Below are 57,671 nucleotides of genomic sequence, written 5' to 3'. Positions count from 1 at the left end.
AATAAACTTCGCTCATAGCCATTATCAAATTGGAAGGCGACCATGCTTAGACAATTCCCATGTTCTGATTCCAACAAGGTAGATAAATCACCCATAAACACTTCTGTCGGAAAATTGTTTAAGATTCCTCCATCTTTATGCGTCTCACCTTCAACAATTGTCGGTTTAAAGACAACAGGAAAACTGGCTGAAGTTTTTACAGCTTCACTTACTTCCATCCATGGGGTACTTGCATAGGAAAAATAGCGAGTTTTTCTGCTTCTTACATTAGTGGCAGTAACAATTAATTTCTCACCCAAACCACAATCCGGGTAATGCTCTTTAAGAAGATGAAGAGACTCGAAAGTAATCTTTCCATGTTTAATAATTTTTTCATTGAGAAATCTTCGACCCTCAGCAGTTTTATCAATTTCATATTTACGAATGATTTCATCAACCCGTTTGGTAACCATATAATCAAGGGCAGCCTTCATAGCCCGCGCATCTGAAAGCCCTGAGCTATCAATCTCATAATGAATTAAATTATCTTGCTTAAACCATTGAAAAAAATTCAAAATATCATCAGAAGAATATCCCAGATAACATAGGGCCGCCATAATTGCACCTGCTGAACTTCCTGCATACTTACTGGGCTTAAGTCCAACCTCTTCAAATGCCTTTAGTGCACCCACATGGGCAAAAATTTTTGCTCCTCCCCCACAAAACACCATGCTGTCTAAATCGGGGCGTTTCTCTGTTACAAAAATTTTTCCATCACTGTCGCGTTTAAACACTTGGACATCATTTTCAGTAAACAATAACCGATATTTCTTACTTCCCGAACATATCTCCGTCATTTCAATGTCTTGAGATACCTCCTTAAATAGCGATTGAAACCAATCCCATAACCGCTTATACCATGCTTTTTTTCTAATTAATCGCTGAGTTTCCCGGTATTCGAACATCGCTTGTATTCTTTTAGCTTCTGATACCACACCAATTGAGAAGGGATGTGGTTGAGAAATGGCTGAATCCAAATCATAAGACTCCAAATCAGTAGCCATTAATTTCTTTACCATGTCGTCAGTTAACAGTAAACGCTTACAATTTCGTAGTGGTTTACTCTGGTTATCATGGCATTGATGGTATTTCGTTGCCGTTTCTTCGAGAAAAAGTTGATTTAAACTAACTAGCAAGCCATGGGAATCCTGACAGATCTCTATCCCTGACAGAAGGCAATCTGAATTATCTTCAGAAGCTAAGTCCCAGTGATAAGATTTTTTACGATGAAATAAGAAGTTAATTATTCGTCCCCATTTACTAAGACCAACTTCAGCGGTATAGCCTCGATAATTATTCGTAGCAACACCACTTAATAAAGCTTCACTCGCTTCACTACGGTGCGGCTTTAGAAACCACTTGAGAAATTTTTCGCGAGTAGGCTCGCTCATCCGAGTAAAATCAATAATGAGGCGCTCATCATCCAATAGATAATCACAAAGGGTATATTTTTTATCTGGGGATAAACCATTGATACGAAACCAACCCAGATGAACAGTAAGCAAAAGTTTTTTTAATAAAAGAATATTCGGATACAGCACTATATCCTGACGCAACAATGCACTTAATGCTTCCTCTCGTGACATAGCTTATTCCTTTAGTTGCGAGTTACCTACACGACAATCCTGTGCTCGTGAAAATGGATAATATAGCTATATACAATTTTAAAACGACTAATCCTAAGTACCGCTACTGCTTGTCAGCAGTATCTAAACTATTACTCTGAATACCTCCGGCAAGTTCTGAATTTTCTAAACACGCTGAAAACCCACTCCGCTCTACTTTTCGACGTCCCGTGGCTTGTCCGCGGGATCCAAGATGCTGTGCGCTAAAACACTGGACCCCGCGGACAAGCCGCCGGGCGTCGGCAAAGATGTGAGCAAGAGACAGAGACAAGTCGCAGGGCGTAGCCAAAGATAGGAGCAAGAGACAAGGACAGGCCGAGACACGTATCTTTTTGAATAAGTCATTTAAAAATTAAGTCCTTTTATTTTTTGTTAAATTATTTAACTACTTTTATAATTAACATAAATCCATGAGTAAATAAATACCAATATTGGATTGGTTCCAGAATAGAAGCACCCGGTGTTATATCAGAATTATTTTTATGGCTTAAGCTCATGCTTGAAATGAGAGCACGTAGCGATACTAAAGATTGATAGAAGTATTTATAGCGTTGACAATTTTCACAGGGTCAGATGAACCGGTAATCGGACGCCCCACCACTAAATAGTCACTACCAAGAGCAATAGCTTGCGAAGGTGTTACTGTTCGACTTTGATCATCTTTTTTACTATCAGGCAATCGAATTCCAGGGGTAACTGTAAGAAACGAATTCCCACAAGTTTCCTTTATAACCGCTACCTCATGGGCTGAGCACACTACACCGTCCAATTCAGCTTGATAAGCTAACCTCGCCAATTTCTGCACTTGGCCTTCTAAAGAATGATCTATCCCAATTTGCGATAGATCACTCGGATTAATGCTGGTTAAAATAGTTACCGCGATCAATAAAGGACGTTTTGAACCATAACTGGTTAAGGCTTCTCTAGCTGCTTGCATCATTGCTAATCCGCCAGAAGCATGAACATTAATCATCCATACACCAAGTTCAGCGCAGGCTTTACAAGCTCTAGCAACAGTACTTGGAATATCATGAAATTTTAAATCCAGAAAAATTTTAAATTCTTTCTGGATTAATTGATGAATAAAATTTACACCGAATAAGGTAAACATTTCACTACCCACTTTTAAGGCACATTGAGTGGGGTTTAACTGATTAACCAGTGTTAATGCCTCTTCTTGTCGGTGAAAATCAAGAGCAATAATAAGTTTTGGATGCACCTATACTCCTGCAAGTTCAGTCGCTAAACACGATTCAACCGCATTAGCTACCCTCTGTTGTTCCTCTAAACTCATATAGGGATGCATAGGTAAACTGACAACATGCTTACTGGCTCGTTCGGCATGTGGGAAATCACCCAATTTATACCCCAAATAAGCTAGCGCCTCTTGTTGATGCATGGCAACAGGATAATGTACAGCAGTAGGGATACCAAGTTCCTGTATTTTTTTCTGAAATTCATTGCGATTAGGAACTTCAATCGTATATTGAGCAAAAACACTCGTATTTCCTGGCATAATAGAAGGCGTATTGACGATCCCTGATAGCAATTGTTCATAGCGCTCTGCTACTCTCTGCCGCATAACAATCTCGTCTGGGAACAATTTCATTTTTTCGAGTAAAATGGCTGCTTGAATCGTATCCATACGTCCGTTTATACCTATCCTGCGGTGGCAATATCTAGCATTCTGGCCGTGGATGCGGATTTCAAGCATTCTTTCGGCCAAAATATCATCATCGGTGAAGCATGCACCAGAGTCACCATATCCCCCAAGAGGCTTGGAAGGGAAAAAGCTAGTACAACCAATGGTTGTTAGCGCACCAGAATAAACGCCATGATAAGTAGCACCAAAACTTTGCGCGGCATCTTCCACTACAGGTAGCCCATGCCGTTTGGCTACTGCATTGATGACGTGCATGTCAGCGCATTGCCCATACAGGCTCACCGGCATAATGGCTTTGGTTCTTGACGTAATTTTTGATTCTATTTGTGCAGGGTCAATATTATAAGTCAGGGGATCAATATCAACAAATACAGGTTTTGCCTGACAAAGCGCAATAACTTCAGCGGTGGCAAAAAAACTAAATGGACTCGTAATGACTTCATCACCGGGCTCTATTTCTAAAGCCATTAGGGCCATGAGTAATGCATCTGTTCCACTGGAATTAACAATAGCATGCTTAACACCTAAAAACTTTGCCAGATGCTCTTCTAATTTTACGATTTCGGGTCCCATGATGTACTGGCCATGCTCCAAGACAGCCTGGATACCCTGTAAAATATCACTTTCTATCAGTTTATATTGTTTTTTCAGATCAATAAATTGCATTTTTTTCTCAAAATTCGCTAAGAGGAAATTAATCCCCTTCCAGACCATGAACGGGCTTCATTCTACCCCACTGTTTACAGCTTGGGCAATGCCAATGTAAATGTTTTCCACCAAATCCACAATGGCCACAGCGATAAATTGGCTTATTATCCAGAAATTTGCTTGTAATATCATAGAGCATCTGCAATTTATCTTTAACCTTGCCATGTGCCGATTCAAGATGCCAAAAAATAAGACGATTCAATCCTCTAATGGAAGGATGAACGCTGAGTTTATCCGACACGAAGTCAATAGCAACATCTACTCCTTTCTCATGGCGTAAAAATTCAGCAATCACAAAAATAGTAGAAGCACGTGGGTGCTCAGTTAGTATATCTTGCAAATACGACACACACTCCTGCATTTCATTAAGTTCACGATAACAGGTTACTAAGGGCTGTATTATTTCACTAAGGAATTCAGGATCTTGTTGTGGAACGCGTCTTAATGAGCGAATAGCTTGCTTATACTTTCCTTGTTGCATGTCCAAAGAAGCTTGCATTAAACTTGCGCGAACACACATTTTATCTACCATTAAGGCCTGTTTTACAGCATGCTGTGCTTTTTCAACCAAATTATTTTTTAATGCTTGATTCGCAATTTCACAATAATAATGTGCAGCCTGGATATGCATACTCTGCCCTAATGACAGCTCAATTTTCTTAATGATGTCCAAGGCTTTTTCCCAGGCTTTTTCCTGCTGATAGATAGCAAGTAACCCTTGCAAGCTGCAAGTTTCATTACCGCCACCCATTTCAACAACCTCCAAAAAAATACGCTCAGCACGGTCAAATACTCCCGCACTCATATAGTCCTGGCCAAGAGCCATTAAAGCTTCTTTTCTTTCCCTTAAACTTAGTTGGGGTCGAGCAATTAGATTCTGATGAATTCGAATAGCTCTGTCTACTTCACCACGACGGCGAAACAAGCTTCCTAAAGCAAGATGAGTTTCAACAGTTTCACTATCCACTTCGAGAAGTTTGATAAAAACATCAACTGCTTTATCAGGTTGCTCATTTAACAAATAATTTAAACCAACAACATATTCACGAGATAATCGGTTATTAAGATCTGCTTCTTTGCCAGAATAATTACGGCTAGCAACCCACCAACCTGACCAAGCGGCAGCAGGTAACAATAATGGCCATAAATTAATCATCAAAGCTCTCCATTATTTTTCGTTTGTCCAAAGTTGATGGCGGTCATTTGCTAAACTATGCCGATAATATCGCAGTTCTCTAACTTACAAAAGATTAAACTGAATTACCAGAGCCCCTGTTGCTACTTCTACTTCCTTCCGGAAATTTGATTTCTATGCTTTGTCGTTTACACAATGGGGTAAAGTACCCGGTAGAGTATTGGCAAGCAAAGTTTTTAAATTCAACTGTGAAATGTCAACTGCGCTCCTTTCTCTACATAAGACGAAACTTGGAAATCGCGTCATTGCGAGCGCTAGTGAAGCAATCTAATACGAGCATTGAACAAAAAAAATCCGTCTGGATTGCTTTACTTTATTCGCAACGAGAACATTAATGTTGTCCTGTGCAAAGCCTAATGTTGATCCTGTAAGGGAATCGACCTTAAGTTTTTAATTTCTTTTTCTGTCATTTTGAATTGATTTTTTAATCGTAAATAATCTACTTTAAGCCGCCAATATCGATATAAAAACAAAACAAAACCAAGTAGCAAACCAATCCCAAGCATGATTGTCATCAAAACCGATATGGGCATTGTTACTTTGGTGAAATAAAAATTAACAGCGACTGAAGAAGCATTCAAAGCTGCGAACGATACCCCTAATAGAATTAACAGCAAATAAAATATCATCATAAACAAGCGCATTGCATTATCCCTACAATGAATGGTTTGCCAAATACCTAAGCGACTTTAATACTCTACCATTCTCAAAAAATTTAACAATACCACCAGCGTGTGCGACTTATTCCTAAAAATCAGGGAATTCAAACCGGTTTCTCCATTTTTAGGCCTTGTGACAAGCCGCTGTCTCTTGATTACATCTCTGCCAACGCCCCACGACTTATCCACGGGACGTCGGAAAGTAGAGCTGGACTGCATTTTCAAAGATGTATAGATTCAGAAACAAGTGGCACGGCATCACATTTCCAGTTTATTGTTGCTTAAAGGTAAAAAAAAAGCGTAGATAACTACGCTTTTTAGAGGGGTCGTTGGTATTTCAAGCTTCTTTGCGCCAAAAGCAACAACCCCTTAATCAAGACGAAAAATTATTCACCTTCTTTACTAGCCATTTTCTCTTTAAGCAAATCACCCAGTGTCGTTGAAGCTACGTCTCCACTACGTGAGTATTTTTTGATAGCTTCAGCTTGATCTTGAGCATCTTTCGCCTTAACAGAAAGTGCAATTGTACGGTTTTTCTTATCGATATTGATAATTTTTGCTTCAACCTCATCGCCTTCTTTAAAGAGGTTAGTTGCATCATCAACTCTTTCTTCAGAGAGTTCATTAGCACGAATAGTACCAACCACTTCTGGGGCGAGTTCGATAGTCACCGTCTTGGATTCAACGGCAGTTACCTTACCTTTAACAATAGCACCTTTGGCATTTTCTTCGACGTAGGTAGTGAATGCATCACCTTCCAACTGTTTAAGACCTAAAGAAATACGCTCACGTTCAGCGTCAATAGCCAGAATAACAGCTTCCAACTCTTGACCTTTCTTGAACTGTTTTACGGCTTCTTCGCCTGGGGTATTCCAGGAGATGTCAGACAAGTGAACCAAGCCATCGATGTCGCCATCAAGACCAATGAAGATTCCAAAGTCAGTGATTGAGCGAATTTTGCCTTTAACTTTTTGGCCTTTGCTGTGGGTTTGTGAAAACTGGTGCCAGGGATTGCCAACGCATTGTTTCATACCAAGGGATATGCGACGGCGTTCTTCATCAATTTCAAGCACCATAACATCAACCATGTCACCCATGGAGACGACTTTGCTTGGATGAACGTTCTTGTTAGTCCAATCCATCTCAGACATGTGAACCAAACCTTCCACACCCTCTTCAATTTCAACAAAGCAACCATAATCAGTAATGTTAGTCACTTTACCTTGAAGTTTTTTGCCGACAGGATAACGCTCAACCAAATCAACCCAAGGATCATTGCCTAATTGTTTCATGCCTAATGAAACACGGTTACGCTCACTATCAAAGCTCAATACTTTAACACGAACGTCCTGACCTACAGTGAGTACTTCACTTGGATGTTTAACGCGTTTCCAGGAAATATCCGTAATGTGTAACAAACCATCGATACCACCCAAGTCAATAAATGCACCATAATCAGTAAGGTTTTTGACAATACCGTTAAGTACTTGACCTTCATGTAATGATTCGAGAAGGGCTTGTCTATCAGCACTGCTTTCTTCTTCAACTACAGCACGACGTGAAACGACAATGTTATTACGCTTCAAGTCCATTTTAATGACTTTAAACTCTAATTCTTTACCTTCAAGATAGGAAGGATCGCGAACAGGTCTGACATCAACCAAAGAACCCGGCAAAAATGCACGAATTGAGCCGATTTCAACAGTGAAACCACCTTTCACTTTACCAGAAATTAATCCAGTAACTGTATCGTTGTTTTCATGGCACTTAGATAATTTACGCCATGCTTCTTGGCGTTTTGCTTTTTCTCTGGAGAGCAGTGTTTCACCATAGCCATCTTCTACAGAATCCAGGGCTACTTCGACAGTATCGCCTAAGTGAATTTCCAATTGACCATTTTTATCTTGAAATTCCTCAACAGCAACAATACCTTCTGACTTTAAACCGGCATTTAAGGTTACATAATCATCATCGATTCCGATGACTTTCGCTGTGATAATTGCTCCAGGATAAAACTGTGCGCCAACAATACTTTGCTCAAATAATTCTTTGAAACTTTCAGACATATTAATAAACTCTTTAGTAAAAAAATGAAAGAACGAGATCCTCTCGCCTTTCCCCCAAATTAGTTAGCGAAAAACAAGTGTTTCATCGACCAATTTTAATACATTATCGAACACTTGTACAATCGTTAATCCAGTCGTATCAATAAAAACCGCATCCTCTGCAGGTTTTAATGGCGCATGTACCCGAGATGTGTCCCTTGCATCCCGTTTAGCCAATTCATCAACAACTTCGGCGAGGCTAGCATCAATTCCCTTTTCTTTCAACTGTAAATAACGTCTAAATGCCCTTTCTTCGGGAGAAGCGTATAAATAAATCTTTAAAGCTGCATTTGGAAAAACCACTGTGCCCATATCACGGCCATCAGTTACCAAGCCTGGAGGCATTGCAAATGCTCTCTGTCGAGCAAGCAAAGCTTCCCTTACCTCAGGTAAAACAGCAATTTTAGAGGCATCCTGTCCACATTCCTCGCTTCTAATGTCATTAACAACATTTGTTCCATCCAAAAGAACTTGTGCATTTTGCTCGGGATCAGTTTCAAACTTTAAATTTAAATGATGGGCCAGTTCAACCAGTGCCTCTTGATTGCTAAAGGCTATATTTTTCCTTTTGGCGGCAAGGGCTAGTACCCGATAGATAGAACCACTATCCAAAACATGCCAATGCAGATGATTTGCTAACATATGGCATATGGTCCCTTTCCCTGTGCCACTGGGGCCATCCAACGTGATTACCGGTACATTATTATCTGACGACTTCATTATTAACTTTCCTTAATAGCCAAATTAATTTTATTGGCTGTTTGCACAAATGTTGGGAATGATGTGGCTACATTGGCACAATTTTTTATTGTAACCGGATTTTTTGCAACAGCACCTGCAATTGCAAATGCCATTGCAATACGATGGTCAGAGTAACTATTGACTTCGCCACCCTGCAGCTCACCACCGTTAATGTATAAACCATCTTCAAACGCCTGGCACTCAATCCCTAATTTTTGTAAGCCCTCAACCATCGCACCAATTCTGTCGCTTTCTTTGCAACGCAACTCTCTTGCCCCGTGTAATAATGTCTGTCCTTTTGCACAAGCCGCTGCAACGAAGATAATTGGGAATTCGTCAATAGCAATAGGAACCAATTCAGAAGGAATGTCAATGCCTTCGAGTAAAGCATGCTTAACACAAAGATCGGCTACTAATTCTTCACCACACAGCCGTTTATTGTTTAAACTGATATCTGCCCCCATACTGGTCAGAATTTGTATAATACCTGTCCTGGTAGGATTAATACCAACATTGCGTATCACGATTTCGGAACCGGGAGTAAGCGTTGCTGCCACCATGAAAAATGCAGCAGATGAGATATCTCCGGGAACAATAATATCTGTTCCCAGACATTCGCTTTCTGAGTTAATAATGATTGCGTCTTCGGCTTTTTGGATAGGATAAGAAAACGTCGTAAGCATTCTTTCAGTGTGATCACGAGTAAAACCGGGCTCAATGATTCTTGTTTCCCCTTCAGCATACATACCGGCCAATAATAAACAGGATTTTACCTGTGCGCTGGCTTCAGGCATTTCATAAGTAATACCATTCAGCTTATGGCCACCATGAATGTACAAAGGGGGTTTGCCATCGTTTGTTCTTATTTCTGCCCCCATTTGTGCCAATGGCCGGCTTACACGTTCCATTGGTCTTTTTAATAAACTGGCATCTCCTGTTAGCTCACTGTCAAAGTTTTGAGCGGCAAGAAGACCAGCGAGGAGCCGCATGGAAGTTCCAGAGTTCCCACAATCAATAACTCCAGCTGGCTTTTGTAAACCATGTTTACCAACACCTTGGATAACTACACGCTGCGCAACCGGTCCTTCTATTGCCACACCCATTGCTTGAAAAGCTTTTAACGTGGCTAAACAATCTTCACCATCAAGAAAACCACTGATAGTAGTTGTGCCTTTTGCAATAGCACCTAAAATAATGGCACGGTGAGAAATAGATTTATCACCGGGAACAGTTATATCACCTTGTAACGTGTTTACAGGGCTACTTAAAAAATCTACCGGTTTCATCGGTCATATTCCTTAGCAAAATCGTACATGAATTCGATAAGAGCAGTTACCCCTTCCATAGGCATCGCATTGTAAAGGCTGGCTCGCAACCCACCTACAGCACGATGTCCTTTCAAGGCCAACAAATTACGCTGTTTTGCCTGTTGCAGAAATAAAGTTTCGAGAGACGGAGTTTTTAAATTGAAACAAACATTCATCAACGATCGATACTCTGCCTCCACTTTACAATAATAAAAAGCAGATGAATCAATATAGCTATAAAGTTTAGCTGCTTTTTTACAATTTTCGGTATATAGCGCATTTATGCCTCCTTGCGCTTTAACCCATTGGAACATTTTCGCTGCCAAATAACAGTTAAATGTAGGGGGTGTAGCATAAATGGATTTTTCCGCAACATGAACACGATAATCTAGCATTGTAGGGATTGATTCTGTATTGATAGTATCAAGCCATTCTTTTTTTATAATAACTACCGTTAGACCAGCATTGGCAATATTCTTTTGGGCGCCAGCAAAAATTAAATCAAAGTCCTGAACAGCAATAGGTTCACTTAATAAACTTGAAGTCATATCCGCAACAAGTGGCAAGCCTGAGACAGCAGGTTTTTGTGCAAGACGCACCCCGTTGATGGTTTCATTAGAGGTGAAATACAAATAACTTGTATTTTCTTTAATTTGCCACTCTGAAACATCAGGGACTTTAACAAAGCCACTTTGCTCATCCGTTGCAACACAATAGGCTTTTTTTAATTTACAAGCTTCCTGAAAGGCTATCGAAGACCAAAGGCCAGTTACTAAATAACCTGCTTGCTGCCCATTTCCCAAAAAATTTAGCGGTATCATGCTAAACTGTGTACGTGCAGCTCCACCCAAAAACAGAACATGATAATTAGCCGGTATTACGAGAAGGTCACGTAAATCTTGCTCAGCCTGGGTCATTAAATTTATGAATTCGGGAGTTCTATGGCCAATTTCCATAATTGACATCCCGGTATTTTGCCAATTTAAGAGTTCTTGTTGTGTTTCTTTTAGAATTAGCTCAGGTAACATAGCAGGGCCTGCGCCAAAATTATAGGCCCTACTCATTATTGTCATCAGGCATTTCATCGGAAGAAAATGAATCGGGAGAATCCATTTCTTCAGGCAAATCAGACTCCTCGTTTTCATCACCAATATCTTCTATACGCTGCATACCAACCACATGTTCACCAGCGCTTACGTTAATAAGGCGAACACCTTGTGTATTACGTCCGATAATGGATAACTCAGCTACTCTAAAACGTACAAGGGTACCTTTATCAGTGATTAACATGGCTTCATCATTTTCTTCGACTTGTAAAGCACGAACGACTTTACCATTGCGTTCACTAACCTGGATAGAAATTACTCCCTGCCCACCCCGGCCAGAAACTCGATACTCTTCGATATTGGTGCGTTTGCCGTAGCCATTTTCGGTAGCCGTTAATATTGTACCTTGAGGTTTAGCAACAACTAATGAAATGACGGATTGATTTTCCTGTAAACGGATACCGCGAACGCCACGAGCGGTTCTACCCATTGGACGAACAAGATTTTCATCAAAACGCACCACTTTACCAGCATCGGTGAACAACATGATATCTTTGCTACCATCTGTAATATCAACACCTACAAGACGATCATTTTCATTCAAATCCACAGCAATTATACCCGTTGAGCGTGGGCGGCTAAATGCTTCAAGAGGTACTTTTTTCACAGTACCATGCTTCGTCGCCATGAAGACAAAATAACCTTCAGTATATTCTCGGACAGGCAACATGGCGTTAATGGATTCATCCTCTGCAAGAGGAAGGATATTCACAATCGGTTTGCCTCGAGAAATTCGACTGGCGAGTGGCAACTGATATGCTTTTAACCAATATAGTTTTCCGTAATCGGAAAAGCACAACAATGTATCGTGGGTACTGGCGATGACCAAACGTTCGACAAAATCTTCATCTTTAACGTTGGTAGCCGATTTGCCTTTGCCACCACGACGCTGAGCCTGATAAGCAGAAATAGGTTGGTATTTAACATAGCCTTGATGGGATAAGGTAACCACAACATTTTCCTCAGTAATGAGGTCTTCAATGGTTAAATCCTCCTGAGAGGCAATAATTTCTGTACGGCGGGCATCACCAAATTGCGATTTAACTTCCAATAACTCTTCGCGGATGACCTGCATAAGACGCTCTGGAGAGGCCAGGATATCCAGCAACTCTTTAATAACCTTTAGCAACTCCTCAAACTCATTGATAATTTTATCTTGTTCAAGGGCTGTCAAACGATGCAGCCTTAATTCAAGGATTGCTTGCGCTTGCTCAGTTGACAAACGATAACCATCATCCGTTAAACCATACTCACTACCTAATCCATCAGGACGTGAAGCATCGCTACCGGCATTTTTCAACATTGCCTTTACTAATCCAGGCTCCCATGTACGTGCTAACAACGCTTCTTTTGCATCTTGCGGTGTTGCTGACTTCTTGATTAACTCAATCATTTCGTCAATATTTGCTAGTGCAATACCCAAACCTTCTAAAGTATGTGCACGATTTCTTGCTTTTTTAAGTTCAAAAATCGTACGTCTGGTTACCACTTCACGTCGATGCTTAATAAAATGGTCTAGAACTTCCTTTAGATTTAAGGTACGGGGTTGTCCATCAACCAAAGCCACCATATTAATGCCGAATACATTTTGCATTTGAGTATGGGCGTAAAGATTATTCAGAATCACTTCTGGCACTTCACCGCGTTTTAGTTCGATTACAACGCGCATCCCTTGTTTATCCGACTCGTCCCGCAGCCCGGAAATACCCTCAATTCGTTTTTCTCGTACCAGATCTGCAATTTTTTCAACCAGGCGAGCTTTATTCACCTGGTAAGGTAATTCAGTAATAATGATTGCTTGACGTCCAGTTTGATTTTCCGTCTCAATCTCAGTTCGGGCACGGACATAAATTCGGCCACGACCGGTTCGATAGGCCTGAATAATGCCAGCTTTCCCATTAATGATGGCAGCGGTAGGAAAATCCGGGCCAGGGATATACTCCATTAAATCATCGATTGACAGATCAGGAGTGTCAACCAAAGCCACGCAAGCATTGAGAATTTCTGTCAAATTATGAGGTGGGATATTGGTTGCCATCCCAACTGCGATACCCGAAGACCCATTCACTAAGAGGTTAGGGATTCTTGCCGGTAAGACAACGGGAGCAAATTCGGTTTCATCATAGTTAGGACTGAAGTCAACCGTTTCTTTTTCCAGATCAGCAAGCAAAGAATGTGCTATTTTTGACATTCTCACTTCGGTATAACGCATAGCAGCCGCATAATCACCGTCAACGGATCCAAAGTTCCCTTGTCCATCAATCAGCATATAACGCATCGAAAAAGGTTGCGCCATACGAACAATCGTGTCGTACACGGCCGTATCCCCATGAGGATGGTATTTACCAATCACATCCCCCACCACGCGAGCTGATTTTTTATAAGGCTTATTCCAATCATTGCCTAATTCGCTCATGGCAAAAAGCACACGCCTGTGTACAGGTTTTAAACCGTCTCGAACATCTGGCAAGGCTCGACCCACAATGACACTCATCGCATAATCGAGGTAAGATTGTTTTAATTCGTCTTCAATATTGACGGGTATGATCTCTTTGGCTAAATAAACCATGCTAGGACGTATCCTTATGCGTTATTTGCAAATAAATTAGGTTAGAATGATAGCACACAGGGCGCTTCAATTGAATCAATATCCTAAATTTGGCGGTGATTTAAAACCAAGCTTTTTTAAATTTAGGGTTTATTCCCAATAAGTATGGACATCCCGTGGCCAGAAAACAGTATTTTAATCACCACTTCTAAATTTTAACTGCTTAAGTCGAAGGTAAATACGGGATACGCTCCAAAAAACTAATGATAAATTTATCAACATTTAATTTAATATTATGCAGAAAATCACCTGTCATGCGATTGGCTAAGACCACACTCACTGACAGACAGCGGTGTCCCAGTAAACTTCCCAAACCTAATATTGCAGCAGTTTCCATTTCAAGGTTGGTTATATTTAAACCCGCAAAATTAAACTTACTCAATCGATTTAAAAAATTTCGATAGCGTAAGGGAAGACGCACCCCCCTACCCTGTGGGCCATAAAAGCCACCACAAGTTGCCGTAATACCTACCGTACCAAGACTCTTAAAATTATCCACCAATTGCTGATTTCCCTCAGCAACAAAAAAAGGACCCGTTTCTGTGCCTAAATGATTGCGTAGCGCTGCTTCTAAGTCTTCCAGATCCGAAGATAATTCATAATCGTAATAACTAAGAAAACTGTCAAACCCAATTCCATAACGACTGATCATTACATCACCAGGCTTACAATCCGGTTTGATGCCTCCTGTTGTTCCAAGACGAATGATAGTTAATGACCGTGTTTTGTCTCGTATCGTTCGTGTGGACAAGTCGATATTGGCTAGAGCGTCAATTTCAGTCATGACAATATCAATATTAGGCATACCTATTCCAGTTGAAATCACACTTAATCTACGTGAACCAATATAGCCGGTATGCGTTATAAATTCTCTATGTGAGCATTGAAACTCTAATCTGTCGAAATATTGACTAACTTGCTGGACCCGTCCCGGATCACCTACCGTAATAATAAGATCAGCAATTTCTTCTTCTAGCAAATCCAGATGGTAAACGGCTCCGCGCTTGTTGAACGGTAATTCCGCTGGCTTTATCATTCTTAATTCCCTATTAAAAGCTATAATTGTCTCATGTTAAAATTGAATTTGCACAGAGATAAATTGACTGTAAAGAACCATTTTTATATAGTTCTGCGCACTAACGCAAGCGATAGGCTATGAAGCCACAACTTAGGAGACGCGATGACTCAAAGAGGTGCACAACTTAATATAGAGGGCCATGATCCCATTGAGCTTCCGATATATAGCCCAACACTTGGTAATGATGTAATTGATATCAATAAGCTGGCTGCACAAGGGTATTTTACTTTTGATCCAGGCTTTGTAGCGACAGCTTCCTGTGAATCAAAAATTACATATATTGATGGAGAACAAGGAATATTACTGTACAGAGGTTACCCAATTGAACAATTAGCAGAAAAAAAAGACTTTCTTGATGTCAGCTATTTACTACTCAATGGCGAACTTCCTGATGAAAAAGAAAAGAAGGATTTTGTTGGTCTGATTAACAACCATACGATGGTGCATCAACAGATGTATAACTTTTTAAACGGCTTTCGTCGAGATGCCCACCCCATGGCAATCATGGTAGGAATTGTAGGTGCTTTATCTGCGTTTTATCATGATTCTATTGACTTAACGAATCATAAAGATCGCTATATTTCAGCGATTCGCTTGATTGCAAAAATGCCTACCCTTGCTGCCATGAGTTATAAATATTCTATTGGGCAACCCTATATGTATCCACAGAATAAAATGTCTTATGCAGAAAACTTCTTACATATGATGTTTGGTGTGCCTACTGAAGATGTCTTACCGAACCCGGTCATCGTCAAGGCAATGGATACAATTTTTACACTCCATGCTGATCATGAACAAAACGCTTCAACATCTACCGTAAGGCTTGCAGGGTCGACGGGAGCTAATCCTTATGCCTGTATTTCTGCAGGAATCGGTGCATTATGGGGGCCTGCCCATGGGGGTGCGAACGAAGCTTGTTTAAATATGTTAAAGGAAATTGGCGATGTTAAGCACATTAACCACTACATTAAGCGAGCCAAAGATAAGGATGATCCCTTCCGTTTAATGGGTTTTGGACACCGCGTTTATAAAAGCTATGACCCACGCGCAAAAGTGATGCGTAAAACTTGTTATGAAGTACTAAATGCGGTGGGTGCACATGATGCTCCTTTATTTAAGCTGGCTTTGGAACTGGAGCGTATTGCCCTGGAAGATGACTACTTCATTGAGAAAAAATTATACCCTAATGTTGACTTCTATTCCGGAATTACACTAAGTGCCATTGGTATTCCTACCAACATGTATACCGTCATTTTTGCGCTTGCAAGAACGGTCGGATGGATGTCTCATTGGATGGAAATGGTCGAAAATAAGTCAAAAATTGGCAGACCTCGCCAACTTTACACCGGTGAACCTGAGCGCGATGTTAAATAACAGTTAGTTACTAAGGTATTGAATGATTTAAATGTGCACAAAAATTTGCCCGCGGGATCCAGTGTTTAGTGCAGTACTTCTAGATCCCGCGGACAAGCCGCGGACGTCCGAATTGAGAGGGACAAAATGCAAAGGATTTCTTTTTTCGATAGCCATTTCCATATCATTGATCCACGATTCCCTCTAATCCCAAACAACAATTATCTGCCTCCACCTTTTACTATTGTTGATTATTATAAACGGCTTGCGCATTTTAACGTATTAGGAGGCATTGTTGTTTCTGGCTCGTTCCAGGGATTTGATCAACATTACTTATTAACAAGTTTACAAGAATTAGGTCCTAATTTTGCAGGAATAACTCAATTACCTTCTTCTGTTTCAGACGATGAAATTTTAAATTTAAAGAGCGCTGGTGTTCGTGGACTTCGTTTTAATCTTAAACGCGGCGGTTCGGAAAATGTCACCTTCCTGCAGTCTTTTGCCACAAGGGTTTATGAACTTGCTAATTGGCATGTGGAATTATATATAGACTCAGGCGATTTAGCAGAGCTTTCTTCTGTTTTGCTCAAGCTACCCGCCGTCAGTATTGATCATCTTGGTTTATCCCGGGAGGGCTTACCTACCCTTTTGGCGTTAGCTGAGCGAGGAGTTAAAGTTAAGGCAACAGGATTTGGGCGAGTTGATTTCAATGTGTCCCAAATACTAAAAGACATTAGTCTTGCCAATCCTGATGCTTTAATGTTTGGGACCGATTTACCATCAACTCGTGCTCTCCGGCCATTTATGGACCAAGATATACAACTTATTCTTGATGTCTTTGAACCTATGCAAGCTGAAAAAATATTTTATCTGAATGCATTAGCATTTTACCGAATAGAACATGGCCAAGCTTAAGAGACGGTTTAATTCTATTTTGTCTTCACCATTCTTAAAGCCCTGTTCCAACCAGCATAATCACTTTCAGTATTTTTGCTTTTTTCGCTAAAAAACTCTCTCTGACATTGCCAATTCTTTTGTAAATCATCTAATGAATTAACTACCCCACACCCAATAGCAGCAAGCATCGCTGCCCCCTGGGCAGTTGTTTCTATATTTACAGGTTGCTGTACTGTTACTTGACACTGGGAGGCCAAATATTGCAAGAACCACTGATTTGCGGCCATACCACCGTCAACGCGTAATAACGTCACATTGAGATTGCTGTCTTGTCTCATGCAATCAAGAACATCTCGCGTTTGATAACAAACAGCCTCTAACGAGGCTCGCGCAAAATGAGCCCGATTAGTCGTTCGACTTAGCCCAACAATGGCAGCACCCGGTGTAGAAATCCAGTGGGGGGCACCAAGACCTGTAAATGAAGGGACCAAATAGACGCCTTCGTTACTTTCCAGACTCATTGCAAGTGTTTCAGTTTCAGCTGCGGTATTAATCAATTTCATCTCATCACGTAGCCATTTGACGGTGGTACCTGCATGGTAGAGACTACCTTCCAAACCGTAAGCCGTTTTTCCTTTTATACGATAAGCAATCGTTGTTAATAATTTATGGGATGATTTTACGGGTTTCTCACCCGTGTTCATTAGCAAGAACCCACCCGTGCCAAAGGTAGCCTTGGTCATACCATCATAAAAACAGCGCTGCCCAATCAAGGCTGATTGCTGATCACCAGCTATCCCTGTGATGGGAATGCTGATACCTAAATGAGCTTTGTCAATTTCACCAAAGTGGGCATCACTTGCACATACTTCAGGCAAGATAGAAATAGGTATCTTAAATAATGCAAGCAGTTCGTCATCCCATTGTTGCTCAATAATATTAAATAACAAGGTACGTGAAGCATTGCTTACATCTGTTAAATGCGCTTGGCCATTCGTTAGGCGCCAAAGCAGAAACGTATCCATTGTCCCAAAAGCAAGTTGATTTTTGGCAGCTAAAGCTCGTGCCTCAGGAATCGACTCTAAAAGCCAGTGTAGTTTACTTGCCGAAAAATAGGGATCAGGCAACAAGCCTGTTTTTTCTTGCAATAAAGTGGCATATTTAGATAGCGATTGACAGAATGCTTCCGTTCGTCGGTCTTGCCATACGATGGCTGGAGCCAAACATTGGCCCGTTGTTTTATCCCAAATTACTGTCGTTTCTCGCTGGTTGGTGATACCGCAAGCAAGGATTTTTTCACATTTAACTTGAGCGACAACATCTTGCATTGCTTTAAGGGTTTTAGACCAAATTTCCTCAGGATCATGTTCTACCCAACCCGAATTAGGATAAAATTGGGTAAGTATGTACTGACTGGTTGCTATAGGTTTACCTAAGGTGTCATATACTATTGCCCTGGTGCTACTCGTACCTTGATCAATCGCAAGAAGATAGCTCATGCTTTATTTCCCTATAATTTGGATTTATCAAATAGTGTAATAACTATATCATTTGAAAATACTAGAATTATTAGTAAATTTATAATTAATTTTCAGCTTTTAAAACTATTATCGCGATATTATGGAAGATGCAGCAACTTGAAACACAGAGGGATTAAATTCATGCTATCGTTGAGATAAACATTTTAGAGTAATTAATTGGGATTGTTTAGTCAAACGACCCTACTTTACTTTGGAAGTGAAGCCTTGATCACGTTATTGCTTCATTAAGGCTACTCCTCCTAAGTTAACACCTATGCGTCTAGACAATTCGTGGGATACGGGGGCAATAGCATACTGGCTTTTTATAAGGACAAGTCTATGGAGAAAGTTTTTGACGTTGTAGTAATAGGGGGCGGAATTAATGGTTGTGGGACGGCTGCAGATGCTGCGCTGCGCGGCTTATCCGTTGTTCTGTTGGAGCAGGGCGATCTTGCCTCAAAAACGTCCTCCAGTAGCAGCAAACTCATCCATGGTGGCTTACGTTATCTTGAGTATTATGATTTTAGACTTGTAAAAAAAGCATTGGACGAGCGTCAACGCTTATTAACATTGGCACCCCATCTTGTTCGGCCTCAATTATTCGTTTTGCCTTATCAGCAAAATATGCGACCTACATGGCTATTACGAACGGGATTGTTTCTTTATGATAATTTAAGCCGAAGTAATCAATTACCAAAAAGCAAATTTATTCGGCGAAAACAAGGTCCTTATTTTTCTCCGCTGAAGATACAATATGATAAAGGTTTTTTATTTTATGATTGTACAACCGATGACTCCAGGTTGACCATTGCCAATGCCTTGCTTGCAAAGGAATATGGTGCCAGTATTTATAATTACATGAAAGTTGTACACACGAGGGTAGAAAATCGTATTTGGATTTTAACTGTTCAAACAGAACAAGGAGAGGAAAAAATTTTTAGAGCAAAAACTGTGATTAATGCCACGGGCCCGTGGGTTGAATCATGCAACGCTCTACTTGGAATTCCTAATCAATTCAAACTATCGTTAGTAAAGGGCAGCCATCTTGTAGTTCACAAACTCTATGAAGGAAACCACGCCTATCTGTTGCAGCATGAAGACAAACGCATTGTATTTATTGTTCCCTATCACGGTTATACCATGATTGGAACTACTGATGTTGAATTTAAGGGATCGCTGGATGAAGTCAGTATATCAAACGCCGAAGTTGATTATTTATGTGCTTTAGTCAACCACTACCTGCGTACGTCAGTTCAACGAGAAGATATTATCAATACTTGGAGTGGTGTTAGACCCTTACTAGCCGCCTCAGGAGAACTTAAAGCCCTAAGTCGTGATTATGCTTATTCTTACACGGATTCGCCTGCCCCGGCAGTAACAATTTATGGCGGTAAAATTACCACATATCGTCAGTTATCTTTAGAAGCAGTTAATAAATTAAAAGCTGTCTTCCCCTATTTAGAAACGTCCCAAACAGAACATATCACGCTTCCTGGCGCGAAGTTAGATAATATGTCTTACAAAGAGTATGTTTTTTACGCCAGAGAGAAATACTTTTGGCTAGCGGATGATATTAAAGAACGATATCTTGCCGACTATGGCACACGAACTGAGAAATTGTTAGCAGACTGCAAAAATATGACCGACCTTGGTTATTATTTTGGCAATGGACTTTATCAAATTGAGGTGGATTATTTATGTGGCGAGGAATGGGCTCAACATTGTGAAGATATCTTATGGCGACGAACGAAGCTTGGCTTAAATTTCTCCCCGCAAAGCCTGCATACCCTCGCTGAATATTTACTTCATAAAAAACAATGAACCATGTTCCAGGTGCAAATGGATTACTTTTCTTCCTGGTTTATTTGGGCGCGAATTTCACTCACATCAACATTGATAGCTTGCTCTATCAAATCTTTCAATACTGATTCAGGCATGCTCCCAGCTTCTGAGTAAATTGCAATACCTTCCTTAAAAACCATAAGATGAGGAATTGAGCGTATCTGAAACACCTCTGCAAGTTCAGGTTCATCTTCAATATTCAATTTGGCAAACTGAACTGTTGGATATTGTTCAGCAACCACTTGATAAACTCTTGCGAACTCCTTACAAGGCGCGCACCATTCAGCCCAAAAATCAATAAATACGAGGGGATTTTTTTCAATAAAATTTTCAAATTCTTTCGTTTTCAATTCATGAAGTGGCATGAGATTTCTCCTTATTAATGCAGGCTAAAATTTTGTGAAAGATAGTATCTACTGAACCTATCCCTTCAACGCGATGAAATTCAGGCGCCTCTAGATGCCCTGTTTTAGCCCATTCCTGATAATAGTTAATCAATGGCTCTGTTTGTTGATGATAAACTGCCAGACGTTGTTTAATTGTTGCTTCTTTGTCATCATCCCGCTGAACTAATGGTTCACCAGTAATATCGTCCACAAACTCTTTTTTAGGAGGATGGGATTTAACATGGTAAACTCGTCCTGACGGCAGATGCACAAGGCGTCCACTTATACGATTAATAATTTCCTCATCCGGTACAGCGATTTCAATGACGTGATCAAGCTTGATGTGGGCTTTTTTTAAAGCATCCGCTTGTGGGATGGTGCGAGGAAAACCATCAAATAAAAAACCATTTTTACAATCAGGTTGCTGCAGGCGCTCTTTTACAAGCTCAATAATAATCTCATCTGAAACCAGTTCACCCGCATCCATTACTTTTTTTGCACTTTTACCCAATTCAGTGCCCGCGGCAATTGCCGAGCGAAGCATATCTCCTGTCGAGATTTGAGGAATATTAAAATGATTAACCAATTTTATCGCCTGAGTTCCTTTGCCTGCACCTGGACCACCCAATAGCATTAAACGCATTAATTAACTCCTACTTAAAATAACCTTCATCCTACCTCTTCAAGGATTGAAAGTCATTAGTAAATCGATAACACCAAGGTAACACCATCTAATTTAAACACAAAATTTACTTTATCTTGTCTACCTGCATGCTTTATGTACGAAATCTATATAGTCTTGCATCAAAGTAAGTACTAGATTCCGCGCATAAAGCGCGGAACGTCAGCATTTGCTCAATACTAAGATCTTCATTTTTACCTACCTGCCATGCTTTATGCACGCCATCCATATGATCTTGTGTCAAGCAAACACAGGAGCCACGCACCTGGTCCTCTACAATCCAAACCATGACCGGCGTGGTAATGACCCACGGCAATGGTTTAGTTGAGCCTGAAAAAGCTCTGATCTTCCTTTCACTTTACGAGCAACCTGGATCAACCATGGTTTTCTTAAATAAGTTTTTCGTTGATACCCACCTATTCCTTCATGATAGGCAAGATACAAGCGATAAGCATCATTACGCGGAATACCAGCAATACGATTTGCTTGATTTGCATACCAACCAACAAAATCAACCGCATCCGAAAAAACATCGCGTGACGCCCAAAAACCGCCTCCTCCTGCAGAACGTTTATACAAAGCCCAGGTAGAGCGAAGCGCTTGTGTGTAGCCGTAAGCAGTCGAAGGCCTTTTCCACGGTATAATCCACAATAATTTGGTGCGGGGTGGTTTTGCTGTTCCATTAAATTTTGACTCTTGATGAATAATTGCCATTTGCACTGAAACAGGAACCTTCCAGCGACGCTCCACATCAACTGCATCGCGATACCATTTGGGATATTGATGAAAAATATTACAGATATGGTTTACATCACGAGGTGGGTGAGTAGCACAAGAAACAAGCAATATGGAACAAAGAATTAACCCAAACTGTTTTAGAGTCATTTTTTTTATTATTTTGATTTATAGGCTGCATATTAGTAGCAAAAATACCGGTGAATTTAAACATTTTTTAAAAGATTCTGTAATCATTCACAAATGATTCAAGCTATGCTAGTTTGTTGCGAAACATTTAGCCTTTATCGATAAAATGAGCATTCTTGTATTTGATATTGAAACAATTCCCGATATTGAGACTGGCCGGAAATTATATGACTTACAAAATCTATCCGATGAAGACACTGTTTTAGCGCTTAGCGCTTTGCGCCGTATCAAAACAGGCAATGATTTTCTTCCGCTTTATTTACAAAAAATTGTGGCGATTTCGCTAGTACTTAGCCAGGGTTCACAGCTGAAAGTTTGGTCGTTGGGTGATGAACAATTAGCTGATGAAAAAGATTTAATTCAACGATTCTTTTCAGGTATAGAAAAATATACCCCCACACTAGTTAGTTGGAATGGCTGCGGTTTCGACTTACCCGTACTCCATTACCGCTCCCTTTTACATGGAATTTCGGCACCCACTTATTGGGAAAATGGCGAAAATCATCAACAATTTCGCTGGAATAATTATCTTAATCGTTTTCATTATCGTCATCTTGATTTAATGGATGTTCTTGCTGCTTATCAAAACAAGGCTTTCGCCCCGTTGGATGAAATAGCATCGATGCTTGGATTTCCCGGAAAAATGGGAATGAGTGGCGCCAAAGTATGGGAAGAATATTCGCACGGTAATTTAAAAAAAATTCGCGATTATTGTGAAACAGATGTTTTAAATACCTACTGTGTTTATTTACGTTTTGAATTAATGCGCGGCGCATTAAATCAAGAAGAGTATGGCAAGCAGCTAGAAAATTTGCGTACCTATTTGTTAAACCAACCCGAGAAAAATCATTTACAAGAGTTTTTACAGCGAATGATTTAGTCCTTTATCTCAAAATTTTCTCCCTTTTTCCGTTGTAAATAATGAGAAAAATTACTCATTAGCACATAAAAAACAGGTGTAAATAACAAGCCAAAAAAAGTCACGCCTATCATTCCACTAAATACCGCAACCCCCAATGCCCGACGCATTTCAGCGCCTGCACCGGATGCTATCACTAGTGGGTAGACTCCTAAAATGAAGGCAAAGGAGGTCATTAGAATTGGTCTTAGCCTCAGTCGAGCCGCCTGAATAGCTGCTTTCCAACGATTTGCACCTCTATTTTCAAGTTGTCGAGCAAATTCAACAATTAAAATGGCATTTTTTGACGCCAGACCGATGAGCACAATGAATCCAAGTTGCGTCATTACATTATTTTCCATGCCCAAAATTCTAATACCTATCAGAGAGGAAAATAAGCACATAGGAACAATTAAAATGATAGCAATGGGCAAAATCCAGCTTTCATATTGGGCAGACAAAAGTAAAAAAACAAATACAACGCCGAGTATGAAAGCAATGATTGCTGTATTTCCCACCATTTTTTGTTGATAAGCTAATTCAGTCCACTCATACCCAATACCATCTGGTAAGACCTCAGCCGCTAGTCTTTCCATGGTAGCTAATGCCTCTCCTGTACTAATACCTGGTTTCACATCACCGATAAGATCAATGGCAGGATAAAGGTTATACCGTGGCAAACGGGAAGGTCCAACGTCGTTTTCAATAGTGGCTATTGAACCAATAGGAACCATATTGCCCTCCGTATTTCGGACTTTAAGTCGCAAAATATCATCAGGGGTATGGCGATATTCAGCATCGGCCTGAGCTATAACCCGGAATGTCCTACCTAGGTAATTAAATTCGTTGATGAAAGCAGAACCTAAAAAAACTTCTAACGCTTCAATCACTCTTGCAACAGGTACACCAAGTCGCTCCGCTTTTTCCCGACTCAACGCCAGATGAACTCGCGGTGTACTGTTTTCAAAAAAAGTGAACACTGAGGTGGTTGCCTCTGTCTGATTTGCCTTAAGCGCCAAATTAGCTACCGCTTCAGCAAGCACACTAGTACCACGCCCCCCTCTGTCTTGAATCATCATTTTAAAACCGCCAGCATTCCCAATTCCACGAACAGGTGGTGGAGGAATTACAACAACCATAGCCTCTTTAATACTAGCCATTTCTTGTCTTAATTTTCCCAACAAAGACTCATAGGTTAATCCTTGTTCACGGCGTTTCTCGAAGGAATCAAGCACTGGGAAAATAGCAGCAGCATTCGAAGAGTTAGTAAATGTCGCCCCGGCAAATCCTGTAAAACCTACAGCATTACTTATTCCAGGAATAGACAATATTTTACGTAAGGCTTTCTTGACAACTTGATCAGTTCTATCAAGAGATGCTCCGGGTGGTAATTGAACAGAGATTATAAAATAGCCCTGATCTTGCCTGGGAATAAAACCAGTAGGCACAATTCGGAACAAGAAAAATGTTGTTACAATCAATAGTGCATAAATAATCAGCATGACTGCTGTACGACGTGTTACCTTCGCCACAAGTTTGCCATAGCGACGAGAACTATTTTCAAAGCCGTTATTAAAGCCATTTAAGAAAGCATATAAAGGTCGCCCCAAAATATTTGTTGTTCTTTTTTCTTTTTTATGAGGTTTTAGCAGTATGGTTGCCAATGCAGGACTTAACGTTAAGGATACAAAAACAGAAATCACAGTTGCAACAGCAAGTGTTGTCCCGAATTGCTGGTAAAAACGTCCGGAGATTCCCTCTAAAAATAATGTGGGCAAAAATACAGCGACAAGTACAAGACCCATCGCCACCAGCGCTCCCCCTACTTCATCCATTGTCTTTCTTGCTGCAGCTTTCGGTAACATACCTGCACGTATATTACGTTCCATATTCTCAACGACAACAATAGCATCATCCACTACAATACCGATTGCCAATACCAAACCAAAAAGCGTTAGATAGTTCAGCGAAAAGCCGATAAATTGCATTACTGCAAATGTGCCAATTAATGAAACAGGAATGGCAACAATAGGAATAATTGCCGCTCGCCAGGATTGCAAAAAAATAATAATGACCAAAACAACTAATGCGATAGCTTCAAAGATAGTATGGAAAACAGCGTTGATGGATTCTGCAATAAACTCTGTAGGGTTATAGGCAATTTTATATTCAATTCCAGGTGGGAAATCTTTGGCCACTTCTTTCATTGTTGCAATAATTTCCTTCGCTGTATCCAGAGCATTCGTACCAGGTCTCTGGAATACCGGTAACGCTACAGCTGGAAAGCTACCGAGATAACCTTTTGTAAAATAATCCTGAGCACCTAATTCAACTCGGCCTACATCCTTTAAACGTACAATTCGTCCATCTTCCCCTGATTTAACGATAATATTTTCAAATTCTTGTGGGTTGACAAGTCGTCCCTGCGTTTCAATGTTGTATTGAAGGCCATACTGATTTTTTTGTGGTTGACTGTTTAAAGTACCGCTGGCAATTTGCACGTTTTGTGAACGCAGTGCATCTATTATTTCATTAGCTGTTAAATCATAGGAATTAATTAAATCTGGATTAAGCCATATACGCATCGCATATTCACTTGCCCCCACCAGACGTACATTACCAACGCCTTCAATCCGTCTTAACTTGTCTCGGATGTTTAAAACAGCATAGTTGCCTAAATAGGTTTGATCATAGCTGCCATCCGGTGAGAAAAGATTAACTACCAACATCAAGTCAGGGGCATTTTTTACTGTCGTTATACCAATACGACGCACTTCTTCAGGTAATCGGGGTTCGGCGATTGCCACACGGTTTTGCACCAATACTTGAGCCAGATCTAAATCCATACCGAGCTTGAAGGTAATTGTCAGACGCATTTGTCCATCGTCAGTGGATTGAGAATCCATGTATAACATGCCTTCTACCCCATTAACTTCCTGCTCAATAGGCGTTGCAACGGTTTCAGCCACAGTTTTGGCATTTGCTCCGGGATAAGAGGCCGTAACTTGTATCGTTGGAGGAACGACCTGAGGATATTGCTCAATGGGAAGGTTAAAGTAAGACAGACCACCAATAAGCACGATAATAATAGAAATTACCGTAGCGAATATCGGTCTTTCTATAAAAAAATGAGCTATTTTCATTCCTACATCCTGTAAGATAATCTATTCTTGCAACTGAACCATAAGTGGCTTGACTTCCTGACCTGGAACACGAATGCGTTGTATCCCATTTACAACCACCCGCTCATCCCCTTTAAGCCCATTGCGAATAATATAATAACTACTATCCCGAATGGGACCTAGCTCCACATATACTCGCTGTACCTTGTTGTTTTTATCTACAACATAAACAAATTTTCGAGTCTGATCAGTATTAATTGCTGTATCAGGTAACAGCAGTGCCTCGTATTCTTCACTACCTACCAATCTAGCTCGTCCAAACAAGCCAGGATATATTATCCCCTCTGGATTAGGCACTGTTGCTCGCCCCAGAATAGTACCTGTATCCCTATCTACCACGTTATCAAAAAAATTCATTGTCCCCTTATGTGGATAATCCTTTTCATCCTGTAATTTAATAATAATGGGGGCAGCACTATATTGGTCGGGGCGTTTCCCCGCTTCAGCCAGGCGAATGTATTTCAATAAGTCATTTTGACTGACTTCAAAATAAAAATAGATCGGGTTTATCGAAACTACTTTGGTTAATATAGTTTCATTACTACGAATCAAATTACCAACACTGACATAATAACGACTAATTTTTCCACTAATGGGGGATTTGACTTTAGTAAACTCCAGGTTTAATTTAGCCTCGTCAAGTCGCGTTTCAGCTACTCGCATTTCCTGAAATCGTTGATCAATTTCTTCTGCGGCAATAAAACTCTCTTTTTTTAGTTTTATCGCCCTTTCATATTGTTTTTTGGTAAGTTCATATTGCGCTTTGGCCCTCTCCAGTGCATATTCAAAAGGACGCGGGTCAATAATAAATAAAATATCTCCAGTCTTAACCAACTGCCCATCTTTAAATTTAATAGCATCCAGGTAGCCAGTAACACGAGAGCGGATATCCACTTCTTCAACAGCCTGAAAACGCCCTGTATATTCATCCCACTCTATAATGTTCTTTTTTAAGGGGTATGCAACATCAACTTCAGCCAAAGGAAGTTTTACAGAAGAAGAGGATGGTCTTTCGCAGGAAATTAAGAGGGTGCTTAGGAATAAAATTATTATATTTTTTAAGACAAGCCTTACTTCGTTCATTTCTATATCCCTTTACTGGGTATTCATTACAATAAGCAAACTGAATACCAGTCTTGTAATTTGCTTTTCTTAAGAAGAATGGCTAGATTGAGAAATAACTTTTTTTAATAAAATCGCATCCTCTTTACCGTGCTCATCCTGATAGTAACCTTCCTTGATGATATCTTTCTGAAACCCATATTTTTCATACAACTTCAGTGCTGCGTTATTACTTGGCCGAACCTCAAGAATGACGGTATTAGAGTTCGAATTAGCTAATGAATTTAATACCGATTGCAGTAATTTTTCACCATAGCCTTTTCTTTGCTCAGAAACTACTACACATAAATTGAGAATATGGCAAACATTGAAGCTTTTACGGCAAATAATATATCCAACTATTTGTTCTCCCGAAGTAGTTGGCACTTCCAATACACGACAATCATAACCTACTAATACACAATCACTTAGAATATCCCGACTCCAGGGGGCACGATGGGATGATTTTTCAATTTCATACACGCTAGCTATATCATTTTGCTGCATAGGGCGTACTTTGAATGCCATAGCTACTCCTGCCTCGTACATTTTAAATAAACAAACATTCTAGAATAGTATGGCTGTTTATTTGAAAAAAGAGGAAGTATTTTAAAAAAAATTGACAGTCCATGTGATGTGAAGTTTTGGATACCGTGCCTTAGCACGGTATGTAGGGATAAATGGTATTCGATAAGTGATATAGAGGTAATAAGGCTTGCCGTTTTGCACAAGAAGAGCCCTTATAAACCTGAATTATTGAACGCGAAAACACATCACTTATCTTTTTTCTTTTTAGGCATATACAAATCCGTAATAGTTCCCTCAAATACTTCTGAGGCCAGCGCAATTGATTCCGACAAGGTAGGATGTGGATGAATGGTTAAGGCGATATCTTCTACATCACAACCCATTTCAATTGCCAAAGCAGTTTCGGCAATTAAATCGCCAGCATTGACACCCACAATACCAGCACCAAGAATGCGGCTCGTTTCCGGACAAAATAAAAGTTTGGTCATTCCTTCCTCACGTCCCATGCTCAAAGCACGGCCGCTTGCAACCCAGGGAAATACCCCTTTCTCATAGGGAATACTCTTTTCTTTTGCTTCTTTCTCAGTTAGCCCTGCCCAAGCAATTTCTGGATCAGTATAAGCAACACTGGCAATACATTTAGGATCAAAATAATGTTTCATTCCAGCGATAACCTCAGCAGCCACTCTTCCCTCAGGAATGGCTTTATGTGCAAGCATCGGTTGGCCTATGACATCTCCAATTGCGTAAATATGAGGAACATTCGTACGCAATTGCTTGTCGACTTTAATGAAACCGCGCTCATCAACATTAACCCCTGCTTTTTCTGCATCAATGGTGCCGCCATTGGGTTTTCTTCCTACAGACACCAAAACTTGCTGGAAACAAAGAGGTTTTTCAGTACCATGTTGGCCTTCCATTGAAACGTAAATGCCATCCTTTTTTGCTTCAACTGCAGTGACTTTAGTTTTTAGCAAGAACTTAACGCCCTTTTTAGCCATTCTCTTTTGTAAGACATTCACTAAATCAGCATCCGCACCTGGGATTAACTGATCCATAAACTCAACAACAGTGACTTCTACACCCAGTGCGGAATAAACTGTGGCCATTTCTAAGCCAATAATTCCCCCTCCTAACACGAGCATGCTTCCTTTAATGTCCGCTAGTTCTAAAGCACCTGTAGAACTAAAAATACGAGGGTCCTCAGGAATAAAAGGTAAGTTAATAGACTCACTACCAACAGCAATAATGGCATTTTCAAAATCCACTATCGTGGTAGTGCCGTCTTTTCCCTGCACAGTCACTTGGTGCGTTCCTGAGAATTTGGCAACTCCAGTAATTACCTCTACTTTCCGTTGTTTAGAAAGCGCCTTTAATCCACTGGTTAACTTGCTAACAACAGAATTTTTCCAGGCAACAAGTTTTTTGTTATCGAATTTCGGCTTACCAAAAGTAACACCCTGCTCCGCCATTTCATGAGATTCATCGACTACCTTGGCAATATGCAGTAATGCTTTTGAAGGAATACATCCTACATTTAAACAAACACCTCCAAGGGTGTCGAAACGTTCAATGAGAACTACTTTCTTGCCCAAATCTGCAGCACGAAACGCCGCAGTATAACCACCAGGACCACTTCCCAATACCACTACATCTGTTTTAACTCCACTCATCTCAACGCCTCGTTAATTATCATAAAACTACTTATTTAACCTATTTTCGCCCACGCCCCGCATTTTATGTGCGGGATCCAACAAACTAGTTAGTTTCTTTAGTCTTGCAGACAAGCCATAGGACGTTACCTACTAATCAAATGCCATCACAATAAAATCCGACGAATATCCGCCAAAGATTCAGCAATAAAGCGGGAAAAACGCGCTGCTTCTGCACCATCAATCACACGATGGTCATAGGACAATGACAAAGGCAGCATTAATCGTGGCTTAAATTCGCCATGTTCATAGACCGGTTTGATACTTGAACGTGAAAGACCAAGAATAGCGACCTCTGGACTGTTCACAATGGGTGTAAAGGCCGTCCCGCCAATACCTCCCAAGCTGGAAATGGTAAAGCAACCACCACTCATATCCGCAGGCATCAAGCCTTTTTCACGTGCTTTTTTACTTAACTCACCCATTTCAATAGCAATTTCAGCAACTGATAACTTATCAACATTGCGGATAACAGGAACTACAAGTCCATTTGGCGTCTCAACAGCAATACCAATGTTAAAATATTTTTTATAAATTAAATTTTCCCCAGACGCATCTAGGGAGGCATTAAACTGTGGATAAACGGCTAATGCTTTACTAACAACTTTGGTTACAAAGGCCAACATCGTTAGCTTATGACCACTCAGGGCGGCATTATCCCCTGCTGTTTTCCTGAACGCTTCCAGTTCAGTAATATCAGCCTCATCAAACTGTGTTACATGCGGAATTGTAATCCAGGAGCGATGAACATTAGCGCCAGTCAATCGTTTGATTTTATTAAGCGGTTTGACATCAATATCGCCAAATTTACTGAAGTCAACCGTGGGGGCAGCAGGCAACGCAAAGCCGCCCGCAACCGGCCTTTCACTTAGTCTTGTCTTAACATAAACTTGCAAATCTTCTTTTGTAATTCTCGACTTACGCCCACTACCTTTAACGTCAGCCAAATTAATACCAAACTCACGAGCCATACGCCGTACCGCAGGACCTGCAGGAATATTGGTACCCACAGTGCTCTCGGGAAGTGTATGCGTAGAAGCCACCTGTACAGGAGTTTGTTTTTCTTTTGGCGCTTTCTGTTCTTGCTCTCGCTGTGCTTCCTCTTTCACTGCAGAAGAATCTACTTCATCCCCGGCAGTGTCTTGTTCAGCATTTAAAGTTAGAATAAGGCTTCCTTGAGATACTTTATCCCCTACTTTTACAGAGACAGCTTCCACAACACCTGCTGCCGGCGAAGGAATATCCATAGTAGCCTTATCGCCTTCCAATGTAATAATAGATTGATCTTTTTTGATAGATTGACCAGCAGCCACCATAATGTCAATGACATCAACATCCGTTGCACCACCAATATCAGGGATGCAAACTTCCATACGCCGGCTACCAGCCGTAGTAGATTTTTTAGGCCCTTCTGCGTTTGGTTTTTCCTCAACTCCAGTTTCTTTTGTTACTTTCGTGGATGCAACTTGGGACTCTTGAACTTCCTCAGCTGCCAATATTAAAATGAGGTCCCCTTCTGATACTTTATCGCCCACTTTAACTTGTAATGATTTGACCTTCCCTGCGTGAGGTGAAGGGATTTCCATGCTTGCTTTATCAGACTCCAGGGTAATTAATGGTGTATCCTTACTAACTTCATCCCCAGGCTTAACCATTACTTCAATTACATCAACATCTGTTGCGCCACCGATATCAGGGACTTTTATTTGAATCTCAGCCATATTTATCCTCAACAAACACAGGTTCCGCCAGTTATGGCGGGCTACCTGTTTAAAAGGTGATTAATTAGTGAGTTACAGGATCCTGTTTTTCACTATCAATGCCATATTTTTTCATTGCCTCAACAATGGTTGATTTGGGCACTATATCCTGCTGTGCCAAAGCATCTAAGGCCGTCATGACAATGAATTTAGCATCTACTTCGAAGAAATGACGCAAGCGTTGACGAGTGTCACTGCGTCCATAACCATCGGTACCCAAACTAGTAAAAGGTGCGCTTATGTACGGTCTAATTTGATCTGCATATAAGCGCATATAATCGGTTGCAGCAATAACAGGGCCTTTACGACCTTCTAGTTTCTCACTGACATAACTTCGTTTCGGTTTGTCTTGAGGATGCAAACGATTATAACGCTCCACAGCCAAACCATCCCGTCTTAATTCATTAAAGCTTGTAACGCTCCATATATCAGAGGTAATCCCAAAATCATCCTGAAGCATTTTTGCCGCAGCAATTACTTCACGCAGGATAGTACCACTACCCATTAATTGAACATGCTTTTTACTCGGCTTTTTGGCCTCATCCAGTAAATACATCCCCTTAATAATACCTTCCTCTACGCCGGCAGGCATGTCAGGATGAGTGTAATTTTCATTCATTACTGTAATGTAATAAAAGACATTATCCTGTTTTTCATACATTCGATATAAACCATGTTGGATAATAACTGCTAATTCATAGGCAAACGTTGGATCATAAGTGATGCAGTTTGGAATAGTCGAAGCAAGGATATGGCTATGGCCATCCTGATGTTGCAACCCCTCTCCGGCAAGGGTGGTTCTGCCAGCTGTACCCCCTAATAAAAACCCTCTTGCTTGCATGTCACCTGCAGCCCAAGCCAAATCCCCGATGCGCTGAAAACCAAACATCGAATAATAAATATAAAATGGAATCATCGCTAATTTATTGGAACTATAAGAGGTCGCAGCAGCTATCCACGAGCAAAATGCACCTGCTTCATTAATACCTTCCTCAAGAATTTGGCCGTCTTTCGCCTCACGATAATACATGACCTGTTCATGATCGACTGGGGTATATAATTGTCCCACGGGTGAATAAATACCAATTTGACGGAATAAACCTTCCATCCCAAAAGTTCGACACTCGTCTGGAACGATAGGGACTATGCGTTTACCTAATTCTTTATCCTTAAGCAAAGCAGATAAAATACGAACAAAAGCCATCGTCGTAGAAATTTCACGATCACCGGTACCTTGAGTCACTGCAGAAAAAGCCGACAAATCAGGTGCCTTTAAAGGTTCAAAGTCGCTACTTCTAGCGGGTAAATACCCTCCCAATGCTTCACGCTGTTTACGTAAATATTGGATCTCTGGGCTGTTCTCGTCTGGACGGTAGAATGGAATTTCTGTTATTTGATCATCGCTCACTGGAATGCTGAATCGATCCCTGAAAGCACGAAGTTGTTCAATGGTCATTTTTTTCTGCTGGTGAGTAATATTTTGCCCCTCACCTGCAGCTCCCATTCCATAACCTTTAATAGTTTTAGCCAAAATAACAGTTGGGCTACCATGATGATCAACTGCCTGGGCATAAGCAGCATAGACTTTTTGCGGGTCGTGCCCACCACGATTTAGACGCCAGATTTCATCATCTGACATATTCTCTACCATTTTTTTAAGTTCGGGGTATTGGCCGAAAAAATGTTTACGGACATAGGCACCATCATTGGCTTTATAAGCCTGATAATCACCATCCACACACTCTTCCATTCGTTTTTGCATAATGCCTTTTTCGTCACGGGCAAATAAGGGATCCCAACGACCGCCCCAAATGACTTTAATCACATTCCACCCGGCCCCACGGAACAACCCTTCCAACTCTTGGATAATTTTACCGTTCCCACGAACAGGACCATCCAGTCGCTGTAAATTACAATTGACTACAAAAATCAGATTATCCAGTTTTTCACGGGCGGCAATGGACAAGGCACCAACTGATTCAACTTCATCCATTTCGCCATCGCCAAGAAAAGCCCAGACTTTACGCCCCTCTGCTTTAATTAAACCGCGATTTTCAAGATATTTTAAAAAACGTGCCTGGTAAATTGCCTGTAAAGGCCCCAACCCCATCGATACAGTAGGGAATTGCCAAAAATTATCCATTAGCCAGGGATGCGGATAAGAAGAAAGCCCATTAACTTCGACCTCCTGCCTAAAATTGTCCAGTTGTTGCTCACTCAAACGGCCTTCCAGAAAAGCACGCGCATAAATACCTGGTGAAGAGTGTCCCTGGATATAAATTAAATCCCCTCCATTTTCCCCTTTAGGACCTTTAAAGAAATAGTTGAAGCCGACTTCATATAACGTTGCCGCAGAAGCATAAGAAGCAATATGTCCTCCCAGTTCGGGGGCATGCTTTCCTGCTCGTAACACCATCGCAACGGCATTCCAGCGAATTAATGCAGCAATTCGTTTTCCAATCCCTTCGTCAGGAGGTATCAGTTTTTCTTCATGGGGTTTAAGCGTATTTCGATAAGGTGTATTAATTGAGCTTCGAAGTTTCACTCCCTCGGTATTTGCTTTATTAAGCAGCTCTTGTAAAAGAAAGGCAGCACGTTCGTTTCCATCAACAGAGAGTACTGCTTGCAAGGCATCCAGCCATTCACGTGTTTCAATTGGATCTATATCGTTACTATTTGGGTATAACATGAATGTTCCTCATCAATCTAAAGCTAGGGACATACTGGTCGCAAGCTCTTAAAAACCATTCCACTGCATGCTTGCATGCATACTTGATAGTCAGCACGACAATCACAAGTCGTTTTGCGGCATTGTAGTGGATCACGGAAGGAATTCAACTGAAGCGTGAGAAAATCACCTTTTACACACACTTCATGTTTATAACGTTTATACGTTTTTACTGTCGATTGCGTCGAAGATGCACAACAACGTGGGCAGTTGTTTCGACAAGTTTGCTTACAAGCAGTTGCTTTACATTCGCACGCCAATTGACATGCAGCAATCTGGCTTTTGCTTTTGGTAGTATATATCACATGTGTCTTGCATGAAACCAGCAACACACAACACACTATTGCACCGACAATAACTTTTATCATAGTTGACTCGTCTATTATGGGTTTATTATTCGTTTTACTTACAACCAGGATACAAGAGTAAACAATGCCAAAAAAACTAAATAGACAACCAAGGCATGCTCGACCAAACTTTCTGCATAAGGTATAGGCACTGGGTCATTTTCATTCGTTCGGGCAGCCAACAAACCGCCATTGCTTAATAGAATATCGTTTTTTTCAGGCACTGAAAAAAACATTTGCATAAAAAAATGAATCCCTTTTTGGAAATTACCGACGAGTAAATACAACAGAGCGGTCAATCGTGCGGGTATCCAATCCATAACATCAGTGATATCTTGGGCAAGTTGGGTTGTAGATTGGTGAGCCCTGCATAAAGAAACCAGCCGATAAAAAACTATCCCCAGGGGTCCTGTGACAATATACCAAAAAATTACTGCAAATAATTGTCCATTCACTTTGGCAAAATAATTTCCAACTAATCCTTCATTATCTTGTGTTTCATCCTCAGCCCTTACAGGATAGAAAGGATTTTCTGGGCCTAAGCAATAATAAAAAATGACAAGGTTAAGCAGCAAACCAACTAAACCAAAAACAATAGGACCAAATATATAAAAAATTATCCAGAGTAATACGATGGGAGGTAACACCACAGCAAGCAGGATTAAGGCCTGGCTAAATAAAGAAGTATCGGTAGTACGTAATTTCTCGCTAATACCAATAAAATAAGAAGAAAACCAGTAAAATCTATTGTGTGAGACTGTATGAACGAGATAACGTTCACTCAGTAAACAAAGGACAATAACAAATAATTTCATTTTTAATCCTTACGCATTTTATCAGACAGGGCAATTGGTGTTGGGTACTTCAACACCACCAGATAAGACGACACAATAAATGTTAAAATCGTAGTAGCCTGAATTAAATTCGCTGCTACTTCAGAAATCAGTTTAGTGCTGAGAGCAATACTAGCCACCAAGAGCGAAAATTCACTCGCTTGGCCTAATCGCACCCCTACCTCACGTGCTACCGATTTTTTTTCGCCTGATTTACTTAAAAGAAAGTTAAATAACAATGGTTTAATAATTAACATTAAAAAAGCAAGAATGAAAGCAGGGATTACCACCTGGGCTGCAAACGAAAAATTAAATGTAGCACCGATAGAAAAGAAAAACATAACGAGAAAAAAATCACGCAAAGGTTTTAAACTTTCAGCGATATAAAGTGAAATTGGACTTGAGGCAAGCGTTACCCCTGCAACAAATGCTCCAATATCTTCTGATAGCCCCAGCTTTTGCGCAAGAAAAGACATGCCAAGGCACCATCCAATGGAAAGTAAAAAAACATATTCTTGGGTTCTATCAAACCGAGCCAATAATTTAACAAGAATATGACGTTCAATTACAAATCCTAAAAAGGTCATTACCGGCAAGGAAATGCCCACCAATAGAAGATCATTCCAGGCAAAACCACCACCTTGAGCGCCATTAATTAAAATTAATACCACGATAGCAATGACGTCTTGCATCAACAAAATACTAATCATTACTTCACCCGTATGCTGGTGGTGCAAAATGGTTGTGGGTAATAATTTTAATCCAATAATTGTACTGGAAAACATCATGGCAGCGCCTAGAATCCAAGATTCAGTCACTCCCAGACCAAACCAGCGACCGATAGAATAGGCGATCACGGCGAGCAGAACAGAGCTTATAATGGCAATCCATGTAATTTTCTTCAACATATGTACTAAATTTTGAGGCTGAAGATGTAGTCCTAATAGAAAAAGCAAAAATACAATACCAATATCACCAATTTGCTGTACGACACTTACGTCTGAAACGAGCTTAAACCCCCAGGGACCCAGCATAGCACCCAATAAAATATAGGCAACGAGCAATGACTGTTTGGTGTAAAGTACTATCGTGGAAAGTATGGCTGCACCAGCAAAAATTAAAAAAATGGTATAAAATACTGCCTCAGTATGCATAAGCCTAATGCCCTATCTATATAACAAAAATTAAATTAGTCTTTAAATAATAAGGTTCCTAGGATACCACAGATTCGGCTATACCCAATTAATTTGATAAAAAGGATTTGTATTCTAGCTGTTTAATTTGAATTCTTATATTGCTATTCTCTTGTAAGGATGATAAATAGGTCGAATTTATAGGCCTAGGGCTGCTTCGCTAAGCTGCTGGACGCTAGCAACAACCAATCTTAATCATAATCTGTTCAAAGAACCATAAATCTCTGTAAAACGGCTAGGCAATAGCGACCAAACCTCTAATGATTCAACCAAAGCATTATTTGGAGAAACCAGACTGATGGCCATGTTAGAAATGTTCCTTAATTTAATGTCATGTAAGATATTTTTTACGGTAAAGGATTCTGCTGTGGTAAATATAACCAGCGTCTTAGAAGAAAATTGTTTGCTTAAATTAAATAACTCAGCCGCTGTATCGATAGATGATAAAAAATCAACTTTGTGATCATAATCTTTCAGGATATTCGCTATCATTAAGCCATGAATGTTAGCTATTTTTTGCTGCCCTGTAGTTGGTAGAAAACCCATTACTAAATAAGGTTTTTTTCGCGCTCTTTTTTTCGTTTGATAAAGATTTTGATAAAGTTTAGCCTCTAACGAGTCTAAAAGAAGGGCTCGCTGCGCACTTACACAAGCCCGCCCTAACCAAACCTGATTTTCCAGATACTCCAACAGTTGTGGATAAACCAAATCAGCAAACTGTTCCATTGAGTAAACAGAATACAAGGTATTTAATGCATTGCTTAAACCTTTTTGATCAAGCTCCTCTAACATTTGAATAATACCCTGAAAACTGGATTGCAAGCCATCGGCTGGAACGGCATGCCATATTTTGCCCCCTCCTTCATACAGCAACGGCTTAATTTTTGAGACAGAGTGCCCCTTGCCCATTAGAAATAGTATCTGTTTAATTAACATCACATCATCGTGAGTGTAAAGACGATGCCCTTTTATAGTCCGCTTAGGATGGATTAAGCCGTAGCGGCGCTCCCAAGCTCTTAATGTAACAGGATTGACGCCTGTTTCGGCGCAAATATAACTGATTGGGAAGTAATTAGCGTTAAAGTCCATTTTATTTATTCCTTATAATCCAAAATCCACCATTCCTGAATACAGAATAGACAATTAGTAGTCAGGGTGATAATATTTTCAATTTTGCCTATTGTATGACTCATTGAGTTGTAATAATTATAGTTCAACAACGTGGACAGGAGTAAAAAAGTCGATGGATTACAGCAGCACATTACCCTCTCATTCCCCCTTAAAAACTGTATTACCTTGGGTAGTGTGGGGCTTGGGTTGCCTGTTTTATTTCTATGAGTGTTTGCTGCAAGTATCCCCCAGTGTCATGAGCAATGAATTAATGCGCGATTTTGCCGTGACGAGTCAAACTTTGGGGATTTTATCGGGTATTTATTTTTATTCCTATGCAGCCATGCAACTACCTGGCGGGGTTTTAATGGACCATTTTGGTCCTCAACGCTTGTTAACTATAGCGACTGCTATTTGCGCGATTAGCACTATTGCCTTTGGATTAACCAGTAATTTTTTTATGGCCTGTACAGCCCGTCTTATGATTGGTTTTGGTTCTGCCTTTGCAGCAGTAGGTGCAATGAAGCTGGCTGCCAATTGGTTTCCCGCACAACGCTTTGCCTTGCTAACCGGAATGATGGTCACCATTGGAATGCTTGGAGCCATCGGTGGTGAAGCCCCTTTAGCGCTTCTGGTCGATAACTACGGATGGCGTGAAAGCATGATTATTATGGGGACTGTTGGCTTAGTTCTAGCTGTCCTAATTTTATTGGTAGTTAAGGATTCACCGCATAAAAAAAATCAAAATCACTCTATTGAAGAAGAACCCTTGCTTCCCAGTTTTCTAACCATTGTAAAAAATCGCCAACTATGGTTGGTCGCTATTTATGGTGGATTGATGTATATGGCAACTCCCGTATTCTGTGGCTTGTGGGGTGTACCGTTTTTAATGTTTAAAATGAACCTCGCAAAAGCAACTGCGGCCAACTATATTTCTCTTGTTTTTGTGGGCTGGGCAATAGCAAGTCCTTTATGGGGGTTATTTTCGAACCGTATAGGGCGAAGAAAGCCTCCTATGTATATTGGCTCTATTGGAGCATTAATAACAAGTTTACTGTTTATTTATGTTAATATTGAAGCGGGTTGGGTAATGCAACTTTTATTATTTAGCTTTGGTATTTTTTCTGCAGGCTTTCTTCCTGCGTTTGCAGTAGCAAAGGAGCTATGTAGTAAGCGCTATGTAGCAACCGGATTAAGTTTTATGAATATGATGAACATGGTTGGAATCGCCTTGGCTCAACCTGCGATAGGCTTTATTCTTGACAGGATGTGGCAAGGGAAAGTAATCGATAAAGTTCGTGTTTATCCTTTGGAAGCTTATCATGTGGCATTAGCTTTACTACCTGTTGGCATTTTTATTTCATTATTAATTTTGCCCCGGGTTAAAGAAACTTATTGTCAGTCTGTATGGCAAATAAATGAATCGCTCAAGAGTTAAAAGTAGATTTAAATATGACAAAAAAACTTTATATTAAAACGAATGGTTGCCAGATGAATGAATATGATTCATCAAAAATGGCAGAGGTACTTTTTCATTCTCACGGCCTAGAAAAAACAGATAATGTCGAAGAAGCCGACGTTATTTTATTAAATACCTGTTCTATCCGTGAAAAGGCGCAGGAAAAAGTTTTTTCACAATTGGGACAGTGGCGTGAGTATAAGCAAAAAAACCCTCATGTTGTTATAGGCGTAGGTGGTTGTGTCGCCAGCCAGGAAGGGGCTGACATTATTAAACGAGCCCCTTTTGTTGACTTAGTCTTTGGCCCACAAACCTTGCATCGCTTACCGACACTGTTAAATGAGCGCTTAAACACTAAAAAAGCCGTGGTAGACATCAGCTTCCCGGAAATTGAGAAATTTGACCACCTCCCTGCCCCTCGTGCAGAGGGTCCTGTCGCTTTTGTGTCTATCATGGAGGGCTGCAGCAAATATTGTAGTTACTGTGTTGTCCCTTATACGCGAGGTGAAGAAATTAGCAGGCCCTTCGATGATGTTCTTGCTGAGTGCTTTCAGCTGGCAGCACAGGGGGTACGGGAGATAAATCTTTTAGGGCAAAATGTTAATGATTACCGCGGACGTATGGAAAATGGAGATACTGCTGATTTAGCGTTATTAATCCATTATCTTGCCGCAATTGATGGCATTGGCCGAATTCGTTTTACCACTTCTCATCCGCTAGCTTTTTCGGATAATTTAATTAATGCTTATGCGGAAGTGCCGGAACTTGCCAATCATTTACATCTTCCTGTTCAAAGTGGCTCAGACAAGATTCTTAGCATGATGAAACGCGGTTACACTGCCATGGAATTTAAATCCAAAATTCGTAAGCTTCGTAAAGTCCGCCCTGATATTCGCTTATCAACTGATATTATTGTGGGTTTTCCTGGCGAAACGGATGACGATTTCAAAGCAACAATGGATTTAGTCCACGACATAGGATTTGATACTTCTTTTAGTTTTATTTACAGCCCTCGCCCAGGAACACCAGCGGCCAATCTGGCTGATGAAACGCCAATGGAAGTAAAAAAACAACGTCTGCAAATACTGCAAAATCGTTTGCTCATGCAAGCCTCCAATTATAGTCAATCAATGGTAGGCAGTATTCAACGTATTTTGGTAACTGGCAATTCCAAAAAGAATACACAGCAATTAGCTGGTCGAACCGAATGCAATCGCGTCGTAAACTTTGATGGCCCAGCTACGTTAATTGGTCAATTTATTAATGTCCATATTAGCGAAGCACTGCCCAATTCGTTACGGGGTAGAATAACTCAAGCAGATGAATTGGTTTCTGCATGAGTGAAATCCTTGCTCAACATATTGTTGTTCCTCGTGAATTTCACGGACAACGAATTGATGTCGTGTTGGCGCAGCTGTTTCCCGATTACTCTCGCTCCCAGTTGAGTAGTTGGTTAAAACAAGGCGCCATTACCTTGAATCGACGAACCTGCAAGCCGAAAGAGAAAGTCATGGATGGTGACGAAATAGTGATGCAGGTTGATTTTTCTACGCATGTTCAACAAGTTGTTTCCATACCTGAAGATATCCCCCTCGCTATAGTACATGAAGATGAACACCTGTTAGTACTTAACAAACCTGCGGGTTTGGTGGTTCATCCTGGCGCTGGCAATCGCGAACATACACTGGTTAATGCACTTCTCCATCATGCCCCCCAGCTGGCAAATTTGCCTCGTGCAGGTATAATTCATCGTTTAGACAAAGAGACGACAGGACTATTGGTTGTTGCCAAAACCTTAAGTACGCATACTAGTCTTATTCGGCAAATGCAGGCCCGTGAAATCCATCGCTGCTATATTACCTTAGTACAAGGTCATTTGATTTCTGGAGGGGAAATTCATACGTTTTATGGCCGGCATCCTAAAAATCGCCTAAAAATGGCGGTTTGCGCACAAGGACGTGAAGCAATTACTCTCTATTCCATTCGAAAGCAATATCAGGATTATACCCTTCTTGATGTAGAGCTTCTAACAGGTCGCACCCATCAAATCCGTGTACATATGGCTTATATTAATCATCCTGTAGTTGGTGATCCCCTTTATGGCGGGAGGATGCGTTTTCCCGCTCAAGCCACTGAGGACTTAAGGGAAAAATTTAGACAATTCCAACGACAAGCCTTGCATGCCGCCCGTCTATCGTTTATTCATCCTGAAACGAAGGAAGAATTGACATTTGAAGCGCCTTTACCGGATGATTTTCAATTCCTTTTACAAGCATTGGACACTCATTTTGAATAAAATTTATGCTAATTGGCCCGCGCCAGGCAATGTAAATGCCTTCACTACTTTGAGGGACCGTGGATTTAGTAAGCCTCCCTTTCATCAAAACAATTTGGCGCTACATGTTGGTGACAATAGCGATGATGTCATTTTAAATCGTCAACAACTAATAAACGATTGCAACCTTACTCTTGAACCAGCCTGGCTTGAACAAACTCATAGTAATTTTTGTGTCCATGTCGAAGAAGAGTCTAATCGAAAGGCAGATGCAGCAATTACACGATTACCCTCCCAGCCACTGGCTATTCTAACCGCAGATTGCCTACCCATTTTACTCTGTAACCTGGAAGGAGATGAAGTTGCAGCGGTGCATGCAGGATGGCGTGGATTAGTCAATGGAGTCATTGAAAATACGATTCACAAAATGCAAAGTTCCCCTTCAAGGTTAATGGCTTGGATTGGTCCAGCTATCTGTCAATCCTGTTTTGAAGTAGGCCATGAGGTGTTACAAATCTTCCAACATCACTATCCTGATTCTTTACAATACTTTCGACCCCAAGGTAGTAAATGGCATGCCAATTTACCCAAGCTTGCAGAACAAGTATTAAACAATTCGGGCGTTTTGGCCGTTTATCAGTCAGAATTATGCACATTTGAGCAAAAAAATGACTTTTATTCCTATCGCAGAGAGTCACAAACAGGTAGAATGGCTACGCTTATTTGGTTTAATAAAACAAATCGGAATAAATGATATGACTAATAAAATTCGTTTAGCGATTACAACAATATTGCTTACCCTTCTTTCTTTTAACGTATTGGCAGAAGAAGCAAAACCGTTGGCTACCTGGGCTCCTGTCTTAAAAAATGCTATGCCAGCTATTGTGAACGTTGCTGTACAAGGTTATCTGCCGAGTATGCCCCCTACGTCTGAAGACAATGAAGACAACCAGGAAACGCCTACCCCCCAACAACTTCCTGAAAAACCAAGAAAATTTCAAAGCATTGGTTCTGGTGTGATTGTTGACCCGCAAAGTGGCGTTATCATTACCAATGACCATGTGATTCGTAATGCATCTTTAATTACTGTTACTTTAAATGACGGACGTCGATTAAAAGCCAAGTTAATTGGAGGTGACAGTGATACTGATATTGCCGTGCTTAAAATTGATGCGAAAAACCTCAAAAGCTTACCCATAGGCAATTCTGACAACGCAGAAGTAGGTGATTTTGTAGTCGCCATTGGAAATCCCTTTGGACTGAATAGCTTTGGTAATAGTCAAACAGCTACTTTTGGAATTATTAGTGCAACCAAACGCAGTGATTTAAATATCGAAGGTTTAGAGAACTTTATTCAAACGGATGCGGCCATTAATCCAGGGAATTCAGGGGGCGCGCTGGTAAACAGCAAAGGTGAATTAATTGGCATTAACACAGCCATTATCTCACCCTATGGTGGTAACGTGGGCATCGGATTTGCCATTCCTATCAATATGGCCAAAGACGTTGCTCAGCAATTGATTAAATTTGGTACCATCCATCGTGGGTTAATGGGAATTTTTGTGCAACATCTTACTCCTGAGTTAGCTCAAGCTATGGGCTATCCCGAAGATTTTCAAGGTGCAGTTATTGCCCAGGTCAATCAGGACTCCCCTGCTGAAAAAGCAGGCCTTAAGCCTGGTGATATCATTACAAGAATTAATGATACCAAGATAACTCAGGCGACTCAGGTCAAAGCAACCATTGGCTTATTACGTGTTGGTAGTGAAGCAAAGCTTACTATCCAGCGTGATGGAAAAGAAATGAGCTTAAGCGCCGTTGTTACTGACGTTAAAAAGCACGAGCAGCATTTACAAGCCAGCAATCCTTTCTTGTATGGACTTGCTTTGAAAAACTTCGAACAAGATTCTCCGTTGCATGGTCACATCGTAGGTGTTCAAGTTTCTGGTGCCGCTGAGAACAGTGCTGGCTGGCGAGCAGGATTAAGACCCGGAGACATCATTATTTCTGCAAATAAACAAACTACACCTAGTGTAAGGGCGCTACAAACGATTGCTCAGCAACAAAACAAGCAATTGTTAGTACAGGTTCTTCGTGGTCCTGGTGCTCTTTATTTGCTTATCGTTTAGTCAATTTACCTTCACTTATCTCTCCTGAATGCGGTGTAAAGCCGCATGAAGGATCTTCTGCAAACGAAAGTTCAACCATAGGATGACATTTTTTATGGAACATTTTTTGTAGAGTAATCTAAAAGAAGTTAAAATATTCACTTTTTGGTATTGACATCAAACGCTTAAAGAGACAAAATCACGGCCTCTTGTGGCTATGTAGCTCAGCCGGTTAGAGCGCGGCACTCATAATGCTGAGGTCGGTGGTTCGAGTCCACCCATAGCCACCATTAAATAAAAGCGTGGGTGTAATAAAATGAAACCCAGGTGCGTATCTCAACCTTAAGCCCCCTTCTAATATAAGTTTAAATTCTCTCTTTAACACAATTAAAATTGTCCCTAATTCTCCTAAAAACCTATTGTATCCTCTCAAATTTAGTTATGATGGTGTTATCAATTATTTTATGGTTGTTTAATGCGAAAGATTGCAGTTGCTATACTGATTTTGTTTTGTTTGACAGTCACTTGTGCAACAGAAGTTCATATCAAGTCGATTACTATTGATGGTCAATCGGCTTATATGCTTCAGGTGACAGGGTTTGCACATCAAAACAATGCATTGCAGCTTAAATTTAAATTGTCTTCCGCATTAAAACAACCCATAGCGATTGAACAGCCCACGAACTCAAATAATTATGTTGTTAAAGTCGGACCTGTTCACGATTTAAAATTGGCTCAAGAACTGCAAAAAAAAATAATTGAAGAAACACAAAGTAAAACAACGCTATTAAATACGAGTGCTACCAATAATAAACCTCCAGCAATCGCATCTCCAGTTACTATTGTCAATGACAGTGGCGAAGAAGAGGAGATAAACCCTCCTGCCAAAAAATTGTGGAACTTACGTAATGCAGACATCCGTGCGGTAATAGCGGAGGTCTCGCGCGTAACGGGTAGAAATTTTATTGTTGACCCACGTGTCCAAGGAAAAATATCAATCGTTTCAAGTACACCGATTTCTGATAAAGAACTGTATCAAGTATTCTTGTCCATGCTGCAAATTTCAGGTTATGCAGCTATACCCAGTGGGGATGTAATTAAAATCGTCCCCAATATTGATGCTAAAACTCAGTCGCCTTATGGATTAAGCTTGTTAAAAAGCCCTCCTCAAGGCGATGAAATGATGGTAGCCGTAGTACCAGTGCATTATGTGCCTTCCGAACAACTTGTCCCTGTCTTACGGCCATTAATGCCGCAATGGAGTAGTGTTTCTGCTTATGCACCTTCCAATATGCTTATTTTATCCGGCCGTGCCAGCAATATTAAACAATTGGTAAGGATTATTAGGCAGGTTGATAGTTCTTCTGCTAACGGCATTGATATGATTCCTTTAAAACATGCCCTGGCGATGGATGTGGCCAGCACATTAAAGGATTTAATAAAAACACAACCAGGTCTTAGCAGTCACGCTCAAACAATGATTGCTGCCGATGATCGCAGCAATGCCATATTATTAAGCGGGAGCAGGACAGACAGGATTCGATTACGTTTATTGATTGCAAAATTAGATCGCCGAAGCACTTATGGTACAGACGGTAATACCCAGGTTGTGTATTTAAATTACCTAAGGGCGGAAGATTTAGTCCCCATTTTAGCAGGCATTGCCCAAGCGAATTTTAGTGGCAACGTAGGAACGACTATTGGCACAATCACCCGTCCTGAATTAGATAGTACCAATCCTGCTTCAAATCTTGTAAGCAACTCCTCCAGTGGTAATCAAACGCCTGCACAAACAACACCGCCTGCTGCCACTAATCCGGCTGCAACGCCTAATACTACAGGTGCCGCAACACAGACTGAAGGAACAACCAAACCCACTGTACAAATTATTGCTGAACCAAACACAAACTCCATTATTCTGAATGCACCAGTCAGTTTGATTCGCACATTAAAATCAGTCATTCGTCAATTGGATATTAAACCCGCCCAATTGCTGATTGAAGCCTTAGTCGCCGAGATAGATGAAAATGATCTGAATAGCTTAGGGATAGAATGGGGAAGTGATCGGCAAACTGGCGATCCTGCTGATTTTAGACCCGGTTTTGCCATTATTAATTCACAAACCAGAATTGATGATTTTCAAGCTCAAATTTATGCATTGGCACGCGATCGGAAGGCCAATATCCTTTCTACGCCTTCGGTGGTAGTACTGGATAATCGACAAGCTAAAATTCTTGTAGGCCGACAAGTGTCTGTCGCTTCAACAAGCTATCCTAATAATGCAGGCGGTACAACGGTAGCCAGTCCATATACCACCTTTGATCGTGTTAATGTGGCGCTGCATTTGTATGTAAGACCACAAATTACCCAAGGTAATGGCATTCAATTACAAATTGATCAAGGCAATGATACGATTGACCCCTCCTCGACATTAAACACCGATAATCCGGTTTTTAAAATCTCAAGTATTGTTACCTCTGTCCATGTAGAGAGCGGGGATATTGTTGTATTGGGTGGTTTAACACAAGATAGCATTGGAAATGATGACAACCGCCTTCCTATCATCGGTGATTTGCCAGGAGTGGGACGTCTTTTTCAGCATAATATTCAAAGCCGTGAAAAGCGCGTATTAATGGTATTTATCAAGCCTTGCATACTCAGAAGTCGTAATGATGCACTGTTTGTATCAAGTGGCAAATATAAAGATGTTCGACAAGAACAATTAGAGTTTTTACGGGAACAGCCTTATAACCCTGAAAACAATGATATCTTGCTACCGTCCATGAACCAAGCAGCATTGCCGAGGCCTTTTAGTCAATCTACCCAACAAACTGTTATACTTAAACAACAACCTAAACAACGCATCCTCATGACCAAATAAGTATGGAAAATCAGGAAAAACTAAAACGCCTTCCTTATGCCTTTGCTAAAACACAAAGGGTTATTGCAAGCTTGCAAGACAATGGCGCAATCGTTGTTTATCATCTTGCGAATCCTTCATTGCCTATTTTGGCTGAAGTAAAACGCTTGCTTCAATGTGAACTGACATTCGCTGAAGTCAATGAGTCAGAGTTCCAACAGCATTTAGCACAAATTTACCAATCTCAATCCTCGGTTTTCGATGCTGCCGAAATCATGGAAGAAGATATGGATTTATCATTACTTGCCGACCAATTACCAGTGAGTGAAGATTTACTGGACAACCAAGATGATGCACCGATTATTCGACTATTGAACGCTTTATTTACACAAGCCATTAAGCAAAAGGCCTCTGATATACATATTGAAACTTATGAAAACCGCGTTCTTGTGCGTAACCGGATTGATGGTGTTTTAAATGAGGTTTTGGAAATTCAACGGGCAATTGCCCCTTTAGTGATTTCTCGTGTCAAAGTAATGGCAAAATTGGATATTGCGGAAAAGCGCATTCCTCAAGACGGACGCATTGCGTTGCGCATCGGAGGCCATAATATTGACGTGCGTGTTTCTACACTACCCTCTAACCATGGGGAGCGTATCGTCCTTCGCATTCTGGATAAGCAAGCAGCCCAACTAGATTTAAGCCTTTTAGGGATGCCGCAGTCCACCTTAAAGGCCATGCGAAAAATGATTGCCGAACCTCATGGAATTATTTTGGTCACAGGACCGACAGGCTCCGGTAAAACAACCTCCCTTTATGCGATGCTGACTGAGCTCAATGAAGTTAGCCGTAATATCTTAACCATTGAAGACCCTATTGAATATGATTTACCTGGCGTAGGTCAAACGCAAGTAAATACCAAGGTGCAAATGACTTTTGCCAAAGGGCTACGAGCTATTTTACGTCAGGATCCAGACGTCGTGATGATCGGAGAAATTCGTGATTTAGAAACAGCAGAAATTGCTGTCCAGGCAAGTCTAACAGGACATTTAGTACTTTCTACTTTACATACTAATAGCGCTCTTGGTGCTATCACTCGCTTGCATGACATGGGCGTAGAATCCTTTTTATTAGCATCAAGTATTGTAGGATTAATTGCTCAGCGGCTCGTCCGTAAATTGTGTCCACATTGTAAAAAACCACATCATTTGCGCGACGATGAAATCGAATTAATGCGCCTCTCACCTGATTCAGACATGTCCAAAGTTTGTGAACCTAGAGGATGTGAACTGTGTAATAATTCAGGATATCGGGGTCGAACAGGGATTTATGAGTTAATTCCTATGGATGAAACCCTTCGGGGCATGATTCATCGAAATGAAAATTTACAAGTTATTGATAATTACTTGCGACCAAATGTCCCTACCATCCGTGAAGATGGTTTTAAAAGGGTTTTAGCAGGTGATACTTCTTTGGCGGAGATTCTGCGGGTAACTAGCCAACACTAAGGTGCAATTTACCGCAAATACTGAGGCTGACTAGCGTGACGGTTTGTTAGGTCATGATAATTTTGAAAAATTTCTTTTTTTTCCAACTCAGTTTTGGAAAAAGGATCATTTAGTAATTTATCAATAGAACGTAGTGTCCATGCCAAGTGCAGGTTCAACACGTCAAAATAGTCATTTATCCCTTCTAAAGAGTCTTCAATTCCATCAATCATAGCATCACAGTGATAAACAATTGCTTTTGCAACATCCCGATTTTCCAATTGAAATCCAAGGCGAGTACTTATTATCTTCATGAAGACATCTGGGGATGTTAAGGTCAGATTACAAAGAAAATAGGGTTTTTTTAGCAAATATTCAGCTAGCTTTGTCATAAACTCAATTTCTTTTATCTGATCTAGTATTATAGCAACTTGCTTTTCAGGTCCAAGAGAAGCAAACTCAATACCTGCTCTAGCTGAGATCCAGGAAATAAAATCATTTCTGGGCCGAGGGGTAAAAATTGTAAATTGAAAATACGGGTACCCCCTGCCTCTTGTGCTTGGTAAATCCCAGGTAATATATGAACCATTAGCCTGGGCAAGTGCTTCCATTTTTAACTTAACGACATACCCATCAACATAATTTTCAATAATGGGGAGTGCTTGTTTTACAGCTGCAGTTAATTCCCGTAACGAGAGAGAAGGACCGTTTTTATAATTTTCCAATGCTTGTTTAAGTTTTTGTACGGATGGATGGATATATTTTCCTGTGTTTCTCGTCGTTTGCAGCTCAAACATGTAAGCCAAAGATTCCTCTAATGCCATTAATGGATCTTTCATTACACTTCCTCTGTCCACCTCCTATTTTTAACCTTAGTTCAAAAATCTTCATTTACCAAATTCTATTGCTCATTCAGAAATGCTTACATTGATTTCTCTTTGATTGCTATTTGTATTTAATGTTCACTTAATGTGCCACTGTTAAACTTTCCATATTGTTAATACCTTAATACTGCCAATGTCTTTTGAAGTTTTCTTTGACTCTCGTGGTAAATCACATTTAATTTATATTCAAGATAAACACTGCTCATGTGGTATAGCGTGCATCGCAACAGTGATGAGCCTAATCTCTAACTGCCAAACCATTGAGGAATCCTATCTGCGGCTAGCTAGTCAACAGTTTAAACAAGGGTATAAACCACACCCCGCTGACGTAGGGGCAAATCAACGCACTTTTATTGCTGCTTTAATGGAGAAGGAACAACAGTCCCTTCCGTACTCTGCTTCACAAGGATTCTTTAAAAAACTAAGGGCAGGCACCGGCGTTTCTGCAATTGCTCAAACCTTAGCCTTATATAATTTTTATTCTGATAAAAAAACACTTGCAGAGCTTTCAAAAGCCAATACAGTTAATTATGCGAGCAAATTAAAATCAAAAATTACTTTGTTAGGTGTAAAAAATTATAATCAGTGTGATCATGCCATTATTGTTCGTGATATTTGGGAAGACGGGACATGGATTATTTATGATCCTGCTTGTGGTCTGGTTGAGACCAAACAGGTTAATCAGTATTACAATTTGTTTCCCTATAAAAACTCACTAACCTGTTCTTTTACAGTACCGGGAACTAAAACGAAGGAAATGGATTTAGAGGAAGGCTTTCAAGAAGCAGGAAGCAATGAAATGATTGCTTCCGACTTTGTAGACTCCTGGGCAACATGTATTCTTATCTAGCCCAAAAGATAATAGTGACCTTGATATTTTTTATTATTTTTTTCATCAAGGTCGTGAATTTAGTTACTTAAGGTATTGGTTGTAGTTCCTGTATCGTTATCGCTGTCGTCCGTAGTTGTACCACTTGTGCCAATACCAGAATTGGTTGTACCTGTATCTGTGGTTGTATCAGTACTTGGGGTAGTATCGGTAGTACTGGGTTCCGTTGGCGTAGTATTTCCATCAGCAGGTATTGCACTTGGGGTGGTTGGATCAGTGCTTGGAGTAGTACTGTCTATAGTTCCTGGTGTGGTAGTAGTACTATCTGGAGTTGTAGCCGGAGTGGTATCACTGGGTGTAGATGTTGGCATACCCGTAGTAGTGCCTTGATCCACCGTGCTGGTATCGTCATCTACAGAAGTTGAACCAGTCGCAGTTGACATATCTTCATGATTAACGGTAAGAGGGCTATCCGTAGTGAGGCTTGTATCAAATGGATCACTCATAGGGTGGCTATCTTCCGTCGAGGTTACTGCTGGACTGCTCTCATCGGTCGAAGTAGTATCCGTTGTCGTTCCGGCATCGCTACTTGCAATTCTAAGCGTTCCCTGCTCCTGATTTACTGAGGAACTTCGTTGTTGAGAATCTTGATTAAGTGAATTTACGTTAGCATTTGCAAACATCGTGACCCCAAATGTTGCTAATAAAATTGAGACTATTCTTTTCATAACGCTCTCCTTCGCATTCGTTTTATTACTGCCAAAATGCTAAATTTTTGTTCAGTTACAATCCCAGTATAGATGAAACTATTAAGATTTATAGATTAAAGTTGATATTTTTTTATCAGAACTTGGGGAGAAATAAAATAAAGATATTTTTTACCATCAGGCCAACGCCATAGCGTTTATGCTAGCTAATTCAAACAAATGGGTAATTATACCCATGGAAAAATAAAGGCACCATATGTACAATTTGTAGCCACTAATGCGCCATTAGAGTGAGTCTGTCATGTCGCCTGAAGACAAAGAATTCCTAGATAGTCTTTTAAAAGAAATCGAGCCTTTACTAATGGATAACATTGTCCCCCATGATTATGCAAGTCTTAAAGCGCAGATTGTTAATCAAGAATTAATGGATGAATTAGAAGCGCTGCGTGAATTATTAGCACACAAAACTGACCAATTTGAAGACGCCTTTAAAACTCGATGCAAAGAACGTGCTAAACGTAATGAAAATACCTGTCTTAGCTTTTTTGCCCTCCCCTTAGGTTCTTGTAATACCCTTTACTGGCAAATTGCAGAGCGTTTGTTTAAACCCAAAACGCTAGGGGAAATGTTTGAATTATTACTTTCAGACAGTGCCAGTTTAATCAATCCTGAGTTTTATCTGGATTTACCGCCCAATTCAACCAGTGAGCAACTAATAGCTGCTTCAAAACATGCATCCATTGAACTTTGCGCAAAGCCATTTGCTGAGTTGACTGAAGCGCCTGACATGAAACGTCTTACACAATTTATCATGGCTGAAAACTGGCTTTTTGATATCAATGAACTTGCTGAATTTAACTTTGTACACCACCAAGCTTTATTGAAGACACTGCAGAATAAAAAATCAACTTTGATAGAGAAACTATATCAGCATAACCCCTCCTTACAAACTCTCTACACGCAATTGTTGACCGTCAATAATCAAGGTCAGTCACTTTACGAAGCAATAAAGCATTTAATTCAGGAGTTAACACTGGGTGGGGAACGCTTTACTGGGGATGTCTACGCCAGCACGAAAGCCCAAGTGGCCTATACTGATTTTCTTTCCCATTTGAACTCTTTCCCGTCACCCATTAAAGCCTCTTTCATGGCTTTGAAAACATCTTATAATCTTACTCTTAATGAAATTTTAGATGATCTCAATCAAGAAGATTGTGTCGAAACAGGGGCAAGCCGATTACGAGAGATTCTAGACAATCCTGTTAACCTTTCAGTACTAAATACTAAACCGAATCTTTCTCAAGAAGAAATTGATGCCATTAAAAATCAATATGAAAAAAATTCGCTACCTCTCACAGGGAATGATTCCACCAATAATTTACCTGCCAATTATTTATGTACCCAATTAAGCCGTCTTGAAATAAGTGATGAATTTAACTACCTGGATCTATTGATTGCTTTTCCTCCCAGTTATTATGACTCCTTATTAAAATTTGCCCAAATTAAATGCAAGCCTACGTTTCCAATCAAACTATTGGAAATGCTTAAAACAGGCATCCTGAGTAAAGAACAGTTGGACGCTTTAGTTGAAGCAATCAAGAATAATGTAAACAAAGTTGGTATTATTCCGGCCCTGAGTTATGCAGTAGAGCTTAAAAATTACGACTTACTCGAGTCTTTACTTGCCATCTCAGAACCACGACAACTTACAGATTTCCATTTACTCTCTAAAGAGGACACTCCTCTCTTGTGGAACATCTATCAGGACGAAAAAGCTTGTGAGATTATTTTATCCGTCTGGAAATCTGCTGAAAAATCTCTGAATACTTTTAGAGCGCGTTGTCTGCTGGAAGAAGAAATTGACTACCCCTCAGATGTAACTCGCCGTTTGGAAACTGTACCTGAAAATGAGCGTTTTGAAATCGTTTCTATAAAAAATGCGCGCGGAGACAATCTCGCACAATCTGCTTGTTATCGTACAGCCTCACTCTTAACGATACTTGAATTACTGCCTGAAAATAAGCGTATTTCCGTCATTCTTGACAAAAATAACGCGGGAGATACCCTTTTGCATCGAGTTGATACAGGGACTCTAAAAGGACTTTTAAAACTTCTGCCTGAAAAAGATAGGTTGGAGGCCATTAATAGTAAAGATAACAAGAATTCGGCTGTTATCGAGCGACTTAAACTGCAGCAGGTAACTGATCTTTTGGATATATTTCCCGAGGAAAGTCGGCTAGAGGTATTTACTTATAAAAATGATAACTTATTTAATGTTGCAAACAATTCTGATGACTTATTAAAAATTTTATCCTTACTACCTGAAAACGCTCGTCTTTCCCTTCTTCGTCGGGAATGCGAAGACTTTACCGTTTTTTATTGGTTTATCAGCAAAATCAGGTACGTGTCCTATATTCATAATCCTAATCTATTCGCTGATTTTTTATTATCTTTTTCAGAAAATAATCGCCTTGAGATTATTCAAATGAAAGATAGCGAAGGCACTCCTTTTTTCAACCCAGACGGTTGGTCATTAGCCTCTTTGATAGCTACTTTTAATTTATTTCCTAAGAAAGATCGCCTTTCGATAATGCTTCAAGAAAATAAAATGGGTAAAAATTTTTTACAGTCTTTAGCCACAGCAGAAAGTCTTGTTCTTCTGAAGCTTCTCCCTGAAGAAGATCGATTTGCTGCGCTAAAATGCAGGCCACCAAATGGTTCTAGTTTGCTAGAAAAAAGTGCAGGTTTAGTTATGTTAAAACCTGCTTTAGAAGTACTGCCTAAAGAGGAGCGGTTATCAGCAATTCTTGAACTCTTTGAAAAAACACAAAAGAAAAAAATTTATGAGCTTATGGGACCAACACAATTTATTGATCTTTTAGAGGCACTACCCAAAGATGATTGGTTTGACACCATCGGTTATATTCATCAACACAACAACTTTTATTTACATCATTTGGTTTACCTTTTAATTCAAAAAATTGACACTGCGACTGAAGTTAACCTGATACATATTGAAGCGCTGCAAACTGTTTTAGTAGTGCTGTCTGAAATTCCCTTAGTACGAATTAAGAACATGCAGCTTGCTTCTTTGGTTGAGTTTCATCGGCAAATTAAGCAATTAAAACATCATGGCAGTACTTTACAGGAAGGAAAGGAGTCAGAAAGCCTTGATTATCTTGAAGGACAAAAGGCAATAAAACTTGCGGAAAAATTTGAAGGGTTAGCTATACAATTTATCGCGGCTAAAAACAGCGATAGTAATGCTCAGCTCCAAACGATTAGGGAGGAATTTAAAATTGCCCTTGAGTCAGGTTATCAGGAAATGCATACTCACCGTAGCTTATGGAAACCTATTTTAGCCAATATCGCCATCGCAGCCACAGGCATCGGCCTTCTGGTTATAATCGCCAAATATCTAACGACTGGCAGTGCCTTTTTTGCTGAAACCCAGCGCCAAAAAATGGTGCACTCCATTGGTCATCAATTAGATTGCTTAGCACCTTGATACATTTCAGGGTAAGTGCTGACTTTAGCACTTTAATGGGCAATAAAGAGCTATATTCCAATCACCCTTGTAATTTTATTCAGCACGTCGACGCCAGGTAGTCCCATTAGGACCATCCTCCAGTTCAATCCCTTGATTGGTTAACAAAGTACGAATCTCATCAGCACGAGTCCAATTTTTAGCTGTTCTTGCTTGAAGTCTTTCCTGGATTAACTGTTCAATTTTATCTCTTTCATGATCATTAAGCCCTGCTTGCAAAAAGGCGTCGGGTGAACTTTGTAACAAGCCAAGAAGTGACGCTAAATACTTTAATGTACCTGCTAGTTTTGGGGAGTTAGTTTTATTAATTTCATGACTTAATTGAAATAGAACAGCTAACGCAACTGGCGTATTAAAATCATCATCCATGGCTTGATTGAACTGTTGAACCCAATATTCATCAATTTCATTATTTGCACCAGGCACATCTTTTAACGATTGATACAATCTCATCAACGCTTTACCGGCGTTTAATAAATTTTCTTCCGAATAATTTAATGCACTGCGATAATGACTGCTCAACAGAAAATAACGAATAATCTCGGCATTATACTGTTGAAGCACCTCTTCAATGGTAAAAAAATTACCTACTGATTTTGCCATCTTCTCATTGTTGACTTGTAGCATCCCTACATGCATCCAGTAATTAGCAAAAGTTTTACCACTGGCGGCCTCACTTTGGGCAATTTCATTTTCATGATGAGGAAATTGCAAATCCAGCCCGCCACCGTGAATATCAAATTGTTCGCCCAATTCATGCATTGCCATAGCAGAACATTCAATGTGCCATCCGGGACGTCCTTCACCCCAGGGTGAAGGCCAGCTAGGTTCTCCTGGCTTTGCCATTTTCCATAAGACAAAGTCCAGAGGCGATCGCTTTTCTTTGACCACCTCAACACGAGCTCCCGCCATTAATCCTTCCAGATCTTTGTGGGATAATTTACCGTAGCCCTTAAAATTTTCTACCTGATAGCAAACATCGCCATTTTCACTGACATAGGCATAGCCGTTATCAATTAACCGCTGTATTAGCTTTGTAATCGACTCGATATGGGCTGTTGCCCTAGGCTCTATGTCTGGCGGCAAAATATTTAAAGCCTTGGTATCATCATGCATAGCTTTGATATAGTGCGAGGTTAATTCTTCGATAGAAATACCACGCTCATTGGCCCGGGAAATAATTTTATCGTCAATATCGGTGATATTACGAACGTAAGTTACTTTATAACCTTGTGAACGCAAGTAGCGCACGATGACGTCAAAGCAAACCATGGAACGGGCATGCCCTAAGTGACAACGATCATAAACCGTGATACCACAGACATACATGGCAATTTTACCAGGATGTATTGATTTAAATGGTTCTTTGGTTCGTGTTAAAGAATTATAAAGATGTAACATTACAGCCCCTTTAGCTTATTTTTCCCCAAGTATCTTTAAGACCTACGACTCGATGAAAACAACTTACTTTACCGTTTTCAATCTTATTCACACAATAGTAGCCCAGGCGTTCAAATTGAAAGACTTCACCAAGTGGTTGCGTTGCTAAAGAAGGTTCGCATAACCCCTGCTTCGCTTCTAAAGAATTCGTATTTAGGAACTGCAGAAAATCCTCTTCGCGTGCCGGATTAGGATCCGTAAATAGTCTATCGTACTGTAAAATGGTTACTGGATGTGCCTCCTTACAAGATACCCAATGAATAACGCCTTTCACTTTTCTATCAACAGGATTTTTCCCCAGGGTATTCTCGTCGTAAGTACAACGTAACTCAGTAATATTACCTTCAGCATCACGAACCACATCAACACAACGAATCACATAAGCCTGCCTTAAACGGACTTCTGTACCGGGAGCCAAACGGAAATAATCCTTCGGTGGGTTTTCCATAAAATCACTACGCTCGATATAAATCTCGCGACTGAATGGTAAAATGCGCGTTGCTGATTCGGGGTTTTGTGGATTGAATTTACCTTCTAATTGCTCCACTTGATCATGAGGGTAGTTCTCGATGACTACCTTTAGCGGGTCCAGCACGCAAAGCGCGCGTTTTGCTGTCTTATTCAACTCATTACGCACAGCCTCTTCAAGAATGGACATATCTATTACAGAATCACTACGTGAAATTCCTATAATCTCGCAAAATTGTTTAATGGCTTCTGGTGGATAGCCGCGTTTACGCATACCGCGTAAAGTCGGCAACCTAGGGTCATCCCAGCCGGTAACAATCTTTTTCTCCACCAAGTCGCGTAATTTTCGCTTTGATGTGACTGTATGCGATAAATTTAGGCGGGCAAATTCAGTTTGCACAGGTTTAGCTGGAACTGGCAAGTTATTAATAAACCAATCATATAAAGGACGATGATCTTGAAACTCCAGTGTACATAAGGAATGGGTTATTTTTTCCAGAGCATCGGAAACTGGGTGTGCGTAATCGTACATGGGATAAATACACCACTTATCACCTGTGCGTTGATGTGAAGCATGTCGTATGCGATAAATGACGGGATCGCGCATGTTAACGTTCCCGGATTGCATATCTATTTTAGCACGCAACACGTGCTCTCCATTAGCAAACTCACCCGCTTTCATACGCTCAAATAGCTGCAAATTTTCTTCAATACTTCGATTGCGATAAGGACTTTCACGTCCTGGCTCAAGAAGCGTCCCTCGATGGGCACGTATTTCCTCAATAGTCAGACTATCTACGTAAGCTTTACCTTGTTTAATCAAATAAACCGCATAATCATGAAGTTCCTGGTAATAGTCAGAGGAATGAGTCAACTCATCCCAGCTAAACCCCAACCATTTCACATCATCAATAATGGCATCTACAAATTCCTGCTCTTCTTTGATAGGGTTCGTATCATCAAATCGCAGGTTACATTTCCCCTTAAACTCTTCAGCCAAGCCAAAATTCAAGCAAATTGATTTGGCATGACCAATATGTAAATAACCATTCGGCTCCGGTGGAAAACGGGTAATAATCTCTTGATGTTTACCACTTGCTAATTCTTCAGTAATTAATTGCCTGATGAAATGGGTTCTTTTTTCACTAACGTTACTCATGTTTTCACTCATGTTTATCAATCATTTGCCGCATCTCAGTAATTAGAGAAGCACCTGCAGCACAAGCATTATGATCGGCCTTGAAAGCTTCATAAATAGTATTAATTAATGCTGCACCGACAATTACACCATCCGCAAATTCTGCCACTTTAGCTGCCATTGCAGGAGTTTTAATACCAAAGCCTACCATAAGAGGCAAATCGGTTTGAACTTTCCGCTGTTGGTATCGTTCCCTTACCTGCTCTAAATCAAAATCATCGGATCCTGTCACCCCTTTCAAGGAAACATAATAGAGATAACCTTTACCATAAGTATTGATTAACTCCATCCGTTCATCAGAAGTGGTAGGGGAGCAAAGATAGATGCTATACAAATCATTTTTCTGCCACAGGGAAGCAATTAATTCACTTTCCTCTGGCGGTAAATCAACCATAATTGTGCCATCAACACCTGTTTCTTTTGCCTTTCTGGCAAAACGTTCATAACCGTATTGTTCAATCGGGTTTACATAGCCCATTAATACAATAGGAGTGTCTTGATCCTTTTGACGGAATTGCTCTATGAGAAAAAATACATCATCGCAGCTCACCCCTTGAACCAACGCTCTTTCCATTGCAG

At 40.4% G+C, this 57,671-nt stretch carries 42 protein-coding genes and 1 tRNA gene (1 of these 43 running past the window's edge); 14 read left to right on the top strand and 29 right to left on the bottom strand.

From position 1 onward, the window contains the following. The 11 genes from vpdC to Ljam_RS02985 form a co-directional block, all read right to left on the bottom strand. Positions 1-1,625: the 5' portion of a Dot/Icm T4SS effector VpdC gene (vpdC, locus tag Ljam_RS03035; RefSeq protein WP_058448656.1), read on the bottom strand. The gene continues 1,057 nt to the left of window position 1, outside the view; the window shows 1,625 of its 2,682 coding nt (coding positions 1-1,625); its start codon is at positions 1,623-1,625; its stop codon lies off the left edge, out of view. Between the two features lie 562 nt (positions 1,626-2,187). Beyond that, positions 2,188-2,883, bottom strand: coding sequence for an orotidine-5'-phosphate decarboxylase (gene pyrF, locus Ljam_RS03030; RefSeq protein ID WP_058448655.1), 696 nt, complete (start codon positions 2,881-2,883; stop codon positions 2,188-2,190). Continuing rightward, positions 2,884-3,993: a DegT/DnrJ/EryC1/StrS family aminotransferase gene (locus Ljam_RS03025; RefSeq protein ID WP_058448681.1), complete on the bottom strand. Its 1,110-nt coding sequence runs from the start codon at positions 3,991-3,993 to the stop codon at positions 2,884-2,886. 28 nt (positions 3,994-4,021) lie between these two features. Next, positions 4,022-5,191: a lipopolysaccharide assembly protein LapB gene (gene lapB, locus Ljam_RS03020; RefSeq protein ID WP_058448654.1), complete on the bottom strand. Its 1,170-nt coding sequence runs from the start codon at positions 5,189-5,191 to the stop codon at positions 4,022-4,024. A 392-nt stretch (positions 5,192-5,583) separates the two neighbouring features. After that, complete coding sequence (locus Ljam_RS03015; protein ID WP_058448653.1) at positions 5,584-5,874, bottom strand: lipopolysaccharide assembly protein LapA domain-containing protein; 291 nt, start codon at positions 5,872-5,874, stop codon at positions 5,584-5,586. A 401-nt stretch (positions 5,875-6,275) separates the two neighbouring features. Then, positions 6,276-7,955 (bottom strand): 30S ribosomal protein S1, encoded by a 1,680-nt coding sequence (rpsA, locus tag Ljam_RS03010; protein ID WP_058448652.1) that lies wholly within the window; start codon positions 7,953-7,955, stop codon positions 6,276-6,278. Between the two features lie 63 nt (positions 7,956-8,018). Then, positions 8,019-8,714: a (d)CMP kinase gene (cmk, locus tag Ljam_RS03005; RefSeq protein ID WP_058448651.1), complete on the bottom strand. Its 696-nt coding sequence runs from the start codon at positions 8,712-8,714 to the stop codon at positions 8,019-8,021. 2 nt (positions 8,715-8,716) lie between these two features. Further along, positions 8,717-10,021, bottom strand: a complete 1,305-nt coding sequence (gene aroA, locus Ljam_RS03000) for a 3-phosphoshikimate 1-carboxyvinyltransferase (RefSeq protein ID WP_058448650.1) — start codon at positions 10,019-10,021, stop codon at positions 8,717-8,719. Then, on the bottom strand, positions 10,018-11,106 hold the full coding sequence (gene serC, locus Ljam_RS02995; RefSeq protein WP_420795599.1) for a 3-phosphoserine/phosphohydroxythreonine transaminase: 1,089 nt from the start codon (positions 11,104-11,106) through the stop codon (positions 10,018-10,020). The genes aroA and serC overlap by 4 nt, the downstream gene beginning before the upstream one ends. Then, a complete protein-coding gene (gyrA, locus tag Ljam_RS02990; protein ID WP_058448649.1) occupies positions 11,099-13,717 on the bottom strand; it encodes a DNA gyrase subunit A in 2,619 nt (872 codons plus the stop codon). Before gyrA ends, serC begins: the two co-directional genes overlap by 8 nt. 202 nt (positions 13,718-13,919) lie before the next feature. Further along, positions 13,920-14,792, bottom strand: coding sequence for a nucleoside phosphorylase (locus Ljam_RS02985; protein ID WP_058448648.1), 873 nt, complete (start codon positions 14,790-14,792; stop codon positions 13,920-13,922). A 144-nt stretch (positions 14,793-14,936) separates the two neighbouring features. Between Ljam_RS02985 and gltA the strand changes: the two genes are divergently transcribed. Together gltA and Ljam_RS02975 are read left to right on the top strand one after the other, a co-directional pair. Then, positions 14,937-16,208: a citrate synthase gene (gene gltA / locus Ljam_RS02980; RefSeq protein ID WP_058448647.1), complete on the top strand. Its 1,272-nt coding sequence runs from the start codon at positions 14,937-14,939 to the stop codon at positions 16,206-16,208. 126 nt (positions 16,209-16,334) lie between these two features. Further along, entirely contained in the window at positions 16,335-17,102 is a 768-nt protein-coding gene (locus tag Ljam_RS02975; RefSeq protein WP_058448646.1) for an amidohydrolase family protein, read from the top strand. A gap of 14 nt (positions 17,103-17,116) precedes the next feature. Here Ljam_RS02975 and glpK read toward each other — a convergent pair whose 3' ends face one another. Continuing rightward, complete coding sequence (gene glpK / locus Ljam_RS02970) at positions 17,117-18,583, bottom strand: glycerol kinase GlpK (RefSeq protein WP_058448645.1); 1,467 nt, start codon at positions 18,581-18,583, stop codon at positions 17,117-17,119. Between the two features lie 360 nt (positions 18,584-18,943). On the opposite strand from glpK, the gene glpD reads away from it, so the two are divergent. After that, positions 18,944-20,425, top strand: a complete 1,482-nt coding sequence (gene glpD, locus Ljam_RS02965; RefSeq protein ID WP_058448644.1) for a glycerol-3-phosphate dehydrogenase — start codon at positions 18,944-18,946, stop codon at positions 20,423-20,425. A gap of 23 nt (positions 20,426-20,448) precedes the next feature. Here glpD and Ljam_RS02960 read toward each other — a convergent pair whose 3' ends face one another. The 3 genes from Ljam_RS02960 to Ljam_RS02950 form a co-directional block, all read right to left on the bottom strand. Then, complete coding sequence (locus tag Ljam_RS02960) at positions 20,449-20,811, bottom strand: thioredoxin family protein (RefSeq protein ID WP_058448643.1); 363 nt, start codon at positions 20,809-20,811, stop codon at positions 20,449-20,451. Next, positions 20,798-21,475: an adenylate kinase gene (gene adk / locus Ljam_RS02955; protein ID WP_058448642.1), complete on the bottom strand. Its 678-nt coding sequence runs from the start codon at positions 21,473-21,475 to the stop codon at positions 20,798-20,800. The genes Ljam_RS02960 and adk overlap by 14 nt, the downstream gene beginning before the upstream one ends. Before the next feature lie 312 nt (positions 21,476-21,787). After that, complete coding sequence (locus Ljam_RS02950) at positions 21,788-22,399, bottom strand: transglycosylase SLT domain-containing protein (RefSeq protein WP_058448641.1); 612 nt, start codon at positions 22,397-22,399, stop codon at positions 21,788-21,790. Positions 22,400-22,544: 145 nt separating this feature from the next. On the opposite strand from Ljam_RS02950, the gene Ljam_RS02945 reads away from it, so the two are divergent. After that, entirely contained in the window at positions 22,545-23,318 is a 774-nt protein-coding gene (locus Ljam_RS02945) for a 3'-5' exonuclease (protein WP_058448640.1), read from the top strand. On the opposite strand, the gene Ljam_RS02940 is transcribed toward Ljam_RS02945, so the two are convergent. From Ljam_RS02940 to Ljam_RS02900, 9 genes are all read right to left on the bottom strand, one after another. Further along, positions 23,315-26,479, bottom strand: coding sequence for an efflux RND transporter permease subunit (locus tag Ljam_RS02940; RefSeq protein WP_058448639.1), 3,165 nt, complete (start codon positions 26,477-26,479; stop codon positions 23,315-23,317). The two genes, Ljam_RS02945 and Ljam_RS02940, sit on opposite strands and share 4 nt — an antisense overlap. Before the next feature lie 21 nt (positions 26,480-26,500). After that, positions 26,501-27,601, bottom strand: a complete 1,101-nt coding sequence (locus Ljam_RS02935; RefSeq protein ID WP_058448638.1) for an efflux RND transporter periplasmic adaptor subunit — start codon at positions 27,599-27,601, stop codon at positions 26,501-26,503. Positions 27,602-27,670: 69 nt separating this feature from the next. Then, the gene (gene rimI / locus Ljam_RS02930) at positions 27,671-28,147 is read right to left on the bottom strand and encodes a ribosomal protein S18-alanine N-acetyltransferase (protein ID WP_058448637.1); all 477 of its coding nucleotides are present in this window, start codon (positions 28,145-28,147) and stop codon (positions 27,671-27,673) included. A gap of 245 nt (positions 28,148-28,392) precedes the next feature. After that, positions 28,393-29,820, bottom strand: coding sequence for a dihydrolipoyl dehydrogenase (gene lpdA, locus Ljam_RS02925; protein WP_058448636.1), 1,428 nt, complete (start codon positions 29,818-29,820; stop codon positions 28,393-28,395). 146 nt (positions 29,821-29,966) lie between these two features. Beyond that, entirely contained in the window at positions 29,967-31,580 is a 1,614-nt protein-coding gene (aceF, locus tag Ljam_RS02920; RefSeq protein WP_058448635.1) for a dihydrolipoyllysine-residue acetyltransferase, read from the bottom strand. A 64-nt stretch (positions 31,581-31,644) separates the two neighbouring features. Further along, a complete protein-coding gene (gene aceE, locus Ljam_RS02915; protein WP_058448634.1) occupies positions 31,645-34,308 on the bottom strand; it encodes a pyruvate dehydrogenase (acetyl-transferring), homodimeric type in 2,664 nt (887 codons plus the stop codon). Between the two features lie 445 nt (positions 34,309-34,753). Beyond that, complete coding sequence (gene ampE, locus Ljam_RS02910) at positions 34,754-35,509, bottom strand: regulatory signaling modulator protein AmpE (RefSeq protein WP_058448633.1); 756 nt, start codon at positions 35,507-35,509, stop codon at positions 34,754-34,756. A gap of 2 nt (positions 35,510-35,511) precedes the next feature. Next, the gene (locus tag Ljam_RS02905) at positions 35,512-36,681 is read right to left on the bottom strand and encodes a cation:proton antiporter (RefSeq protein WP_058448632.1); all 1,170 of its coding nucleotides are present in this window, start codon (positions 36,679-36,681) and stop codon (positions 35,512-35,514) included. Between the two features lie 234 nt (positions 36,682-36,915). Then, positions 36,916-37,809 (bottom strand): MerR family transcriptional regulator, encoded by an 894-nt coding sequence (locus Ljam_RS02900; protein WP_058448631.1) that lies wholly within the window; start codon positions 37,807-37,809, stop codon positions 36,916-36,918. 154 nt (positions 37,810-37,963) lie between these two features. Here Ljam_RS02900 and Ljam_RS02895 point away from each other — a divergent pair, with 154 nt between their 5' ends. The 8 genes from Ljam_RS02895 (at position 37,964) to lspE (ending at position 48,040) form a co-directional block, all read left to right on the top strand. Beyond that, positions 37,964-39,268, top strand: a complete 1,305-nt coding sequence (locus Ljam_RS02895) for an MFS transporter (RefSeq protein WP_058448630.1) — start codon at positions 37,964-37,966, stop codon at positions 39,266-39,268. A gap of 14 nt (positions 39,269-39,282) precedes the next feature. Further along, complete coding sequence (miaB, locus tag Ljam_RS02890; RefSeq protein WP_058448629.1) at positions 39,283-40,629, top strand: tRNA (N6-isopentenyl adenosine(37)-C2)-methylthiotransferase MiaB; 1,347 nt, start codon at positions 39,283-39,285, stop codon at positions 40,627-40,629. Continuing rightward, on the top strand, positions 40,626-41,585 hold the full coding sequence (gene rluD / locus Ljam_RS02885; RefSeq protein WP_058448628.1) for a 23S rRNA pseudouridine(1911/1915/1917) synthase RluD: 960 nt from the start codon (positions 40,626-40,628) through the stop codon (positions 41,583-41,585). Before miaB ends, rluD begins: the two co-directional genes overlap by 4 nt. After that, complete coding sequence (gene pgeF, locus Ljam_RS02880) at positions 41,578-42,318, top strand: peptidoglycan editing factor PgeF (protein WP_177203747.1); 741 nt, start codon at positions 41,578-41,580, stop codon at positions 42,316-42,318. Before rluD ends, pgeF begins: the two co-directional genes overlap by 8 nt. Position 42,319: 1 nt before the next feature. After that, positions 42,320-43,693 (top strand): Do family serine endopeptidase, encoded by a 1,374-nt coding sequence (locus Ljam_RS02875; protein ID WP_058448626.1) that lies wholly within the window; start codon positions 42,320-42,322, stop codon positions 43,691-43,693. Between the two features lie 192 nt (positions 43,694-43,885). After that, positions 43,886-43,962 (top strand) — tRNA-Met (locus Ljam_RS02870). Between the two features lie 185 nt (positions 43,963-44,147). Continuing rightward, complete coding sequence (gene lspD / locus Ljam_RS02865; RefSeq protein ID WP_058448625.1) at positions 44,148-46,553, top strand: GspD family T2SS secretin variant LspD; 2,406 nt, start codon at positions 44,148-44,150, stop codon at positions 46,551-46,553. Between the two features lie 2 nt (positions 46,554-46,555). Then, positions 46,556-48,040 carry a GspE family T2SS ATPase variant LspE gene (gene lspE, locus Ljam_RS02860; RefSeq protein ID WP_058448624.1) on the top strand — a complete coding sequence of 495 codons (1,485 nt, stop codon included), beginning with the start codon at positions 46,556-46,558 and terminating at the stop codon, positions 48,038-48,040. Positions 48,041-48,048: 8 nt separating this feature from the next. On the opposite strand, the gene Ljam_RS02855 is transcribed toward lspE, so the two are convergent. Continuing rightward, on the bottom strand, positions 48,049-48,858 hold the full coding sequence (locus Ljam_RS02855) for a hypothetical protein (RefSeq protein WP_058448623.1): 810 nt from the start codon (positions 48,856-48,858) through the stop codon (positions 48,049-48,051). Between the two features lie 178 nt (positions 48,859-49,036). Here Ljam_RS02855 and Ljam_RS02850 point away from each other — a divergent pair, with 178 nt between their 5' ends. Next, positions 49,037-49,753 carry a hypothetical protein gene (locus tag Ljam_RS02850; protein ID WP_058448622.1) on the top strand — a complete coding sequence of 239 codons (717 nt, stop codon included), beginning with the start codon at positions 49,037-49,039 and terminating at the stop codon, positions 49,751-49,753. 59 nt (positions 49,754-49,812) lie between these two features. On the opposite strand, the gene Ljam_RS02845 is transcribed toward Ljam_RS02850, so the two are convergent. After that, positions 49,813-50,460 (bottom strand): hypothetical protein, encoded by a 648-nt coding sequence (locus Ljam_RS02845; RefSeq protein ID WP_058448621.1) that lies wholly within the window; start codon positions 50,458-50,460, stop codon positions 49,813-49,815. Positions 50,461-50,740: 280 nt separating this feature from the next. Here Ljam_RS02845 and Ljam_RS02840 point away from each other — a divergent pair, with 280 nt between their 5' ends. Beyond that, positions 50,741-53,947: a hypothetical protein gene (locus Ljam_RS02840; RefSeq protein ID WP_058448620.1), complete on the top strand. Its 3,207-nt coding sequence runs from the start codon at positions 50,741-50,743 to the stop codon at positions 53,945-53,947. 75 nt (positions 53,948-54,022) lie between these two features. On the opposite strand, the gene cysS is transcribed toward Ljam_RS02840, so the two are convergent. From cysS to trpA, 3 genes are all read right to left on the bottom strand, one after another. After that, positions 54,023-55,387, bottom strand: coding sequence for a cysteine--tRNA ligase (gene cysS, locus Ljam_RS02835; protein ID WP_058448619.1), 1,365 nt, complete (start codon positions 55,385-55,387; stop codon positions 54,023-54,025). A gap of 10 nt (positions 55,388-55,397) precedes the next feature. Further along, positions 55,398-57,053: a glutamine--tRNA ligase/YqeY domain fusion protein gene (locus tag Ljam_RS02830; RefSeq protein WP_058448679.1), complete on the bottom strand. Its 1,656-nt coding sequence runs from the start codon at positions 57,051-57,053 to the stop codon at positions 55,398-55,400. 4 nt (positions 57,054-57,057) lie between these two features. Further along, positions 57,058-57,671: tryptophan synthase subunit alpha (gene trpA, locus Ljam_RS02825; protein ID WP_058448618.1), on the bottom strand; the 614-nt coding region annotated here is incomplete at its 5' end.

Origin of the sequence: Legionella jamestowniensis (assembly GCF_001467745.1) — a bacterium.
Taxonomy (GTDB): Bacteria; Pseudomonadota; Gammaproteobacteria; order Legionellales; family Legionellaceae; genus Tatlockia; species Tatlockia jamestowniensis.
This window is presented reverse-complemented; position numbering and strand designations above follow the sequence as displayed.

Coding starts and splice junctions, on each gene's coding strand:
- Ljam_RS03025 (WP_058448681.1), bottom strand. CDS start 3,993: ATGCAATTTATTGATCTGAAAAAACAATATAAACTGATAGAAAGTGAT.
- lapB (WP_058448654.1), bottom strand. CDS start 5,191: ATGATTAATTTATGGCCATTATTGTTACCTGCTGCCGCTTGGTCAGGT.
- Ljam_RS03015 (WP_058448653.1), bottom strand. CDS start 5,874: ATGCGCTTGTTTATGATGATATTTTATTTGCTGTTAATTCTATTAGGG.
- rpsA (WP_058448652.1), bottom strand. CDS start 7,955: ATGTCTGAAAGTTTCAAAGAATTATTTGAGCAAAGTATTGTTGGCGCA.
- cmk (WP_058448651.1), bottom strand. CDS start 8,714: ATGAAGTCGTCAGATAATAATGTACCGGTAATCACGTTGGATGGCCCC.
- aroA (WP_058448650.1), bottom strand. CDS start 10,021: ATGAAACCGGTAGATTTTTTAAGTAGCCCTGTAAACACGTTACAAGGT.
- serC (WP_420795599.1), bottom strand. CDS start 11,106: ATGAGTAGGGCCTATAATTTTGGCGCAGGCCCTGCTATGTTACCTGAG.
- gyrA (WP_058448649.1), bottom strand. CDS start 13,717: ATGGTTTATTTAGCCAAAGAGATCATACCCGTCAATATTGAAGACGAA.
- Ljam_RS02985 (WP_058448648.1), bottom strand. CDS start 14,792: ATGATAAAGCCAGCGGAATTACCGTTCAACAAGCGCGGAGCCGTTTAC.
- gltA (WP_058448647.1), top strand. CDS start 14,937: ATGACTCAAAGAGGTGCACAACTTAATATAGAGGGCCATGATCCCATT.
- Ljam_RS02975 (WP_058448646.1), top strand. CDS start 16,335: ATGCAAAGGATTTCTTTTTTCGATAGCCATTTCCATATCATTGATCCA.
- glpK (WP_058448645.1), bottom strand. CDS start 18,583: ATGAGCTATCTTCTTGCGATTGATCAAGGTACGAGTAGCACCAGGGCA.
- glpD (WP_058448644.1), top strand. CDS start 18,944: ATGGAGAAAGTTTTTGACGTTGTAGTAATAGGGGGCGGAATTAATGGT.
- Ljam_RS02960 (WP_058448643.1), bottom strand. CDS start 20,811: ATGCCACTTCATGAATTGAAAACGAAAGAATTTGAAAATTTTATTGAA.
- adk (WP_058448642.1), bottom strand. CDS start 21,475: ATGCGTTTAATGCTATTGGGTGGTCCAGGTGCAGGCAAAGGAACTCAG.
- Ljam_RS02950 (WP_058448641.1), bottom strand. CDS start 22,399: ATGACTCTAAAACAGTTTGGGTTAATTCTTTGTTCCATATTGCTTGTT.
- Ljam_RS02945 (WP_058448640.1), top strand. CDS start 22,545: ATGAGCATTCTTGTATTTGATATTGAAACAATTCCCGATATTGAGACT.
- Ljam_RS02940 (WP_058448639.1), bottom strand. CDS start 26,479: ATGAAAATAGCTCATTTTTTTATAGAAAGACCGATATTCGCTACGGTA.
- Ljam_RS02935 (WP_058448638.1), bottom strand. CDS start 27,601: ATGAACGAAGTAAGGCTTGTCTTAAAAAATATAATAATTTTATTCCTA.
- rimI (WP_058448637.1), bottom strand. CDS start 28,147: ATGGCATTCAAAGTACGCCCTATGCAGCAAAATGATATAGCTAGCGTG.
- lpdA (WP_058448636.1), bottom strand. CDS start 29,820: ATGAGTGGAGTTAAAACAGATGTAGTGGTATTGGGAAGTGGTCCTGGT.
- aceF (WP_058448635.1), bottom strand. CDS start 31,580: ATGGCTGAGATTCAAATAAAAGTCCCTGATATCGGTGGCGCAACAGAT.
- aceE (WP_058448634.1), bottom strand. CDS start 34,308: ATGTTATACCCAAATAGTAACGATATAGATCCAATTGAAACACGTGAA.
- ampE (WP_058448633.1), bottom strand. CDS start 35,509: ATGAAATTATTTGTTATTGTCCTTTGTTTACTGAGTGAACGTTATCTC.
- Ljam_RS02905 (WP_058448632.1), bottom strand. CDS start 36,681: ATGCATACTGAGGCAGTATTTTATACCATTTTTTTAATTTTTGCTGGT.
- Ljam_RS02900 (WP_058448631.1), bottom strand. CDS start 37,809: ATGGACTTTAACGCTAATTACTTCCCAATCAGTTATATTTGCGCCGAA.
- Ljam_RS02895 (WP_058448630.1), top strand. CDS start 37,964: ATGGATTACAGCAGCACATTACCCTCTCATTCCCCCTTAAAAACTGTA.
- miaB (WP_058448629.1), top strand. CDS start 39,283: ATGACAAAAAAACTTTATATTAAAACGAATGGTTGCCAGATGAATGAA.
- rluD (WP_058448628.1), top strand. CDS start 40,626: ATGAGTGAAATCCTTGCTCAACATATTGTTGTTCCTCGTGAATTTCAC.
- Ljam_RS02875 (WP_058448626.1), top strand. CDS start 42,320: ATGACTAATAAAATTCGTTTAGCGATTACAACAATATTGCTTACCCTT.
- lspD (WP_058448625.1), top strand. CDS start 44,148: ATGCGAAAGATTGCAGTTGCTATACTGATTTTGTTTTGTTTGACAGTC.
- lspE (WP_058448624.1), top strand. CDS start 46,556: ATGGAAAATCAGGAAAAACTAAAACGCCTTCCTTATGCCTTTGCTAAA.
- Ljam_RS02855 (WP_058448623.1), bottom strand. CDS start 48,858: ATGAAAGATCCATTAATGGCATTAGAGGAATCTTTGGCTTACATGTTT.
- Ljam_RS02850 (WP_058448622.1), top strand. CDS start 49,037: ATGTCTTTTGAAGTTTTCTTTGACTCTCGTGGTAAATCACATTTAATT.
- Ljam_RS02845 (WP_058448621.1), bottom strand. CDS start 50,460: ATGAAAAGAATAGTCTCAATTTTATTAGCAACATTTGGGGTCACGATG.
- Ljam_RS02840 (WP_058448620.1), top strand. CDS start 50,741: ATGTCGCCTGAAGACAAAGAATTCCTAGATAGTCTTTTAAAAGAAATC.
- cysS (WP_058448619.1), bottom strand. CDS start 55,387: ATGTTACATCTTTATAATTCTTTAACACGAACCAAAGAACCATTTAAA.
- Ljam_RS02830 (WP_058448679.1), bottom strand. CDS start 57,053: ATGAGTAACGTTAGTGAAAAAAGAACCCATTTCATCAGGCAATTAATT.